Below are 55,804 nucleotides of genomic sequence, written 5' to 3' on the forward strand. Positions count from 1 at the left end.
ATCAGTTCGGGCAAGCTGGTGCCGACTGCGACCACGGTGAGGCCGATGACGCTCTCCGAAACGCCGGCAGCGCTCGCCAGCACAGTTGCGCCGTCGACCAGCAGGCCTGCGCCAATGATCGCGGCGGCAAGCCCCGCCACGATCATGCCGCCAAGGATCACCGGGCCGGTGTCGGGCGGTACGGGGCGATCTTCGGCCTCGGCCTCGTGGCGCGCGCCCTCGGGGCAGGGCGCCGCGCTTTCGGACTTGTAGGCCCACCAGACATAGCCGACGAGGCAGGCGATCAATCCAAGGCCGACCAAAGGCCCGATGACGCCAAGCATCACCGCGCCGGTGCACAGCAGCGCCGATCCGCCCAGCGCAATCGCATCGCGCTGAAATGCCGCCGGATTGACATTCAGCGGCAGAATTACCGCCGAAAGGCCGAGGATGAACAGGATGTTCGCGATGTTCGATCCCACGACATTGCCGATCGCGATGCCCGGTGATCCGGCCAGCGCTGCCTGCACGCTCGTCGCCAGTTCCGGGGTCGAGGTGCCGAAGCCGACGATCGTCAGCCCCGCCAGCAACGGCGAAATGCCGAGCCGCGCCGCCATGCCGACTGCGCCGCGCACCAGCAATTCGCCGCCCAGCGCGAGCAGGACAAGGCCACCAGCCACCAGCAGGATCGAGTTGGTCATAAAGGCCTCGGATGGTTGAAATCGCCCCAATCCTAGCCGTTTAGGGCGGGCAGGTGAAGCAGGACAGGCCCGGTTCTGCACGGACGTCTGGCAGCCCCGGCACGGGCGCAGCATGGCCTCTTCGCAGACAATTGTCAGACTGATGGCGTGATGCTAAATCTGCAACCTGGGTCGTTTGGCACGTCGGGGGGGCGTGATGGACGGATATGACCTTGACCGGCGCACGGTGCTGCAAGGCAGCCTTGGCGCTTTGGGAGTGATGGCAGGGGGCGGTCTGGCCGCCCCGGCGCGGGCAGCGGACACGATGGTGCCGCTGGGTGCCATGAGCCTCAAGAATTATCATCAGGTGATGGCCAAGGTGCTGGCCCGGACCGACCGGATCGCGGTACCATCTTTTCGCTTTGGCCTCGTCATGCGCAACGGCATGGGCGCGAGCGGCGGTTCTGGCGCGAGCTCGGTGGATCTGAAAGCGGATCTGGTCGGGGTCGATGTGGAGATGATGCGCCAGTTGGCCCATCTGGCCTTCAGCGACTTCATCGAACGGCTGCGTGCCACAGGCCGCACTGTGCTCGGCTGGAACGAGATTTCGGGCACCGAGGGCTATCAGAAACTCGAACCGACGACCGATCCCTTCGTCAAGAAGCCCTTTGCGGATTCGCGGACAGTAGCGGTGGTCAGCCCGGAATATCTGCCGCTGCTCACAATCGGGCCGGAAGCACCGCTGTCTGATCGTTCGCCGTTCAATCTCAAGAATGCGCGTGCATTGAACGCCATGTCCGCCGCACTCAAATGCCTGGTGATGATCCCCAGCCTGGTGATGGACTTTGCCGCGCTCACCGGCAGCGGGCACCGGGTCTATGGCGCGGGCGCGATTGTCGGGATCCAGCCGGGGCTGTTTCTGGTGCCGGGGTTCACCCATTGCAATTTCTACCACGCCAAGATCGCTCTGGCGGGCGAGGGCGGCCGGTTGATCCTCGAAGACCGTGTCGCGGTGGGGCAGGCGGGTGAGCTGGTGCAGACCGGCAGCTACAACAACCGCGACGAGATCGAGCAATGGAACACCTATGTCCGCAGCAACGCGTGGTGGACCGAGCCGAACATGGCTGCGCCTGACCGCCCGACCTCGGCTTACGATTTTTCAAGCTACCAGTACCGGATCGATCCCGGATTGCTGCAAACAGCCGTGATGGACGCTGCGCGCGCGACGCACGGGCTTTACATGGGGGTGATCAATGCCAATCGTCCGGCCTAGCCTCGTTGCAGCAATGCTGGCGCTGACCGCGCCGGCGGCCGCGCAAACCAATCCGCTGGCTGGCGATACGCAGGCCCCGCAAACAGCCGCGGCGACCGATGCTTTGGGCGGCGTGATTGTCCCGTCCAAAGAGCGTGGCCAGTTGCACCCCGATCCCGCATTGGCCGACACTGGCGGCGTCGTGTTTGCCGATGACCTGGGGTGGTATCGCTTCACCATGGCCGATGGCGGCACGACCAGCCTTGATGGCACCATGCGCAAGTTCGAATTTCCGGCCGGGACAATCCCCACCACCTGCTTTGCAGTGCGGGTGCCTGACACGTCCTTCGGCGAGTTTTCCTTCGGCCAGATCCAGGCAGAGCTGGAGACCCTCTACACGCCGTTCGATCCCCTGATTGTCGAGGCGGGTTTCACGATCGATGATCGCAAGACGCTGGTGCTGGATGCCGCCGGACAGCGCACGGCATCGCCGTTCAAGCTGCTCGGCTGGGATTCCCGCAACGCCGATGGCTTGAGGGTCACATGGAGCATGATGCCTTCGCCCGTGGGGCAATTGCTGTTTGCCTGTTCCGGCGCCGATCCGGGCCACCATCGCGAAGTGATCCAGCGCTACCTGCGGATCGGATCGGGCATGACTTCACCGCCCTGATCCCGAAACGACCCTGACCCCGAAACAACAAGGCCCGGGACATTGCCCGGGCCTTGTGCTTTGCGATGAAGGGCAGGCCCGGTGCTGACGCATCCGGGCCTGCGTGCTTCTTACATCGAGTAATACATATCGTATTCGACCGGGCACGGGGTGGTTTCGGTGCGGATCACCTCTTCCCATTTCAGCTCGGCATAGGCGTCGATCTGGTCTTTGGTGAACACGTCACCCTTGATCAGGAATTCATAATCCGCCGCGAGGCTGTCCAGCGCTTCACGGAGCGAACCGCACACGGTCGGCACTTCGGCGAGTTCGGCCGGCGGCAGATCGTAGAGGTTCTTGTCCATTGCCTCGCCCGGGTGGATCTTGTTCTCGATCCCGTCGAGCCCAGCCATCAGCAGCGCCGAATAGCACAGGTAGGGGTTGGCCATCGCGTCGGGGAAGCGGAATTCCACGCGCTTGGCCTTGTCGCCCGTTCCGTAAGGAATGCGGCACGACGCCGAGCGGTTACGCGCCGAATAGGCCAGCAGCACCGGCGCTTCGAAGCCCGGCACCAGACGCTTGTAGCTGTTGGTGGTCGGGTTGGTGAAGGCGTTCAGCGCCTTGGCATGCTTGATCACGCCGCCGATGAAGTAGAGGCACATTTCCGACAGACCGGCATACTCATTGCCGGCAAACATCGGCTTGCCATCTTTCCAGATCGAGATGTGGGTGTGCATCCCCGAGCCGTTATCGGCCTTGATCGGCTTGGGCATGAAGGTCGCGGTCTTGCCGTAAGCATGGGCGACCTGATGCACGACATACTTGTAGATCTGCATGCGGTCAGCGGTCTGCACCAGCTTGCCGAAGGTCAGGCCCAGCTCGTGCTGAGCGGCGGCGACTTCGTGGTGGTGCTTGTCGCAGGGCAGGCCCATTTCGAGCATGGTCGAGACCATCTCGGCGCGGATGTCGACAGCGGAATCGACCGGCGCAACCGGGAAGTAACCGCCCTTGGCACGCGGGCGGTGGCCCATGTTGCCGTTCTCGTATTCCTTGCTGGTGTTACCCGGCAGTTCGATATCGTCGATCGCGAAGCCCGATCCGGCGTAGCCGTCTTCGAAGCGCACATCGTCGAACATGAAGAATTCGGCTTCGGGGCCGACATAGACGGTGTCACCGATGCCGGTCGACTGGAGGTAGGCTTCGGCGCGCTTGGCCGTGGTGCGCGGATCGCGGCTGTACCATTCGCCCGTCGAAGGCTCGACGATGTCGCAGTTGATGATCAGCATCGGCGTGGCGCTGAAGGGATCGATCCACGTTTCGCTGAGATCGGGCTTCAGAATCATGTCAGATTCGTTGATGACCTTCCAGCCGGCGATCGACGAACCGTCGAACATCAAGCCGTCCTCAAGCTCGTCTTCGCCCAGGATGCCGGCGACCATGGTGAGGTGCTGCCACTTGCCCTTGGGGTCAGTGAAGCGCAGATCGACCCACTCGATTTCCTCGTCCTTGATCAGCTTCAGGACGTCTTTTGCTTTCGACATTTGTGTAGTGCCTCCGATATAAATTCAGGCCGGCCCGCCGGTGTGGCTGGGCAGGAGAGGGTGGAAAATCAGATCGCGTCGTCGTTGGTTTCGCCGGTGCGGATGCGCAGCGCGCTTTCGATCGGGGTGACGAAAATCTTGCCGTCACCGATCCGCCCGGTCTGCGCGGCGGCGGCAATCGCCTCAACCACACGCTCGGCCTGATCGTCGGCGACGACCACTTCGAGCTTCACCTTGGGCAGGAAGTCGACGACATATTCGGCGCCGCGATAGAGTTCGGTATGGCCCTTCTGGCGCCCGAAACCCTTGGCTTCGGTGACGGTGATACCGGACACGCCAATTTCATGCAGCGCCTCCTTCACTTCGTCGAGTTTGAAGGGTTTGATGATCGCTTCGATCTTTTTCACGTCGTCCCCATCCGCGCTTGGCTGATTTGCTGACAGATTCTTAACAAGAACCGTGCCAAGCTCTAAGGTGGTGGCTGCGAACGATCCTTGCCGCTTGAAGACTCAAGGGTAGGGATGTCTTTCGCCGATGACCTGCGGTTAGCAAGATTATGGTGCACTGCGCAATGGTGCACAGCATCTGACCGGGGGTTGCCTAAATTTTAAGCAAGAGTGCGCGTCGTCAGAGGCGCAAGCCGGTGGTCTCGGGCAGGCCGCACATAATGTTGAGGTTCTGGATCGCGGCCCCCGATGCGCCTTTGCCAAGGTTGTCGAGCCGGGCGATCAAGCGGGCCTGCGCGCCGTCGGCCGAACCGCAGACGTGAAGCGTCAGGCCGTCCCACGGCGCGGCGGATTTCAGCAGCAGCAACTCACCGGGAACCGGATCGAGCGGCGCGACCGCGACAAACGGGCTGTCCGAATAATACGCCGCCAGCGCCGCGTGAAGTGCAGCAGGCGAGGGGCGGCCGGGAAGCGCGGCGAGCGGCAGCGGGACATCGACCACCATGCCCCGGTGCGCCGGGATCACGCTCGGTGAGAATACCGGCGCGTGGGTAAGGCCCGCATAGGCCTGCATCTCGGCCAGGTGCTTGTGGCCCATCTGAAGGCCATAGGCGCGAAACGCGATGTCGGTGTCCTCTTCGAACCGAGCAATCAGCGCGTTGCCGCCGCCCGAGTAGCCGCTGACCGCGTTGACGGTGTAGGGCCAGTCGGCAGGGAGCAGCCCTACGCGCACCAGCGGGACGACCAGCGCGAGGAAGCCGGTGGGGTAGCACCCCGGGTTGCTCACGAATTGGGCATTGGCGATTTTGGCGTGCCCGATCAGCTCGGGAAAGCCATAGGTCCAGCCGTCCGCCACGCGGTGCGCGCTGGAAGCGTCGATGATGCGCGTGTTCGCCCCCTCGGCAAGCGTCACCGCGTCCTTTGCTGCATCGTCGGGCAGGCAGAGGATCGCGATATCGGCGGCATGGAGCGCGTCGCGGCGGGCGCTCTCGTCCTTGCGCTGGGCGTCGTCCAGCGCCAGCAGCTCGAATTCGCCGCGACCCTGCAACCGCTCACGGATTTCCAACCCGGTGGTGCCTGCCGCACCGTCGATGAACAGGCGGATCGCCACCGCCTCAGGCTTCTTCGGGAGCGAGTTCGCTCGCCCGGCACCAGCCGCTTGGCCCTTGCGGACCCGGGCAGCCCCACACCCATTCGCCCGCTAGGTCGAGCAGTTCGAACCGGGTGCCGGGGGCGAGTTGCGCGAACACCTCGGCGTCACCGCGCGGGTTCAGCCTGAGACCGGCCCCGGCTGCGCCCACAGTATGGACATGCGGGATCACGTAGTGCGCAGCGAGGTGGGTGCCCGCCAGCGCCATATGCGCCAGATCGCCGCGCAGCGGCAGCGTGCCGGGCGCAGGCTTTTCAACCGGGCCCTTCAGACCCAGCACGCCGGCCGGCACTGCGTATTCCGAATTGTCGCGAGCCGCGCCGTTCATCTGCGTTCCGTTGGCCTTTGCCGGTAGAGCCGTGCGTTGCCCCGCTTCGGCGTGGCAGGGCCGTTAGCGGCAAGTCGCCTCTGGAGCAAGCTCAGGTGCCGTACCGGGCGCGGAGCGCGTGCCACGATGCGCGCAGCCCCAACCCGCGCCCACCGCGTGCGCGTCCGGGCTTGGGTGCGGGGGTCCAGGCAAAGGTGTCGAAATGCACCCAGTCCAGCCCCTCTCCCACGAAGCGGTCGAGGAACAGTCCGGCGACGCTGGCGCCCGCAAAGGGGTTGCTCGCCGAGTTCGCCATGTCGGCAACATCGGAGGCAAGATATTCGCGGTAAGCTTCGTGCAGCGGCAGGCGCCAACCGGCGTCGTCATTGGCCTTGCCGGCCGCAAGGAAGGCCTCCGCCGTCTCGTCACGCCGCGCCATCAGCGCGGGCAGATCAGGGCCGAGCGCCACCCGCGCCGCGCCCGTCAGGGTGGCGAAATCGACGATCAGATCAGGGTTCTCCTCGGACGCGCGGGTCAGCGCATCGCCGAGGATCAAGCGGCCCTCGGCATCGGTGTTGTCGATCTCGACCGTCAGCCCCTTGCGGCTGGCGAGCACATCGCCCGGGCGGAAGGCGCCGCCGGAGATGGCGTTTTCGACAGCGGGGATCAGCAGATGCAGCCGCACCTTCAGCCGCGTGCCCATGATCAACCCGGCCAGCGCCAGCGCGTGGGCTGCGCCGCCCATGTCCTTCTTCATCAGGCGCATCCCGGCGCCCGGCTTGATGTTGAGGCCGCCGCTATCAAAGCACACGCCCTTGCCGACCACCGCCAGCACCGGGTGCTTGGGATCGCCCCAGACGAGGTGCATCAGCCGCGGCGCATGGTGACGCGATGCCGCCCGGCCGACCGCGTGCACCATCGGATAGCCCCGTTCCAGCGCATCACCGCGCACCACGGTCAGCTCCGCCTTGTGCCCCTTGGCGAGCTTCTCGCATTCGGCCTCCAGCGCGGCTGGGCCCATGTCCTCAGGCGGCGCATTGACCAGATCGCGCACCATGCATTCGGCCTGTGCTTCAGCGAGATAACCGTCGATCTGCCCCACCTGCCCGGTCAGGAGCACGCGCGGGCCCGGTCCCTTGTCCTCGCTCTTGTAGCGGGAGAAACGGTATTGCCCCGTAACCCACCCGAACATTGCCGGGCCGGGGTCTCCGGTGGCCACCCGGTACACACCCTCGGGCAGTTCCTCGGCGAGCTTGGCGAGGCACCAGCTCGACAGGCTTTCAGGGTTCGCCACCCCGCTGACCACGAACCACGAATCCCCCTCAGGAATGATCGCATATTGATACCCGCCGCCTTCGAATTTCTGCGCGGCGAGGCTCGCGCGCTGGCCTGCGGTGAGGGCTTTGGCAAAGGCTTCGAAGCCGTCCTTGTTCACCAGATGAATGGCAATCGCATCCTCGCCGCGGTCGGGCCGGATCAGTGCTTTGGGTTCGCTCATTCCCGTTCCATAATCGTGAGCACGCCGATGTCACCAGCAGATTCGGCGCGGGGGAGGGAATGCACCGATGAGTGTTCGTCAAATGTTCCAGCTGAAATATCAGCCACTCGCCAATAACCGTGCAACGACTGGGCAACGGATGGGTACTGGCGCGCGGCTGGCGCGGCTGTTGCTGGCGACTACGGTGCTGGCTGTGCCCGCCGCCGCGCAGGAGGCCGAGCCCGAGCCGCTGCCGCCGGGCACGGTGTCGTTCAAGGATGAAGAAGTGCGGGATGAGGCCGAGCGTGACTTCTCCTACACCTGGCCCGCCGAAGTCGCCGCAGTTCCCGCGCTCGTCCGCCGCTTCACCGCTGACCGGACCGAAATGCTCGCCGACCAGAAGGCCGATTTCGCCGAAGGCCTGAGCTATGCCAATGCCGAGGGCTGCTTCGGCTGCAACCGCTCGATCGACAAGAGCTGGTCGGTGGTCACCGATGTCCCGCGCTATCTGGTGCTATCCGGGGCCTTCTACGTCTATTCGGGCGGCGCGCATGGCAACACGGGCTACGAAACGCTGGTGTGGGACCGGCAGGCGAGGAAAGCCTTTGATTCCAAGACAATGTTCCGGTCATCTAAGGCTTTGCAGGAGGCGCTCGGCGATCCGTGGTGCAAGGCGCTGAAGGCGGAGCGGAATCAGCGGCTGGGTGAGGAATACGGCGACGATTCCGTCTTTCCCTGCCCGCCGATTTCCGATCTGGAGGTGCAGCCCACCTCGTCCGACGGCAAGAGCTTCGACGGACTCGAACTGCTGGCCGAACCCTATGTCGCAGGCTCCTATGCCGAGGGTATTTACCAGGTGACGCTGCCGGTCACGCCCGCGGTAATCGCGGTGGTCAAGCCACGTTACAGGGCGGCTTTTGCGCCGGGAAAGTAGCTTTTTGGCGCGGCCCTCGCTATGTAGGCCCCATGCACGAATATCAACTTGTCGACGGCGACCAGACCGTCCTTCGCGATGGCACCATCAAACTGCATGGGCCGGATGGCTTTGACGCGATGCGCAAGGCCGGGCGGCTCGCCGCCGAAATCCTCGACGCCTGCGCCGATCTGGTGCGCCCCGGCGTCACCACCGGAAGCATCGATGATGCCGTTCGCGGCATGATGCTGGATGCGGGCGCGGTGCCAGCTACGCTGGGCTATCGCGGCTATGCGCACTCGTCCTGCATCTCGATCAACCATGTGATCTGCCACGGTATTCCGGGCGACAAGATGCTGAAGGATGGCGACATCCTCAACATCGACGTCACCCCGCTTGTGGATGGCTGGCATGGCGATACGTCGCGGATGTTCTACGCGGGCGAGCCTTCGCTGAAGGCGAAAAAGTTGGTCGAAGTGACCTATGAATGCCTGATGCTCGGCATCGCGGCGGCCCAGCCCGGCGCGCGGCTGGGCGATATCGGCGCGGCAATTGAAGCGCACGCGAACCAGTTCCGCTACGGCGTGGTACGCGAATTCTGCGGGCATGGCCTCGGCCGCCTGTTCCACGACGCGCCCGAGGTGGTCCATGCGGCCAAGGCTGGGACGGGGCCGGAGCTGAAGCCGGGGATGTTCTTCACCATCGAACCGATGATCAACCTCGGCAAGCCCTGGGCCAAGGTGCTGGGCGATGGGTGGACGGCGGTGACGCGGGACAAGAGCCTGTCGGCGCAGTTTGAACACTCGATCGCGATCACCGAAACGGGCAACGAGATTTTTACGAAGAGCCCGACCGGGCGGGATTGCCCGCCTTACGCGTAGTTCCCCGTCCCGGGCTTGACCCGGAACCCCGCTTTTTTCGCGGAGAATAGCGGGGCCCCGGATCAAGTCCGGGGTGGGGTATTGATCATCAGTTTAATTGACCGAACAGATCGTCCCAATCCGGGTTTTCCTTCTCGATCAGCGCGAATTTCCACTCGCGATGCCAGCGTTTCAAACGTCGTTCGTGATGCTTGGCATCGACGATGCTCTCTGCTCGCTCAGCCCACACCAGCCGCGTCAGTCCATGCTCGTCGCAGAACTCTGATCCGCGTCCTTCACGGTGTTCGTACATGCGTTGTGCGAGATCGGTGGTTGATCCGACATACAAGGTTCCGCGATAGCGATTGGTCATAATGTAGACCCAGCCGCCTCGTGTTTCTCTTTGCATTGAGGCGGTTATGAAGAAGCGGGGTCCCGGGTCAAGCCCGGGATGGGGTGCTTGATGTTATTCCCCGTCCCGGACCTGAGCCGGGACCCAGCTTGCTTTGAACTACAAAAACAACACCGCCAACACCCCGACCATCACCACCACCAGCCCAACCGAGAACCCCAGCATCGCCAACACCGGCTTGGTCACACGCCCGTGCAGCACCCAATCATACGCGCAAGCAATCGCAATCGTGATCGGCGGCTGCACTGCAATCGCGACCGGATCGGGCAGGCCGAGGACCTGCACCACGCGGGCATAGGCAGGGGTCATCAGCGCTAGCGTTGCGATCAGCATCGCTTGGCGGTGCGCGGCAATGTCGCGGCGGCGGGCGAAATGCAGGGCGGCGAAATAGAGCGGCAGGAAGGTCGCGAAGGCGGCGAGGTTCACCACTGTCACCTCGGGGCGGCCAAGCTCCAGCCCGATGCGCCACGAAATCACCGACCCGCTCACCAGCATCGCGCCCACCAGTGCAATCGAGGCGCGGCCCGTGGCGCGGTGGGAGGCCAGCTTAAACCGCGCGGCGGCGAAGGCTTGGGTGGCGAGCAGGCCGAGCCAAGCGACCATGCTCACCGCGTGGAACACCACAATCGGCGTGTAGCGCGCCTGCACCTCAGGGTGCGCCGCCGCCTTGAGCGCGAAGGCGAACAGCGTGAAGCCCAGCAGCCCCATCGCTATATTGCCCATCAACTCATTCGCGCGAACGTGGCTTTCTGGCGCTCTCACTAATTCTCCCTTGCCGCCCGGATCGCGGCTCCGGCGGCAAACGGAGCGAGTGCCACCAGCGCGAGGCTTATGGCTCCAACGAAGCCGAGGCTCACTTGATCCTGACGGGCGAGTGCACCGGCACCGAAAATCAGGATGGGGAGGGCGAGGGGGATCAAGAGCAGGCCGGACAGCGCCGCGCCTGCGCGTAGGGAAGCGGTGAGGGCGGCGATCATCAGCCCGATAGCGGCCAGCCCCGGCGTGCCAGCGATAAGCCCCAGCAGCAGGATCTCGAACGTCTCGCCCTCGATCTTCAGCAGCGCGGCCGCCGGAAAGGTCGCCAGCACCAGCGGTGGGCCGAAGCTCAGCCAATGGGCGATCAGGCGCACCGCCATCATCGCCTCGTCCGCCATGCCGCGAAGGCGCAATTGGTCGAAGAAGCCTAGCTCGATATCCCGCGCCACCAGCTTCTCCAGCGGCAGGATCGCGGCCAACAGCGCCGCAATCCACACCACCCCGCCGCCAGTCTTGGCGAGGATGTTGGCATCCGGCCCGACCGCGAAGGGAAATAGCATGGCGACGGCGACGAAGAACACCACCGGCAGCGCGGCGCCGCTTCCGGTGAAGGGGAAGAACTGCGCGAGATCACGCCGCAGGAGCTGCATCAGCATCAAGCGTCCGCCTCGGCTGGCGTGGGCGCAAAGTCCTCGATTGCGAAGGCGGTCATCCCCGGCACATCGAGCGGCTGGTGCGAGGCGATCAGCGCGATGCCTCCCCCGTCACAATGCTCGCGCACCAGCCTGCTGACCAGCGCCTGCGAAGCGGTGTCGAGGCCCGAGAGCGGCTCGTCCAGCAGCCACACCGGCGCGGCCTGCCCCAGCACCCGCGCCAGCGCTGCGCGCTTTTTCTGGCCGGTGGAGAGATACCGCACCGGCACTTCCAGCAGGTTGCCGAGGCCAAGTCGGTCACAGCAGCTTTCCAGCGCGAGGTGCTCCACTGCGTCAATCTTCGCCCAGAACGCCAGCGCCAGGCCCAGCGGCATGTCAGGATCAAGCCCGGTGCGTTCATCCAGCAGCGCCAGCGCGCCCGTCCGTCGCACTTCGCCCGCATAGGGCGTCGTCAGCCCCGCCACCGCGCGGATCAGCGTCGTCTTGCCAGCACCGTTCGCCCCCGTGACATGGCACGCCGCCCCGGTGTCCAGCGCGAACGACAGCCGCCGGAACAGCAGCCGGTCTCCCCGGCGGCAGGCGAGATCATGCGCGGACAGGGCGGGTGAGGGCGCTTGCATTGGCGCGCAGCGTTAGGGAAAAGGGGCGGCGCAAACAAGCGACGCCTTTTTAAGGAACCTGTCCCATGTCCGTCCCCGAGCTTACGAGCGAAGAAATCACCCTGCTGCTCGCCGATCACCCCGCATGGGCGCTGGCGCGCGAGGGCAAGGCAATCACGCGGACGTTCCAGTTCAAGGATTTCTCGCAGGCCTGGGGCTTTATGAGCCGGGTCGCCCTGCTGGCCGAGGCGCAGGATCACCACCCGGAATGGTTCAATGTCTATGCTAAGGTCGAAGTGACGCTGACCACCCACGACGCTGGCCAGACCGGCGGCCTGTCCCAGCGCGATGTGACGCTGGCTCAAGCGATCGACGCGCTGGCGTGATGCGGGGCGCTGGGTTCCTTGTCGCGCTCGCGCTGACAGCTGGGCCGGTCGTAGCGCAGGAGCCTCAGAAGGAGGGGCGCGTCTGGCGCGGCACGCTTGGCGAGACGGCGATCACAGCCTGCTTCTTCGAGCATGATGCCCGCGCCGGGCTCTATTACGCCGATGCCGTGCTGGAACCGGTCCGGCTGGAGCCGACCGATGAAAGCGCGCCGCAGGTCGCCCGCGAAATGCGCGGTTTCGATGAGGCGACAGGGGCAATCTGGACCTTCGCGCCGGAAGCCGGTGATCGCCTTGCGGGTGACTGGCACGACGCTGGCCAGACCCGGCCAATCCGCCTGAACGCTATGCCCGCCGCTTTCTCCGAATACGGCACGCCCTGCGAAAGCGAAGCGTTCCTTGCGCCGCTGCTGGCGGGGGGAGAGACCACGGCCAAGCGGACGATTTTCGAAGGTACCGACTACACCGAACTAACCTATGCCGGGCCCAAGCGTTCTGGGCTTGATGATTACCTCGTCACCAGCTTCGCGCTTGATCGGGTGCGGCCCGGCGACGCGGCGATCAACCGCGCGCTGGGGGCGGCCCTGCCCGATGGCACCGCGGCGCATGTCGCGGGGCAATGCGTCGGATGGAGCATTGCCAATGCCAGCGGCGCGGCGGGCTATTGGGAACAGACCGTAGTTCCGATCCTGATGACGGCCCGCTGGCTGGGCGTGCGCGATAGCGGCAGCAGCTATTGCGGGAGTGCGCATCCCAATAATTACAGCGGCCTCGCCGTCTATGACCGCGATAGCGGGGCCGAGGTCGATCCGGCGGCTTGGTTCAAACCCGGCGCGCTGGCGTTCTATAACTGGGAAGGTGAGACCGAACCGAAGGCCGCCAAGCGTCCGATTGCGGGCCTGTCCGAAGCGCTCGGCAAGGCGGTGATGGCGCATTGGCCGGCGCGGGAGGACGGTGATGATTGCGGGATTGCCGATGGGTTTGGCGGCTCCAGCTGGCAGATTGGCCTCACCCGCGAAGGCCCGGTGTTCGTTCCGCAGCTCCCGCACGTGATCTTCGCCTGCACCGAGGAGGTTGTCCTGCCGTGGGCCGAGGCCCGCCCGTTCCTCTCGGCGGAGGGCAGGGCGGTGATGGACAGCTTGCGCTGATTACCTTCCGAGCGGCCCCGAACTCGCGCGCAGGTCCTTGCGGACACGGCCCGGCATCCAGCGCTTGGCGAAGGCCATCCGCTTCGCCGTTGCGCCGACAAAATAGTCGAGCTTGTCGCCGTGGACCGCGTCCCAGATTGCCTGCGCCACGTCCGCCACGGGGCTGATCTCCAACCCGGCCGCCGTCACCCGGTCGCGAATCTGTTCGTTCGATTTGCGGTTGCCGGTGCCGTTCAGCAGCGGGGTGTCGATGAATGCCGGGCAGACCGAGGCGACGGTGATCCCGTCCGGCGACCATTCGGCATCAAGGCTTTCGCTGACCGCGCGCACGCCGAACTTGGTGGCGCAATAGACGCTCATCCCCGGCGAGCCCGCGATTCCCGCAGCGCTGGCGATGTTGATCAGCGCCGATCGCGGCGCGCTCGCCTTGAGGTAGGGATAGACCGCCTGCGCGCCGTAGAGCACGCCCTTCAAGTTGATATCGAGGCAGCGGTCGATTTCCTCGGGGTCGAGTTCGGACAGCGATCCGCCAGTGCCGATCCCGGCATTGTTAACCAGCACATCGATCCGCCCGCCGGAAGCCGCGGCGAAGGACGATAGCGCCTCGTCCCAGCCCTTGCGGTCGCGGACATCGAGCTTGCCCGACCACTTGGCCTCGCCCGCGATGCCGGCCAGCGTTTCGGCCATCCCGGCCTCGTTGATGTCGGCCACGCCCACATACCAGCCGCGCGCGGCAAAATGCTGCGCGGTCGCACGGCCAATGCCCGATCCGCCGCCGGTTATGAAGATGCTGCGCTGGACGGTCATGGGGATCCTCTCTCGATTGCGTTTTGCGGGCCGTCTAGAGCGAACTGACACGCTTGTCAGCAGGCAGATTGGCGCTTGCCGCCCCTATTCCCCGAGCGCGGCCTCCAGCCCCTTCACGTGCTCCGCCCCATCGACGATCTGCGCGCTCGCCGGGGCCAGCGCATCGCCCAGCGGCTCGGCCCGCCCGCCCATGCATTCGGCGAGGAAATTCTCGGCAATGGCATAGAAGGCGATGTTGTTTTCAGGCCGGGCAAAGCCGTGGCCTTCGTCGGGGTAGAGGACATAGGTGACCGGGATGCCAGCCGCCTTCATCGCGCCCACAATCTGGTCGCTTTCGGACTGCTTGACGCGGGGATCATTCGCCCCTTGCGCGATCAGCAGCGGCTTGATGATCTTGTCCGCCTTGTAGAGCGGGCTTGCTGCCCTCAGCAGCGCGCGGCCCTCTTCGGTGCGGGGATCGCCCATGCGTTCGTGGAAGGTCTTCACCAGCGGCGCCCAATAGGGCGGGATGGTTTCGAGCAGGGTTTCCAAGTTCGAAGGGCCGACGATATCGACCCCGCAAGTGAAGACATCCGGCGTGAAGGTGAGGCCCGCCAGCGTGGCATACCCGCCGTAGGAACCGCCCATGATCGCGACCTTCTCACGCGCGGCAATGCCGTTCGCGACAGCCCAATCGACCGCGTCGATCAGGTCGTCATGCATGGTCAGGCCCCACTGCTTGTTGGCCGCGTTGAGGAACGCCTTGCCGAATCCGGTCGAGCCGCGGAAGTTGACGCTCAGCACGCCGTAACCGCGATTGGCGAGCAGCTGGTGCACGCCGTTGAAGCCATAGGCATCGCGCGCCCACGGCCCGCCATGCACCAGCAGCACCATCGGCACCGGCGCGGCGGGCTTGCCGTCACCGTTCGGATCGCTCGCCGGCGGCAGGGTGAGGTAGCACGGCAGCGTCAGCCCATCGCGGCTGGCGATCTCGACCGGGTGCATCGGCTGGAGCGGCGCTCCCTCCAACTCGGGGCGTGAGACGTAGAACGGGATCAGCGTCTGGGTTACGCGGTCGAAGATGAAGGTGCGCACCGGCTTGGTCAGCGGGTCATTGGCGATGATCCAGACGCTGTCATCATCGGTGCGGCTCTGCACGCTGAATTCGCCTTCCATCCGCTCGCTCAGCCACGCCAGCGCAGCGGCGATGGCAGGATCAATCGCGATCCAGCTGCGGGTCAGGTAATTGACGGCATAGGCCTCCACCACGCCGGTGATCGGATGGCGCAGTGTGCTGACGATATCGGCGCGGTCGTCCTCGGCGATCAGGCGGCGCTCGCCCGTCGCGGTGTCCTGCGCAAACAGCGCCGCAGTGTTCCGCCCGCGGCTGTCGATCCAGTAGAGCGTCGCCCCGTCGCTGGTATAGCCCGCAGGCGACGTGGTGAGCGCATCCTCCATCGCCGAGGTTTCGAACGGTTCGGGCTCGACCACGTTGTCCACCACGCGGAAGTAATCCGTCCCGCCTGCCTCGTTCTGCTGCATCGCCATGCGCAGGGTCAGCGTGTCATCCGCTTCGAACCCGGCATAGGCGTTGTTTTCCAGCACCAACGTCAATTCGCCGGTCGTGAGGTCGAGCAGGTGAATATCGTGCCACTGCGGATCGCGGTTGTTGAGGCCGAGCAGCAGCTTGTCCGTCCGCGTGGTCGACGCGCCGACCAGTTGGACGCGGGTGTTTTCGAACGGGGTGAGCGTGGTCTCGGCGCCGGTGGTCACATCGACGCGGTAAAGCAGGTAATTCTCGTCCCCGCCCTTGTCCTGAATATACATCACGGCGCTGGCGTCGGGCGACCAGAAATACTGGCGGATCGGGCGTTCGACGGCCTGAGTGACGGCGCGCGCGGCCTGCGGGTCGCTCGCCGGGGCGAGCCAGATGTTGAGCACGCCGTCCTTGGGCGCGAGCCAGCTCAGCCATTGGCCATCGGGGCTGATCTGTCCGGCGGCGCGGGTCGGATTGCCGAACAGGGCGTTGCGCGGGATGAGGGTGGCAGTGTCGGTCATGGTCTCTCCTGTATTGCGCAGTTAAGACACCATGCGGGCAGCTTCAAGCGGCCTTGCCGCGTTACAGCGCCGGGTTGGCGTAGAAATGCCAGGTGAAGATCGCCATGCTGCCGCGCTGGGGCGACCACCGCTCGGCCAGCTTGCGGGTGACGTTTTCGCCGGGGCGCTCTTCCAGATCGAGCAGGCGCTTCACGCCCTCCTGCACCGCCAGATCGCCTGCGGGCCAGATATCGGGGCGGCCCTCGGCGAACAGCAGGTAGATTTCCGCCGACCAGCGCCCGATCCCCTTGATCCGGGTCAGCAGCGCAATCGCCTCCTCGTCATCGACGGGCAGGTTGTGCAGATCGAGCTCGCCCGATTGCGCCAATTCGCACAGGCTCCGGGCATAGCCCTGTTTCTGGCGCGACAGCCCGCAGGCGCGCAACGCGTCGAAATCGCGCGACAGCAGGCAGGCCGGGGTGAAGTCCGCGCCCAGTTCCGCCTCCAGCTTGTTCCAGACCGATGCAGCCGACGCGACCGAGACCTGCTGGCCGATGATCGTGCGCAGCATTGTCGCAAATCCAGGCTCGCGGACACGCGCTTCGGGATAGCCGACCCGCGCCAGCGCCGAAGCCAGTTGCGGCTCTCGCAAAGCCAGCGCGTCCAGATCATCGCGCAATTTTTTCGCCGTTAGCCCCACTGCCACTTTCCTTAACTTGCCTTGCGCGCCAGACTATCATAGCAGCCCGCGAGCACCCTCACAGCGCACATCCTTGCGCCCAATAGCCGAAAAGGAACTTCGATCCATGCCCAGACTGGTCGTCACCAACCGCGAAGGCGCCACCAGCGAGATTTCCGTCGATGACGGGCTGACCGTGATGGAAGCGATCCGCGACAATGGCTTTGACGAACTGCTGGCACTTTGCGGCGGGTGCTGTTCCTGCGCGACCTGCCACATTCATGTCGATCCGGCCTTCGCCGACAAGCTGCCGAAGATGAGCGAAGACGAGGACGACCTGCTCGAATCCTCCGATCACCGCGCCCCGACCTCGCGCCTGTCGTGCCAGATCCCGCTGACCGCCGATCTTGATGGTCTGCACGTCACGATCGCTCCGGAAGACTGATAGCGTAGCGCACAGGGCCGGGCTGGTGGACGCTGACCTCGCCCGGTTCCTGCGCGACGAGTTGGGCCATGCTCCCACGGGCTCTGTGGGCCAGTGGGATGTGCGCGGTCCTGTGTGGCTTTGGCAGGGCAGCGACGGCGCGCCTGCCAAAGGTTCGTGGTATTTCCTGACCATCGATGGTGAGACTGCGCAGGCGATCCGCGCCGCTGCGACCAACGCCGCCGCCTGGGGCTCGGTCTATGTCGAGGCGACCATCGGCAACACCACGTGGCGCACGTCGCTGTTTCCCTCCAAACAGGCGGGTGGTTGGCTGCTCCCGCTGAAGGCTGCGGTGCGCAAGGCCGAGAAGATCGTCGAGGGCACAGAAGTCGAAGCGCGGCTGGCGCTCGCATCATAACGTCGCTCCCCATTCCGACGGAACGGGGAGGGACTTTGCCTCTTCGACATTGCCCCCAGCGCTCCGAGCGCCTAACTTGGTGCCATGAACATTACCCGCCCCTTCGGCGACACGCTCGCGCTTATCGGCAATACCCCCATCGTCCGCCTCGCCGGCCCCAGTGCGGCGGCTGGCTGCGACATCTACGGCAAGTGCGAATTCGCCAACCCCGGCTCCTCGGTGAAAGACCGCGCGGCGCTGTGGATCATCCGTGATGCCGAGGCGCGGGGCGAGCTGCTCCCCGGCGGCACGGTGGTCGAAGGCACGGCGGGCAATACCGGCATCGGTGTGGCGCTGGTCGCCAATGCCAAGGGTTACAAGACGATCATCGTCATGCCTGACAACCAGTCTAAGGAGAAGATGGACACGTTGCGGGCCTTGGGTGCGGAGCTAGTCCTGGTGCCGCCCACCAAGTTCGCGGACGCAGGCCACTTCGTCCACACCTCGCGCCGCTTGGCCGAGGAAACGCCGGGCGCGGTGTGGGCCAACCAGTTCGACAACATCGCCAACCGCCGCGCCCACATTGAAGGCACCGCGCCTGAAATCTGGGAGCAACTGGGCGGCCGCGTCGATGGTTTCACCTGCGCAGCGGGCACCGGCGGGACGATTGCGGGCGTGGGCCTCGGCCTCAAGGCGTTTGACGAGAACATCCGCATCGCGCTCACCGATCCGCACGGCGCGGCGCTCTACAACTACTACGCCCACGGCGAATTGCGTGCCGAAGGCAGCTCGGTCGCCGAAGGGATCGGGCAGGGGCGCATCACCGCCAACCTCGAAGGCGCACCGATCGACACGCAATACCGCATCAGCGACGAAGAAGGTCTCGTCTGGGTCGAACGCTTGCTGAAGGAAGAAGGCCTGTGCCTTGGCCTGTCGTCCGGCATCAATGTCGCAGGTGCGGTTGCGCTGGGCCGCGAGTTGGTCGCCGAAGGTCGCCCCAACCCGCAGGTCGCCACGATCCTGTGCGACACGGGCTTCCGCTACCTCTCGACGCTCTACAATGCCGAATGGCTGGCCGCGAAGGGCCTGCCGGTGTTCGACTGGCTCGCCCGCAATAGTGCGTCGGCCGAGGCGGTGAGCGCATGAGCCGCCCCTCGCTGATCGAGCGGTTGCGGCGGATGAACCAGCGCAGCCTGTTCGGCCCGGGCGTCCGGCGCATGGTCACCTCGTCGCGGACCGTAGGCGAGCCCGAGCCGGAGGATATCTCCACCGCAGGCCAGGCCCGCGCCGAGGCGGTGCAGCGCTTGCAGGTCGGCATGTTCGGGATCGGCGCGATGGTGCTGCTGGTTGGGCTGGCGAGCATCATCGGCGGGCAGGCGGAGCTAAACGAGGACCTCGCCGTGCCGGAAGCGGCTCCCACCACCGAGCCCAACCCGGTGCCTGCGCAGGCCAATCCGCTCGCCGATGCGGGCGTGGTGCCCGATATTGCCGCCGAGCCCAGCGCTTCGCCCATGCCCGCGCTGCCGCCTGCCGCTTCGGGCAATGTCGCCCCTGAGCAATAGCATCCGCGCCGCTTTGAGCGCGGTGTTGCTGGGGTTGAGCGCGTGCAGCGCCTCTCCGGCTGCGACGGATACCGAGACCGGAACCAGCACCAGCGCTGAGGTGGTCGATCCTCCCGCCATACGCATGGGGCTGATGAGCAGCCTGCCGCTTTATTGGCCGCTTGGCGCCGATCTGGCCGCCATCGCGCAAGGGCAGGGGCAGGTGCCATGGCAGCGTACCGCTTTGGCGCGCAGTTATGCCTTGGAGCCGCTCGACACGCTGTCCCCCATTCCCGCGCTCGCCGCGGATCAGCCTGACCTTGACCCCCTTTCCGGATTGCGCCGGATTGCGATCATCCAGCCGCGCGGTCTTTCGGCGTCGGATAATGTGGCGCTGGATCGCTGGGTGCGCGCTGGTGGCCGCTTGCTGCTGGTGCTCGATCCGGCGCTGACGGGCGAATACGATCTGCCACTGGGCGACCCGCGACGTCCGGTCGATACTGCGCTGATCCCGCCCGTGGTCGCGCGTTGGGGGCTGGCGGTCAGCTTTGACGAAGATCAGGCCGGGTCCGTCACGACCGCTCGCCTTGGCGAAACCGCGCTGCCGCTGGCGCTGTCCGGCGCGGTCGCCATCACTGATCCCAAGGCGGCGGACTGCACCCTTCTCGCCAACGGCGCGGCGGCGCGTTGCCGGGTGGGCAAGGGTGAGGTCACGCTGATCGCCGATGCCGCGCTGTTCGAGCATCAGGAGCTCGCTGGCGAGGGCGGAGCGACCATGCGCGCAGTGATCGCGGGGGCCCTGCAATGATCAGGGCGCGGGAAAATGCGGGAATAGCGGGACTCGGAGTCGGGCCGGGCGGGGGATTCTGCGGGAAACTGTGTGATTTCGGCGCGTTCGGCGGGGTTTTTGGGGTGAATCAGGCCCCGGAAACGGCCCCAAGGAAAACCAAAAATATCAATATAATCATGTAGATATCAACTTTTCCCGCTCTTTCCCGGAAATTACCCTTCCAAACCCACATCTTCCCCGATATTACCGGGGTCCATCAGATATGCCTGTTTGCATCGCGTCCGACTGGTGGGGTCGGCGCACCGGCTGCGCATGCGCGCGGCCGGGATGGGGAGGGCATATCTCGTCATGACGCGGAGCGCCCTTCGGGGGTGGGCCGCAACGGGTAAGAGGGGGCGGCAGGCACGTGTCTGCATTTGGAGGATATAATGGCCAAGCTTACTCGCCTTCGGGCGAGAAGGGCCGTTTTGTCCTTCCGCCAGCCTTCCGCAAAGCGGTCAAGGAAAGCTCCGGCGGCAGCCGCACCCTGTGCCTGACCGTCCATGACAAGTTCGATTGCCTGATCGGCTTCGGCCTTTCCCGGATCGACCAGCTCCACGCCAAGCTCGACCGCGAGGAAGACGCTGCCATCCGCCGCAACGACGACAGCTTTGACCGCGATGTCCGCGCCGCCCAGCTGTTCGGGTTCGAGCAGCTGTCCTTCGACGATTCCGGCCGCTTCATCATGCCGGAACACCTGCGCGATCTCGGCAAGATCGTCGATGGGGCCTATTTCCACGCGGCGGGCGATTTCTTCTTCGTCTGGGCGCCGGATCAGTTGATGGGCATGGGCCCCGAATGGAAGGGTGCGCAGGCCGCCTGTGCCAAGCTGATGGTCGCCGCCAAGAAGGGGGCTGCGGAATGACCCAGCCCGCTCCGCACATCCCCGTTCTGCTCGACGAAGTGGTCGCCGCGCTGGCCCCGCGTCCCGGCATGACCATTGTCGATGCGACCTTCGGCGCGGGCGGGTACACCACCGCGCTGCTGGAAGCTGGCGCCAGCGTCCACGCCTTCGACCGCGATCCCGACGCGATTGACGCGGGCCAAGCGCTCGTCGCCCGTTTCGACGGCCGCTTGGCGCTCCACCCCGCGCGCTTTTCCGCGATGCGCGCCGAACTCGCCGCGATTGGCGTGACGCAGGTTGACGCGGTGGTGATGGATATCGGCGTATCCTCGATGCAGCTCGACCAGGGCGATCGCGGCTTTGCCTTCATGCATGACGGCCCGCTCGACATGCGCATGAGCCAGGACGGGGAAAGCGCTGCCGATTTCCTCAACAACGCCGACGAGGAAGCTATCGCCAACGTCCTCTACCACTACGGCGAGGAACGTCAGTCGCGCCGGGTGGCCCGCGCCATCGTCGCCGCGCGTCCGCTGGCGAACACGGGCGAGCTGGCGCGCGTTGTGCGCCGCGCGCTGGGCTACAAGCCCCACGACAAGAAAGACCCGGCGACCCGCACATTCCAAGCCGTGCGCATCCATGTGAACGACGAACTGGGCGAACTCGAAGCCGGGCTCGCTGCGGCCGAGGCCCTGCTGGCCGAAGGCGGTGTGCTCGCGGTGGTGAGCTTCCACAGCCTCGAAGACCGGATTACCAAGCAGTTCCTGCGCACCGCCAGTGGCGCGGGCCGCTCGGTTTCGCGCCATCTGCCTGGGGAAATCCCCGGTCCCCCGCCTACCTTTGTGGCGGTGTCCAAAGCTATTCGTCCGTCCGAGGCCGAAATTGCCCGCAACCCGCGCGCCCGTTCATCCACCTTGCGCCATGCCACCCGCACCGGCGCACCGCCCAGGAGCCAAGCCGCATGATGAACCGCTCTCAGGCCCGTTCGCTTGGTTGGGTCGCCGTGCTGGCGGTCTGCTTTGCGTTGGTGGTGGTGCTCAGTTTCAAGGTTCACGCGGTGAAAAGCGAAGTGCTGCTCGCCGAACGCCAGCTGATCGCGCTCGAACGCGAGACGCTGCTTCTGGAAACCGAGTTCGAGACCCGCGCCAGCCAGCGCCAGCTTGCTGAATGGAACACGGTCGAATTCGGCTATTCTGCACCGCGCGCCGGGCAGTTCCTTGAGGCCGAGCGCCAGCTCGCAAGCCTTGGCGAGACGCTCGGCCCGGATCAACCGGCACAGATCCGGCTAGCCCGCGCGGACAGCGCCGATGTGGCCGAGGCCGCCAGCGACGCGCCGATGCGCTCGCCGGTTTCGGGTGCGAAGGTGACGCTGGCGTCGGCATCGAGCGAGAAGGACGCGGGCGCAGTGTTTGCCGAGGCGTTTGGTGACTTCCTGATCGAAGCCTCGCCGATCCGCCCCGCGCGTGCTGAAACGCCGAAGTCCTCCACGAAGGTCGCTGTTGCAGGTGCAGGCGAATGAACACGCTGGCGGCTCCGCTGGCCGCACGCGTCGCCACCCCTGTCATTCCCGCCGGCCGCTTGCCCAGCATGGGCCTGCGCGCGCAATTGCTGTGGACCGCGCGGGTGCGGGTGCTGTGGCTGCTAGGCGGCTTTGCCCTGATTGCCCTGATCGCGCTGCTGCGGATCGCCTCACTCGGGCTGGCTGGTCAGGCGCCGCAGCGCACTAGCCTAGAAGATGCGCTGCTGCCGTCGCGCGGTGAGATCACCGACCGCAACGGTGCCCCGTTGGCGCGTGCCTTCCCGGCCTATGCGCTGCGGCTCAATCCCGAGGCGATGAAGGATAGCGGAAGCCCCCTGGTGCGCTCCCCTGCCGAGATCGCGCGTGAACTGAAGGCGATCTTCCCGGATATCGACGAAGCTCGCATGGCCCGCCGCCTCGCTTCTGGCAGGGCGGGCTACCTGCGCCGCCGCATCCTCCCCGAAGAAGCCAACCGCGTCTTCGGCCTCGGCGAAACCGCGCTGGAAATCCCGCGCGAGACCGATCGCTACTATCCGCAAGGCACGCTGGCAGCGCACGTCCTGGGCTATGTGGTCGAGGACGAAGGCGGCAAGATCGGCATGGAAGAGGTGCTGCAGAAGCATCTCAGCCACCCCGACAGCCGCATGGAACCCGTCGCGCTGTCCATCGATGTCCGGGCGCAGGGCGCGCTGGAGGACGAACTGCGCCGCGGGATGCTGGCGACCAACGCGCTTGGCGCGGCGGGCATCGTGCTGGATGTCGATACGGGCGAAGTGATGGCGATGGCCTCGCTCCCGGAATTCGATCCCAACACTGCGGGCGCTGCCGGGGCGACCAATGTCTTCAACCGCGCCACCAATGGCGTTTACGAACTCGGTTCGACTTTCAAACCGCTGACCGTAGCTGCCGCAATTGATGCGGGCGTGGTGCGCGATCTCGGCCGCCAGTGGAACGCTGCGCCGGTGCCGGTGGGCAGCCGCACGATCAAAGATTCGCACGCCATGGGGGCGAGCATGAACGTGCCGCAGGCGCTGGTGCATTCCTCCAATACCGTCACCGCGCGCGTGGCCGACGAACTCGGCCCGGAACGTCTGCGCCGCGCGATGATGGATCTGGGCATGGACCGCCGCCCTTTCATCGAACTTCCCGGCAAGGGCAGGCCGCTGTGGCCGAAGGGCAACTGGAGCCGCGTCACCAACATGACCGTGGGCTTTGGGCATGGGTTGTCGGTCACGCCGCTGCACCTCGCCACCGCCTATGCTGCCATGGTCAATGGTGGGATCTGGCGTCCGTCGACGCTGATGAAGCTCGATCCCACGAAGGTTCCGCGCGGGCGCCGGGTGTTCAAGGAATCGACCTCTTCGCGGATGCGCCAGCTGCTGCGTATGATCTCGCTCTATGGCACCGGCCGGAACGCCGATGCGCCCGGATATCGGGTGGGCGGCAAAACGGGTTCGGCTGAAAAGGCCGGGGTCGGGGGGTACAACAAGACCAAGCTCGTCTCGTCCTTCGCTGCCGCCTTCCCGATGGACGCGCCGCGTTACGTGGTGGTGGTGGTGGTCGACGAGCCAAAGGGCACCATCGCCAGCAGCTTCCAGCGCACCGCCGCCTTCACCTCGGCGCCGATTGTCGGGCGGCTGGTGCCGCGTATCGGCCCGATGCTGGGCGTGCAACCGGATGAGAATCGCGACGTCGATATCTCAGATCTGCGCTATCTGGTGGATAAGGGCGAATGAAGCTGGGTGAGCTTCTGGCAAAGGCGGGTCTGGCAGGCGGCGGCGACCAGAGTGTCACCGGCTTTGCCATCGATCACCGTAAGGTTGCCCCCGGAACCGTGTTTGGCGCTTTCGAAGGCGCAAGTGTCAATGGCGAGGACTTCATCCGCCCTGCCATCGCTGCGGGCGCGATTGCTGTCGTCGCCCGCCCGGAAGCTCGCGTCGAAGGTGCGTTGCACCTTGCCGACGTCAACCCACGACGCGCCTTTGCGCGCCTTGCTGCGGGCTTTTTCTCTCCGGTGCCTGCCACGCTTGTCGCTGTGACCGGCACCAACGGCAAGACCTCCTGCGTCGAGATGACCCGCCAGATCTGGCGCATGGCGGGCGAGCGTGCGGCGAGCATTGGCACGCTGGGCGTGACCACGCCTGACGGTTCTGTTTCGACCGGGCTGACCACCCCTGACATCGTCACCTTTCTCTCCAATATGAGCGGTTTGGCGCGTGAAGGCGTGACCCATGTTGCGTACGAGGCGTCGAGCCACGGCCTGTCGCAATATCGCAACGAGGGGCTGATGGTCTCCGCGAGCGCCTTCACCAATTTCAGCCGCGATCACCTCGACTACCATGGCACGATGGATGCCTATTTCGCGGCCAAGATGCGGCTGTTCACCGAAGTTGTCGCACCCGGCAGCCCGGCGGTGATCCATGACGCAGGCGACGGGTCGGAATGGACCGCCAAGGCGATTGCCGAGGCCGAGGCGCGCGGGCTCAAGGTCTTGAGCGTGGGCGAGGGCGGCACCTTCCTGCGGCTTGTTTCGCGTGAACCCGGACAGTTGGGGCAGGTTCTTCACATCGAATATGAAGGCGATACGCGGAAGGTCAACCTACCGCTGATCGGCGCCTATCAGGCGGCCAATGCACTGGTTTCAGCCGGCCTTGCCATGGCGACCGGGGTTGCGCCTTCGACCGTGTTCGAAGCGCTGACCCGGCTCCAGCCGGTGCGCGGGCGGTTGGAGCGGGCGGCGCTCAATCAGGCGGGTGCTCCTGTCTATGTCGACTATGCCCACACGCCCGATGCCCTCGAAGCGGCCATCGCGGCGCTGCGCCCGCATGTGGCGGAGGGCGGCAAGCTGATCGTGGTTTACGGCGCGGGCGGAGACCGCGATGCGGGCAAGCGTCCCCAGATGGGCGAAGTCGCCGCGCGCGCCGCTGACATTGCCATTGTCACTGACGACAACCCCCGCAGCGAAGACCCGGCCGCCATCCGTGCCGCGATCATGGCCGGGGCCGGGCCCAACACCCGCGAAGTGGGTGACCGCCGCGCCGCCATCGCAGTCGCAGTTGGGGAAGCCGGGGCAAACGACATTGTGCTCATCGCCGGCAAAGGCCACGAGCAGGGTCAAATATTCGGGTCTGGAGAAACAATGCGGATCGAAGCTTTCGACGATGTCGAGGTTGCGCGTGAATGTGCTGGAGGGCAGTGCTGATGAACATGCCCATCGCTCACCCGATGCTGCATCAATGGCCGGTTACGGCCCGCGACACGCTGCCGCTTGCCCTGTGGAGCGCGGCCGAAATCGAAGCGGCCACCGGCGGCATTGCCAGCCATGACTTTCAGGCCGCAGGCGTCGAGATGGACTCCCGCGATGTGAAGCCGGGCGATCTGTTCGTGGCCTTGAAAGGCGATGCCATGGACGGCCACCGCTTTATCGAGGCGGCCTTCGCCAAGGGCGCGGTTGCTGCGATTGTCGACCGTCCGGTCGATGTTCCTCACGTAATCGTCAAGGATACCACCGCCGCGCTTCACGCGCTCGCCCACGCTGCGCGCGACCGCGCGATTGAGGCGGTGCGGATCGGGATCACCGGATCGGTCGGCAAGACCGGCGTGAAGGAAGCGATCTTCGCATGCCTCGACCGCGCCAGCCGCGGCGCGGCGCATCGGTCGGTGCGCTCATACAACAACCATGTTGGCGTTCCGCTCAGCCTTGCGCGAATGCCCGCGCGGGCCAAGTTCGGCGTGTTTGAGATGGGCATGAACCACCAGGGCGAAATCGCCCCGCTCTCCGCCCATGCCCGCCCCCACGTCGCGCTGATCACCACCATCGCGCCCGCGCATATCGAAAACCTCGGTAGCCTTGAGGCTATCGCGGACGAGAAAGCGCAGATCTTCACGGGCCTCGTCCCCGGCGGTGTGGCGATCATTCCGGCGGATAGCGAATTTGCTGATCGCATGATCGGCCATGCCAAGGCTTGCGGTGCCCTTGTCGTCACCTTCGGGCGCGCCAAGACTGCCGATGTCCGCCTGCTCGACGCGATCCCGGCGGCGGGTGGCGGCTCGCTCGTCACCGCTGATCTGGGCGACCGGCGCATTTGCTACACAATCGCCGAACCGGGCGAGCATTGGATCGTCAATTCGCTGGGCGTCATGGCCGCCGTGCGCGCCGCTGGCGGCGATCTCGCGAGCGCGGGTCTGGCGCTGGCCGAGATGGGCGGTCTGAAGGGTCGGGGCGCACGCCACACCATCGCGGCGCGCGGCGGCACGGCGCTGCTGATCGACGAAAGCTACAACGCCAACCCCGCTTCCATGCGCGCGACCCTCAAGGCGCTCAGCCAAACGCCTGCCACCCGCCGGATCGCGGTGCTCGGCAGCATGAAGGAGCTCGGCGACTTTGCCGACCGCTTCCACCGCCAGCTGGCCGAGCCGATTGTCGAGGCTGGCGTCTCCCACGTGATCCTGGTTGGCGACGAGATGCGCGCCCTTGCAGACGAGTTGGGGAAAGCCACCGCCGCAATGCTTGGCAACAGCGTCACCTTCGCCCATTGCGAAGGGCCTGCCGAGGCTATCGCTGCGCTCGGGCAATTCGGTCTTGCGCAAGGCGATGCGGTGCTGGTCAAGGGGTCCAATTCGGTTGGTCTTGGAAGACTGGTGTCGCATCTTACCGAGACTGCCCGTGCACCAGGCGCAACCGGAGGCTGAGGCCGAGCCAAGGGACGACTGAATGCTATATCTGCTTGCCGAGTGGCTTGGCTTCGAGGGCATCCTCAATCTGGTTCGTTACCAGAGCTTTCGTGCGGGCGCGACGCTGATGACAGCGCTGGTGATCGGCCTGATCATCGGGCCGCGTTTCATCAACCTGCTGCGCGTGCGGCAGGGCAAAGGCCAACCGATCCGCGAAGACGGCCCACAATCGCACCTCGCCAAGCGCGGGACGCCGACAATGGGGGGCTTGATGATCCTCACCTCGCTGACAGCGGCGCTGTTGCTGTGGATGGACCTGTCGAGCCCGTTCGTGTGGGCCTGCTTGGCGGTCACCATCGGCTTCGGGATCATCGGCTTCCTTGATGATTACGACAAGGTATCCAAGAACAGCCACGCAGGCGTTCCGGCGCGGGTGCGCCTGCTGGGTGAGTTTGTGGTAGCAGGGTTGGCGAGTTGGCTGATCGTCAGCCAGATCAACACCAACCTCTACCTGCCGTTCCTGACCGGGGTGAGCATTCCGCTGGGGCCGGCCTATTACGTGTTCGCGGCCTTTGTCATCGTGGGCGCGGGCAATGCGGTGAACCTGACTGATGGGCTGGATGGCCTCGCGATCATGCCGGTGATCATTGCCAGCGGCACCTTTGCGATCATCGCCTATCTGGTGGGGCGCGCGGATTTCTCCACCTATCTCGGCATCCCGCACGTGCCGGGTGCGGGCGAGCTGGCGATCTTCTGCGCGGCGATCATGGGGGCGGGGCTCGCCTTCCTGTGGTTCAATGCGCCCCCTGCAGCGGTGTTCATGGGCGATACCGGTTCACTGGCACTGGGCGGTGCGCTGGGCGCGATTGCGGTCGCTTCGCACCATGAGGTCGTGCTGGCGATTGTCGGCGGGCTGTTCGTGCTCGAAGCCGTCAGCGTGATTGTGCAGGTGTTCTGGTTCAAGCGCACCGGACGGCGGGTGTTCAAGATGGCCCCGATCCACCACCATTTCGAGCAATTGGGCTGGAGCGAGAGCAAGGTCGTGATCCGGTTCTGGATCATCGCCATCGTGTTGGCGCTGATCGGCCTTTCGACGCTGAAGCTGCGGTAGGGCGCCGCGCGGATGATCACCTCCCCCGCCTTTGCCGGTAAGCGTTACGCGGTGCTCGGCCTCGCGCGCTCGGGCGCCGCGGCGGCTGAGGCTTTGATCGCGAGCGGGGCGGAAGTGATCGGTTGGGACCGACAGGACGTTGCACGTGAACCCTTCGTGGGCCGTTGCCGCCTGATCGACCCGCTGGAGCTGGACCTCACCGGCTTTGCGGGCGTGGTCGTCTCGCCCGGTGTGCCGCTGAACTCACACCCCATCGCTCCGCATGTGTGGCAATATGGCTTGCCGGTTATCGGTGATATCGAGCTGTTTGCCGCCGCGCGGCCGCACCTGCCCCCGCACCGCGTGGTCGGCATCACTGGCACCAACGGCAAGTCGACCACCACCGCGCTGACCCACCACATCCTCGAAAGCGCTGGTGTGCCAGCTGTGATGGGCGGCAATATCGGCGACCCGATCTTAGGACAGGACCCGCTGCCCGAAGGCGGGGTCTATGTGCTCGAACTGTCGAGCTTCCAGATTGACCTCACTTTCACGCTCGATTGCGACATTGCCGCGCTGACGAACATCACGCCCGATCACCTCGACCGCTACGCCAGCTTTGAAGCCTACGCCGCATCCAAGGAACGCCTGTTCGAGATGCAGCAGACCGGCACGGCGCTGATCTGCGACGAGGATGAACCTACCCGTGCCATCGCTGACCGGCTGGCCGCTGGGGGCAAGCCGCTGGTGCGGATCAAGACGGCCGATCTGGAGGCAGCGGGACTGGCAGAGGGCCGCTCGCCCTCGCTGGCCGGGCCGCATAATGCCCAGAACGCCGCCGTTGCGGTTGCGATCTGCCGCCAGCTGGGGCTGACCGATACGCAGATCGCCCACGGTCTTGCGACCTATCGCGGCCTTCCGCACCGGATGGAGCGCGTGTGCGAGGTGGACGGCGTTATCTATATCAACGACAGCAAGGCGACCAACGCCGCTTCGGCTGCCCCGGCGCTTGCCGCGTTCCCGCCTGACCCGGCCATCAATGACGGCGCGCCGCGCATCCACTGGATCGTCGGCGGATTGCCCAAGGAAGATGGGCTGGGCGCCTGCGCCGACCATCTTGGCAATGTCGCGGCTGCCTATACCGTGGGTGAGGCCGGGCCGATGTTTGCCGATCTGCTCGAAGGGCAGGTGTTGACCCACCGCTGTGAGCTGATCAGCGAAGCCGTGCGCCGCGCGGCCGAAGCAGCGCGTCCGGGCGAGGTGGTGCTGCTCTCACCCGCTTGCGCCAGTTACGATCAGTTCCGCGATTACGAGAAGCGCGGCACCCACTTCCGCCAGATGGTCGGGGTCATCACCGGTTGTGACGCCGGGGACGACGCCGCAAGCCGGAGCATTCTGCCATGACGGCACCGGCCTATACCTCTGCCCCACGCGGCGCCGGCAATTTTCTCCCCCCCGTCCCTGTGCAGCGCCGCTGGCGTGATGCCCTGCGCATCTGGTGGCGCGAAGTCGACAAAGTGCTGCTGCTGCTGATCGGCCTGTTGATGGCGATCGGCATCGTCGCGGTCGCTGCGGCCTCGCCTGCCAGCGCCGACCAGCTCTCCACCGCGAAAGAGCGCGTGGCCGATTTCATGTTCTTCAAGCGGCACATCGTGTTTCAACTGATGGGGCTGACGCTGATGATCGGCCTGTCGTTCCTCAACCGCGATCAGGCCCGGCGGCTCGGTATTCTGGTGGGTGCGGTCATGCTGGCGCTGTTGTTCGTGGTTCCGATCATCGGCGAGGAAAAGAACGGTGCCAAGCGCTGGATCAATGTCGGCATGAGCCTTCAGCCGTCCGAGTTCCTCAAGCCCGGCTTTGCGATCATCTGCGCCTGGATCCTCAGCTGGCGCCTGCGCGATCCGGGCCTCCCGGTGGTGTGGTATGTCACCGGGCTGATGGGGTTGATTGCGGGCCTCTTGATGCTGCAACCCAACCTTGGCGATGCGATCCTGTTCGGCGGGATCTGGCTGGTGATGGTGCTGCTGGCGGGTGTCGCATGGCAGCGCATTGCCGGGCTGATCGGCGCAGGCGTGGGCGCGCTCGGGCTGGCCTATGTGTTCTATGACAATGCCCGCCATCGCATTGACGGGTTTCTGGGCGGCGGCACGGCCTTCGATCAGGTCGACCTCGCCCAACGCACCATCACGGCGGGCGGCTGGACCGGCACCGGCCTGTGGCTTGGCGTAAGGAAGATGAACCTGCCCGAGGCGCATACCGATTACATTTTCTCGGTCATTGGCGAGGAGTTCGGGCTGATCACCTGCGGGCTGATCGTGCTGCTCTATTGCGCGCTGGTGCTGCGAGTGTTGGTGCGGCTGGTGGGCGAGGACAATCTGTTTGCGCTGCTGGCCGCCACCGGCCTCATCACGCAATTCGGCGGGCAAGCCTTCATCAACATGCTGGTGAACCTCAAACTGTTTCCCTCGAAGGGCATGACTTTGCCGCTGATCTCCTATGGCGGTTCATCGACACTGGCGGTGTGCTTCACGCTTGGGCTATTGCTGGCGATCACCCGGCGCAATCCGTTCCTCGCTCGTGAGGGCGGCAGTTTGCGCGATCTGATCGAACGCAAGGATCCCAGCTCATGACCAGCCATACCCCAACCGGCGCTTCTCGCCATTATGTGCTGGCCGCAGGCGGCACCGGCGGGCACCTGATCCCGGCCTTTGCGCTGGCGGCAGAACTGCACGCGCGGGGTCATCACGTTGCGCTGATCACCGATGAACGCGGCGCGGCGATCCCCGGCAAGCCGGATTTCCTCACCGCCCATGTCCTGCCCGCCGGGCGCTTCGGCAAGAACCCGCTGGGCTGGCCCGCCGGGATCAGCGCGGTGCTGGAAGGCCGCGCGATGGCGCTGCGGTTGTTTGAGGCCTTTGCACCGTCTGCCATCGTCGGCTTCGGCGGCTACCCCGCGCTCCCTGCGCTGCTGGCGGCGACTGCGGCCAAGCTGCCGAGCATCGTCCATGAACAGAACGCGGTGCTGGGGCGGGTGAACCGCCTGCTGGCAGGCCGGGTGGACGCGATTGCGACCTCCTACGACAAGGTCGACCGCCTGAAGCCCAAGCACGCCCACAAGGTGCGCCTGACCGGCAATCCGGTACGCGCCGAGGTTCTGGCCCTGCGCGACAAGGACTTCCCGGCCTTTACCGACGAAAGCCTGCTGCGCATTCTAGTGACCGGCGGATCCCAGGGCGCACGGGTGCTTTCGGAGGTGGTGCCTGATGGCCTCGCCATGCTGCCGCCTGCACTGCGCCAGCGCTTGCAGGTGACTCAGCAATGCCGTGCCGAGGATCTGGAGACGGTGCGGGCGCGCTATGCCAATCATGATATTCCGGCCGAACTTGGGACCTATTTTGAAGATATGCATGAACGGCTGGCCGACGCGCACCTGTTCATCGGCCGCGCGGGCGCTTCGACCATTGCCGAGCTGACCGCAGTGGGCCGTCCGGCGATCCTCGTCCCGCTGCCGATAGCGACGGATGATCACCAGGCGGTCAATACTCGCGAGATGGTGAAGGCCGGCGGCGCCCGGATGATCCGGCAGGATGCGTTCCAGCCCAAGGAGCTGGCAAAGCAGATTCAGGCGATGGCGATGAACCCCGCCAGCCTCGCCAACGCCGCGCATTGCGCCTTCAATTGCGGGCGGCCCGATGCGGCGAATGACCTCGCTGACCTTGTCGAGAGCATGAGCGGGATCGATCTGATGGACGTGATCCGCATCGGCGAAGGTGCGCACCGCGCAGCGCAAGCCACTACCCGCCCGCATGCCGCGACCCGCAAGGCGGCCAAGGACGCCGTCAATCATGGGTCAGACGCATGAAGGGCGTCGGCACTGATATTGGCACGATCCACTTTGTCGGCATCGGCGGGATCGGCATGTCCGGCATTGCCGAGGTGATGCGCAACCTAGGCTACACTGTCCAAGGTTCCGACATTTCCGAAGGCCCCAGCGTTGAGCGCCTGCGCGCGCGCGGGATCACGGTGCATATCGGCCACGCCAAGGAGAATGTGGAGGGCGTGGCGGTCGTCGTCACCTCCACCGCCGTGCGTCGTACCAACCCCGAAGTCGCCGCCGCCTTGGAAGCCCGCATACCTGTGGTGCGCCGCGCCGAGATGTTAGCCGAGCTGATGCGGCTCAAATCCACCGTCGCGGTGGCAGGCACGCACGGCAAGACCACGACAACCAGCATGATCGCCACGCTGCTCGATGCAGGCGGGGTTGATCCGACCGTCATTAACGGCGGCATCATCGAACAATATGGCTCGAACGCCCGGCTCGGCGATTCCGACTGGATGGTGGTTGAAGCGGACGAGAGCGATGGCAGCTTCCTGCGCCTCGACGGGACGATCGCAGTTGTTACGAACATCGACCCCGAACACCTTGATCACTACGGCGATTTCGACGGAGTGAAGCGGGCGTTCGTGGAGTTCATCCACAACGTCCCCTTCTACGGCGCGGCGGTGCTGTGCGTGGATCACCCCGAAGTGCAGGCGGTGATCGGCCAGGTGCGCGATCGCAAGGTCGTGACTTATGGCTTCTCGCTGCAAGCCGACATCTGCGGCGTGAATATCCGCAGCCTCGACGGCGGCAACAGCTTCGATGTGATCGTGCGCCAGCGTGGGCCCAAGGAGAGCCGCGAGGATCGCCGGATCGAAGGCGTGCACCTGCCAATGCCGGGCCGCCACAATGTCCAGAACGCGCTCGCCGCGATTGCCGTGGCGATTGAGATGGGCTGTTCGGACGAGGTGATCCGCACCGGCTTTGCGCGCTTCGGGGGCGTGCGGCGGCGGTTCACCAAGGTCGGCTCCGTCGCGGTGGACGGCGGCGCGGTGACGGTGATTGACGATTACGCCCACCACCCGGTCGAAATCCGCGCCGTACTCAGCGCCGCGCGCGAGGCTGTGGCGGGGACCAGTGGCCGCGTCATCGCGGTTGCCCAGCCGCATCGCTATTCGCGCCTCAATGATCTGATGGACGCCTTCCAGTCCTGCTTTGACGATGCCGATATCGCCTATGTCGCCCCAGTCTATCCGGCGGGCGAGGAGCCGCTGCCGGGGGTCGATCACACCGCGTTGGTCGCCGGCATGAAGGCGCGCGGGCATCGTGCGGCACGCGAAATCGCCGGGGCGGACGCCTTGGCCGAGACACTGGCAGGTGAAATCCAACCGGGCGACATGGTCGTGTGCCTTGGCGCGGGCGACATCACGCGCTGGGCGGCGGGCCTCGCGCCTGCCATCACCGCCAAGCGGGATGCGGCATGAACCAGCCGGGCGACAGCTACGAATATGATAACGGCGCTGCCCCTACCTGCGCAGTCGAAGGCGGCGTGTCGGCGCCCGTGCCGCTCGAAGGCATTCGCGGTAAGCTGACCTGCAAGGCCCCGCTTGCACCCTATACGTGGTTCAAGACTGGCGGGCCGGCTGACTGGCTGTTCGAACCTGCTGATCTGGACGACCTCAAGACCTTCCTTGAACGGCTCGGCGGGGAAATCCCGGTCATGGCGCTGGGCCTCGGCTCGAACATGATCGTGCGCGATGGCGGGGTTCCCGGCGTGGTGGTGCGGCTGGGCAAGGCCTTCGCGGGCGTTGCCATCACCGGCGAGAATGAAATCACCTGCGGCGGCGGGGCGAGCGGGATTCTGGTCGCCTCGACGGCGCGGGACAATGGCATTGCGGGCGTGGAATTCCTGCGCGGCATCCCCGGTACCGTCGGCGGTTTCGTGCGGATGAACGGCGGGGCCTACGGGCGCGAGGTGGCCGATGTGCTGCTCGATTGCGCGGTGATCCTGCCCGAAGGATCCTTCGTGACGCTGACTGCCGCCGAACTCGATTACGGCTACCGCCATTCGGCGCTGCCCGATGGGGCGATTGTCGTTTCAGCGCGGTTCCGCGGTCACCCCGGCGATCCTGCCGAAATCGGCGCAGAGATGGACCGCATCGCCGCCGCCCGCGAAGCCTCACAACCGCTGCGCACCAAGACCGGCGGATCGACCTTCAAGAACCCCGAAGGCCACAAGGCCTGGGAGTTGGTCGACCGCGCGGGCTGCCGTGGTCTGACGCTGGGCGGCGCGCAGGTCAGCGAAAAGCACACCAATTTCCTCATCAACACCGGCACCGCCACCAGCGCCGACATCGAAGGGCTGGGCGAGATGGTGCGCGATAAGGTTTACGCTGCAACCGGCGTAAGCCTTGAATGGGAAATCCAGCGAGTAGGACGTCCGTGAGCCTTCCCAAACCCCTCCACGTTGCAGTCCTGATGGGCGGCTGGGCCAACGAACGCCCCGTCTCGCTGACGAGCGGCGCGGGCGTGGCCGATGCGCTGGAAAGCAAGGGCCACCGCGTCACCCGGATCGATATGGGCCGCGACGTTGCGCTGCGGCTCCACGAAGCGAAGCCCGATGTCGTCTTCAACGCGCTCCACGGCGTTCCGGGCGAGGACGGGACGGTGCAGGGGATGCTCGACCTGATGGGTCTGGCCTACACCCATTCGGGCCTCGCCACCTCGGTGATCGCGATTGACAAGCAGCTGACCAAGCAGGCGCTGGTGCCCCACGGAATCCCCATGCCCGGCGGGCGAATCGTGACGCGCGAGGAACTCTACGAGCGCGACCCGTTGCCGCGCCCCTATGTGCTGAAGCCGGTCAATGAAGGGTCCTCCGTCGGCGTCGCGATTGTCACCACCGAGAGCAATGTCGGCAACCCGATCAGCCCGGATGCGCGCGGCCCGTGGCAGGAATTCGCCGAACTACTCGCCGAGCCCTTCATCAAGGGCCGTGAACTCACCGCCGCTGTGCTGGACGGCCCCAATGGCCCACGCGCACTGGGCGTCACCGAACTGGTCGTGGCGAACGGCTTCTACGATTACGAGAACAAGTACACCGCTGGGCGTACCGAGCACATCTTCCCGGCCAAGCTCCCACCCGAAATCACCGCGCTGTGCGAAGCCTATGCGGTTAGGGCGCATCAGGTGCTCGGTTGCCACGGCACCAGCCGCACCGATTTCCGCTGGGATGACGAAGCGGGGGAGGACGGCTTGTTCGTGCTCGAAACCAACACCCAGCCGGGCATGACGCCGCTCAGCCTCGTGCCCGAACAAGCGGCCCGTAGCGGCATCCCTTATGCCGATCTGGTCGAGATGCTGGTAGCGGAAGCCCTGCGGGTGCACGCGGCGAAACAGGCAAAGGGGGGCGGCAATGGCACAGCAGATCAGGCGTAACGGCACCACCGGGGTCCGCCGTGCAGCCAAGTCGCAGAGCCGCAGCCAGACCGCCCGCCGCGCGCGGGGGCAGGCGAGCGGTATTCTCGACAAGGCGATGGGCGTGCTGCCTTTCACCGAGGAACAGTGGAGCCGCATCTGGCTCTCCATGATTATCGGCACGGGCGTCGGGATCGCTTTCGTGATCGCCAGTCTGGCTGGTGTGCCCGCGTTGGCGCAGGCACAGGTGGCGCGGATTGCCGCCGATGCCGGGTTCGAAGTGCGCCATGTGCGTGTCACCGGCACCTCGCGGATGGACGAACAGCAGGTCTATGCCCGCGCGCTCGCCACCCGCAATCAGGCGATGCCGGACGTCGACGTGGCCAAGCTGCGCGCGGAATTGCGGGCGCTGCCGTGGGTCAAGGACGCGCGCGTCTCGATCCAGCTGCCGCATACGCTGGTGGTCGATATCGTCGAGCGTGAGCCGCACGCGGTGCTCGAACGGCCGGACCGGCTGATGCTGATTGACGCCACCGGGGTCGAGCTTGAGCCGGTCGCGCCGGAGAAAGCCAAGGGGATGCTGCGGCTCGCCGGGCCGGGCGCGGGCAAACAGGCGCGCAGCCTCGAAACCCTGCTGGCCGCTGCGCCTGCCTTGGCGCCCAAGGTCGAAGCTGCGGAATGGGTCGGCAACCGCCGCTGGAACCTCACCTTCCGCACGGGACAATTGCTCGCGCTGCCCGAAGGCGAAGTCGAATCCGCGACCGCGCTGGTCAAGTTTGCGAAGCTCGATGGCCAGAACCGGCTGCTCGGCGGCAAGGTGCTGGCCTTCGACATGCGTACGCCGCCGCGCTTGTATCTGCGCCTGCCCGAAGGTGTCGCCGAGCCCAAGGTCGTGGGCGCGACGGACGAAAGGGAGACCACCTGATGGCTTCACGCCCCGCCACTCCGCGCCGCCTCGCGCGCACCTACGCCGCCGTGAATGTTGGGAGCTTCCGCATCTCGGCGATGATCATGGGCGAGACCGAGAACGGCGAATTGCAGGTGCTCGGCTCCGGCCACCGCGCCAGCGCCGGGATCAAGCGCGGCTATGTCACCGACATGACCGCCGCCGCCCACGCGATCCGCGATGCGGTGGAACGCGCGGAGAAGAGCGCCAATACCCCGGTCAGAAGCGTCTGGATCGCTTGCGCCGGAGCTGGCCTCGCCAGCCACGTGGTCGCAGTCGATATCGAGATCGGCGGACGGCGGATCGAAGACGAGGATGTCGAGCAGCTGCTGATCCAGGCGCAGGACATGATCCAGCCCGACGGCCGCAAGGTACTTCATGCGCAGCCAGCGCATTACACGTTGGACGGGGCGCATGGCGTGGCGAACCCGCGCGGGCTTCATGCCGAGCGGCTGGGTGTCGATATTCATGTGATGCTGGCGGACGGCGCGCCGGTCCGGAACCTGACCGAAGCGGTGCAGAGCGCGCATCTCGAAGTCGAAGGCGTCGTGGCCGCGCCGCTGGCAGCGGGTCATGCCTGCCTCACGCCGGAAGAACGCGAACTCGGCGTGGCGCTGGTCGAAATCGGCGCGGACATCACCAATGTCGCGGTGTTTGCGGGCGGGATGCTGCTGGGCTTGCGCGCGGTGCCGATGGGGTCGGCGGACATCACCGATGCCATCGCCAGCAGCTTCGGCATCCGCCGTTCGCAAGCCGAGCGCCTCAAGTGCGTCGCTGGCTCGGCTATCGCCAGCCCGGCCGATCACCGCGAACTGATCCCGGTCAATGGCCCCGGAGAGGTTGGCGGCGAAGGTGGGGAGGGCGCGCCGGTCGGCCCACTGGCGCGCGGCGCGGACGACAAGAACCGCATTCTGCGCGCCGAACTGGTCGCGGTGGTGACGCAGCAGCTTTCCGTCCTGACCGGTGAGATCGGCAAAGCGCTCAAAAGCATGGGCTTTGCCGGATCCCGCGCGGGTCAGGTGGTGCTGACCGGCGGCGGGGCAGAGCTCGCCGGAATGGCCGATTTCATGCAGGGCGCGCTGGGGCAACCCGTGCGGCTTGGCCGTCCGCCGCAGCTGTCCGGGATGCCCGAAGCACACCACGCACCCGGCTTTGCAACGCTGGCGGGCCTGTGCCTCTATGCCGCCGAAGACCCGGTCGATATCCGCGCGGTGGGCGCTGGACGAGGCGGGGTGTACCGAGCGTTCGCACGCGAAACCGGGATCATGGCTCTGCTGGCGCGGCTGGTGCGGGCCGTGAAGGAGTATTTCTAGCCGCGCCGCACAAGCTTCTGCCGATTGATGATCAGACCTTGCACTGTGGATAAGGACATCGTCGGTATAAAATATACATCGTGATTATGTCACAGACACTAACCGCGGGCCGTAGTATGAGAAATTCCTGCACCTGCGCCTGGAGGACAAGCTGATGAGCATCAATATCGGACCCGCGGTGACTGACGATCTGCGTCCCCGCATCACCGTGATCGGGATCGGCGGGGCCGGCGGCAACGCGATTGCGAACATGATCGCTGCCGAAATTGAGGGCGTCGAATTCATTGTCGCCAACACCGATGCGCAGGCGCTCGCCACTTCACCGGCTGAGCGGCGCATCCAGCTCGGTCCGGACATCACTGGCGGCCTTGGCGCGGGCGCGCGTCCCGAGGTGGGCAAGGCTGCGGCGGAAGAAACCGTCGCCGAAATCGAAAGGGCGCTTGAAGGCGTCAATATGTGCTTCATCGCTGCTGGCATGGGCGGCGGCACTGGCACCGGCGCTGCGCCGGTGATCGCGGAAGCTGCGCGCCGCATGGGCGTGCTGACCGTCGGCGTTGTGACCAAGCCGTTTCTGTTCGAAGGCACCCGCCGGATGCGCGCGGCCGAAGCCGGGATCGAGGAGCTCCAGAGCCAGGTCGACACGCTGATTGTCATCCCCAACCAGAACCTGTTTCTGGTCGCCAAGGCGGAAACCACCTTCAAGGAAGCCTTCCAGCTGGCTGACGAAGTGCTCCAGCAGGGCGTGCGTTCGATCACCGATCTGATGGTGATGCCGGGCCTGATCAACCTCGACTTTGCCGACGTCCGCTCCGTCATGAGCGAGATGGGCAAGGCGATGATGGGCACCGGTGAGGGCGAAGGTGAGAACCGCGCGCTCGACGCGGCCGAACAGGCGATTGCCAATCCGCTGCTCGACGGCGTCAGCATGGCCGGCGCGCGCGGGGTGATCATCTCGATCATTGGCGGCGAAGACATGCGCCTGCTCGAAGTCGATGAAGCCGCCAATCACATCCGCGAGCTGGTGGACGAAGACGCCAACATCATCTGGGGCTCGGCATTCAACCCCGACCTCAAGGGCAAGATCCGCGTCTCGGTGGTTGCCACCGGGATCGAGCAGAGCGCGATCGGCCATGTCGAGCGTTCGCATTCGGTCTCGCTCGGCGCGTCGCGTGCACCCAAGCGTCCGGTGCTGGAGCTTTCGGAAGACGAAGGCCTCACCGAACTGCCGCCAGTGGACGAAGCGCCCGAGCCTGAAGCTCCGGCGGCCTATGAACCGCCTGCGGCTCCCGCACCCGCGCCCGCGCCCGTCAGCTATGACGAAGAAACGCTCGATCTGTCGGACGAAGCGGAAGACGCCGATTACCCGCCCGCCGCGCCGTTCGAATTGAGCGGGATGCAGGCCGGTGACGACTACAGCAACGAATATGACGACGACGTCGATGACATCGTCGATCCGCTCGCTGGGTTGCGCGGCGCGGACGAGGCCGGCCCTTATGGTGAGCCGGTGGCTACGGCCCCCGCGCCTGCCGCGGACAATGAAGGCACACTCGATCTCGGCGAAAGCTATTCCGCTTACGAGGACGAGCCCGTGCAAGACGATCTGCTCGCCAATGCTGACCGTCTGGCGGCGCAGGACCGTCCGGTCGAAGCCAAGCTTGGCGGCGGACGTCGCCGGTCGCTGCTGGGTGGCGGGAGCGAAGACGGTGGCAGCGGCGGCGGTTCGGGCGCCGGCAGCACGCTGTTCGAACGCATGGCCAACCTGTCGCGCAGCAACGCGCGCGATGACGAGGAAGATGATGACGGGGATGATGGCCCGGCGCTCAGCATTCCGCGCTTCCTTGGACGGCAGAACAACCAGTAACCCACGGCCGTAACGCCGTCCGGCGCGCGTGCGGCGCTGTTGGTCGCGCGCCGCCGCCGGGCCACTGGCGGGCGGCGACAGGCACGCTAGAGCATGACCATGGTGTCGCGCCTTTCCATACTGGCTTTAAGTGCTGCCCTGTTTGGCGGCCTGCCTGCTAGCGTGGCGGCGCAGGAGACGATTTCCCGACCCGTCGTGCAGGCGCTCCCCGCGCCCGAAGTCCAGCGTCTCAACCGCGCGCTGGTGGCGCTGGCCAAGACGCCGCGTGACCGCGATGCCTTGATCGAGGCAGGGCAGGCATCCCTCGGCGTCGACGATCTGGAAGCGGCGATCGGGTTCTTTGGCCGCGCGGCGGACGTCGATCCAGGGCATCCCGGTGCTGCGTTGGGGCTGGGCTCGGTCTATCTGCGCGCAGGCCGTGCGGGCGAGGCGTTGCAGCAATTCGAACGTGCATTGGCGGGCGGGGCGGATGAGCGTGCCGTGCTGACCGATCAGGCGCTCAGTTTCGATCTCATCGGCGAACAGGCTACGGCGCAGACCACATATGCCCGTGCGCTCGCGCTTGATGCCGGCAATGACGAGGCGCGCCGCAGACTCGCAGTCAGTTTCGCGATTTCCGGCAATCGCGCGCGGTTTGAAGAGACACTGCGGCCCTTGCTCGACAAGCGCGATATGGCTGCACAGCGCGCGCGCGCCTTCGGCCTTGCGATCATGGGCGAAAGCGACCGCGCAACCCTGATTGTCGAGCAGGTGATGCCGCGCGATCTGGCGACCCGGCTGGTGCCCTACCTCGGTTACATGCCGCGCCTGACCAAGCCGCAGCAAGCCGCCGCCGCCAATCTCGGAATCTTCCCGCGCGCCGCCGATATCGGGCGCGACGATCCGCGCCTTGCGCGCTTTGCCGCTGAGGAACGGGCAGGGAGTCGGCTGGCCCCGTCCGGCCCGTTGCTTGACTCGCGGACCGTTCCCCCAGTTGCCCAGACGCCCGCACCTGTGCCTTTGCCTGCGCCTGAGCCGACACGGGTCGCGACCGTCGCTCCGGTCACTGTCACAACGGTCGCGGCAGTCCTGCCCGCGCCGCCCCCGGTTGCTGCGCCGCTTCCGCCGCCCCCTTCGCCGCCCGCCGCCCCTGTGCGCGTGGCCGATGCCTTTGCCGACCTCGTCAACGCCCCGCTCCCCGATGCGCGGGTCAGCGGTGATGCGGTCGATATTTCGCGAATCACGGTGAAGCGCGAACTGCCGCCGCCGCCGCCTGAAAAAGCCAAACCGAAGGAACCGCCCAAGCCGGTCCACCCCAGCCGCGTCTGGGTGCAGGTGGCGACCGGCAAGAACGTCAAGGCGCTCGGGTTCGATTGGCGGCGCATCGCGAAGGAGGGCGGCGCGCCGCTCGCCAAGCTCAAGCCGTACACCACCCGCTGGGGCGAGGCGAACCGCTTGCTGGCCGGGCCGATCGACAATCGTGACAAGGCCCAGGCCCTGCTGCGCGAGCTCAAGGCCAAGGGGATCGACAGCTTCCTCTATGTGAGCCCAGAAGGCGAAGAAATTCAGCCAGTTAAATAGAGTTTTCCGCCATCTGTGCACGATCTTTGCACAGGCTTTGCACAGCTCTATCCGGTTCTCCCCAGCCGCCCTGACGTGGGCGATTGCCAACCACACCCCAACCCGTTCATGCGTTGCCCCAATGGTGCAAACGACCCTCCCTCCCGCGTTCCCCCGGCCATGAGAGTGCAAGACATGGACTATTCCGCCGAGGACGATGCCGCCCCCGTCGAAATGCTCGCCAGCCTGTTTGCCGCGCGCGGATGGCCGTGTGAACTGGTCTCGGATGACGAGATGACCGGCGAAGTGCAGGGCAGCTGGGCCAATTACCAGCTGCGCGCGATCTGGCGGGCCGAAGACGGTGTGCTTCAGTTCCTGTGCCTCCCCGATATTCGCGTGACGGAGGACAAGCGCGGGGCGGCCTATGAACTGCTGTGCCTCGTCAACGAACAGGTGTGGCTCGGCCATTTCGATATCTGGTCGAACGGCGACGTGCTGCTCTACCGCCACGGCGCGCTGCTGGGTGATCACGGGCGGTTGAGCATCGACATGGCGCAGGCGCTGGTCGAATGCGCGATCGACGAATGTGACCGGTTCTACCCGGCGTTCCAGTTTGTGCTGTGGGGCGGCAAGACACCGCGCGAGGCACTTGATGCGGCGATGGTTGACGCTGCGGGCGAGGCCTGAGAGCCTGCCTCGCATGACACAGAAGCTTCTCATCATCGGCTGCGGCAATATGGGCGGAGCGATGCTGGCCGGGTGGCTGGCCGCGGGCGAAAACCCAGCGCGGTTTGCGGTGCTCGATCCCGCTTTGCCCGAGGCGCCGGACGGCGTGGCGCTCTATCGCAGCGCGGAAGAGGCCGCAGGCGCGGGGCATGACGCTGTTCTGCTCGGGTTCAAGCCGCAGCAATTGGGGGCGCTCGGGCCGGGGCTTCAGGCGCTGACGGGCGAGGGTGTTTCGGTATATTCGTTGCTCGCCGGGATCATGCTCGGCCAGCTCGGACACGCCTTCCCGCACGCCGCCGCCCATGTCCGGGTGATGCCGAACCTTGCTGCGCGCATCAACAAGTCACCGGTGATCCTGTGCGAGGCCGGACTTGACGAGGCGGCACGCACCGCCGCCTTCGCTCTGTTTGACACGCTCGGCAGCGCAGTGTGGCTGGGGGACGAGGCGCAATTCGATCTCGTCACAGCGCTCGCCGGATCGGGGCCGGGTTTTGTCTATCGCTTTATCGACGCGCTGGCGGGTGCGGCCATCGACCTCGGGCTGGACGAGAGCACCGCCGCCAGCCTCGCGCTCGCCACGGTCGAAGGCGCGGCAGCCTTGGCTGCGGCATCGGATGTCGGGCCGGCCACGCTCGCCGACCGGGTCGCCAGCCCCGGCGGGATGACCCGCGAAGGCCTCAACGTGCTCGACGAAAACGCGGCCCTGCGCCGCTTGCTGGCCGACACTTTGCGGGCCACCCGCGACAAGGGTGCGGCGCTGTCGAAAGGCAGTTAAGATTAACATCGGTTAAGCTGAACCAATTGCGCGCTTTGCAATCCGGTTTCGCTTGAAATGCGCCGAGGAAACTCCGATATTCCCTCCATTGGAGAGCGCGGGCGTTTCCGCGCTCCGATAGGAAAGGCTAAGGGTTTCGCAATGGCTGACTGGAATGACACCTCGCGCAATGCGCAGCGTATGGGCTCCGTGCCCCGCGCCGGAGGCGACGTCGCCGGCCGCGCAAGCTATGACGAGGGCCTGCGCAAGCACATGCTCTCGATCTACAATTACATGACGTCGGGCATCCTGCTGACCGGGATTGTCGCGCTGCTGGCCTTCACCAGTGGTGTGGCGGAGACCATCTTCACCGGCGGTATCCTGCGCTGGATCGTCGCGCTGTCGCCGATGGCCGTCGTCTTTGCGATGAGCTTTGGCGCCAACCGCTTCAGCACCGCTACGCTCCAGCTGATGTTCTGGGGCTTCGCCACGCTGATGGGCCTGTCGCTCTCGTCGATCTTCCTAGTTTACACCGGCGGCTCGATCGCCACGACCTTCTTCGCCACGTCGGCGGCCTTTGCCGGCCTGTCGCTCTATGGCTACACGACCAAGCGGAGCCTGTCCGGCATGGGCAGCTTCCTGATCATGGGCGTGATCGGCCTGATTGTGGCGATGGTCATCAACCTGTTCCTGCAGAGCCCTGCGTTCCATTACGCCATCAGCTTCATCGGCGTGCTGATCTTCGCAGGTCTTACCGCCTATGACACGCAGCGACTGAAGACCGAGTATGAGTATCTGCGCGGCACCGAGTTTGCCGGCAAGGCCGTCGTGCTCGGCGCGCTGAGCCTCTATCTGGACTTCATCAACATGTTCCAGTTCCTGCTGAGCTTCCTCGGCAACCGGGAATAACTAATCTGGATCAGGCAGAAGCCTGACACAGGTGTTGAAATGTCGGATGCCCGGGGCCTTCCATAGGCTCCGGGCATTTGCTTTGTCCGCCGGGGCGGCTATCTCGGACGCTTAAGGTTGGAGCAAGCCGGGGACGCACATGCTTATCCCGCCAGTGGCAGCACAGCCCGCAGCAGGAGAGGTTATTTCAATGAGCGCGGCCCCGCACACGTCCCCGTCCCCGTCATTGGCGCAGGAACGCACCAGCGCGCGCACGCCGTTCGGCTTGGCGATCACCACTCTGGCCATGGGCGGCGCGTTGCTCGCAGCCTGTGCTACCCCGGCACCGCCGCCGCCTCCGCCGCCCCCGCCGCCGCCCGCCCCGGTGGTGGTCGAGGCCGTGCCTTACCGCCCGCTTCCGCCCGGCGGCGCGCATTATGTGATGGATATTCCTCCGCGCGGGCCTGATGGGCGGCGCGTCACCGTCAACAGCAACCTGTCGGATGACCAGCTGATCTGGAACCTGCGCTCGGCTTGGAATGTCGCGGCGCTCAATTGCCTCACGGCCGAATATGAGCCGATCCTCGAAGGTTATCGCGCCTTCCTGACCAAGAACGTCAAATCGCTGAAGGCCGTGAATGACCGGCTCGAGAAGAGCTACACCAGCCGCTTCCGGGTCCGCCGCGATGCGATGGTGGCGCGCGATGGCTACACCACGCAGGTCTACAACTTCTTCGCCGAACCCGCTGCCCGCGCTGGCTTCTGCCGCGCCACGCTCGACGTGGCGAACCGCGCTCTGGCCGCACCGCCGACAGATGTGCTCGCCTTTGCCCGTGCCAATTTTGATGGGCTGCTGATGCCGTTCGATCAGTTCTTCACTGATTACGAGGCCTATCAGCAAGCCTCAGCGACATGGGACGACAAGTGGGGCACGCTTTATGGCGCCTCGCAGCCCGGCTGGGTTGCCGTGCAGCAGGCCCGCGCCAGCGGCTTCGTCGTGCCGAGCGTCGCGGTGCAGACCGTGATCGACCCTGTGACCGGGCTTCCGGTCCCGGTGATCCCGGTCAATGAGGGTGTGGTATCGCAGCCGATCATTGAACCGATGGCCACTCCGCCGAAGGGCAAATCCGGCCAATAAGTGCGCGGCGGGAGGGTTGCAGGCAGCAAATCTTGCGTTGCAAGGGCCTGCGCTTCTCGCTAATGCGCGCGCTCGCCCGCTCCCCGGCACCGCCGGTGGCGGGCGCGAAAACCTGGAACGGGGCCGTAGCTCAGATGGGAGAGCGCGTCGTTCGCAATGACGAGGTCAGGGGTTCGATCCCCCTCGGCTCCACCAGTTTTCAGGCTTCGCATGAAAACTGGATTCCTTGTTTTCGCCCTCAGACGCCGGGCGCGGGTGTTTTTTGTTTTCCCTCAAACGCCGGGCGGCGGACGTCCGTCCGCCTTGGCTCCGCCGCATAAGCGGCGACGCGCGGTCGCGCTTGCGGCGCTGCACGCCGGAGGTACACCCATCCACTGTTGAGATTTGGCGCTGTAACGGCGCATAGCGCCGCAAGGCCGACCGGCCGCCCGCAGCGATGCTGGCGCAGCCAGCGTGAGCGAGGATTGCGCTCGCGGAGACGAGCGCCTAAACAAACAACGCGCCAAGGTAACGGGAATGCGGTTTGATTCCGCAGCTGTCCCTGCAACTGTAAGCGGTGAGTATCAGGTAGCGCGCCCCGAAAGGGGCAGCCACTGGAGCAGCAATGCTCTGGGAAGGTGAGTACCGGATGCGCTGATCCGTGAGCCAGGAGACCGACCGGGGCGTGTCGCTCTTTGCTTGGCTCAGGGATTGGTCAGGCGCGGAAAAACACTTCTGTTGTGAGCGACATCACCGGGCTGTGAGGGATGGGATCCCCTCGCGGCCTTCATGTTGCTGATGACGGGAGGAATCCGTGAGAAATTTGAAATTGTTGTGCAGCGTCGCTGGGGCGGCGCTGATGGTGCATGGCGTGGGCCACGCGCAGGATGTGCGAGCGCAGGACGAAGAACAGATCGTCTTTGCCGATCTGCGGGTGCCCGCCGAAATTCTCGTCTCCGCAAGCCGCGCTGATGATCTGCTGCTGAAGCAATACACTGGCTCTGCGCTGGTCATCACCGCCGAACAAATTGAACAGCGCCAGACCCGCGACATTGCCGACGTCCTGCGCGATGTTCCCGGCGTGGCGGTCGCAGGCATAGCAGGCCAGACCCAGATCCGCCTGCGCGGCTCGGAAGCCAATCATGTGCTGGTGCTGGTCGACGGGATCGAAGTCTCGGATCCCTACGCGGGCGAGTTCGACATTGGCACCTTGCAGGCTGAGCCCGGCGCGCGGGTTGAAGTGCTGCGTGGGGCGCAATCGGCGCTGTATGGCCCGGATGCGATCGGCGGCGTGGTTGCCTATGAAAGCGCCAGCGGGCGGAGCCAACCCGGCTTTGCAGCACGGATCGAGGGCGGCACCCAAGGCACCATCAACGGTGCGCTGCGTTATGGCGCGGCGGGCGACAGCTGGGACGCGGCGCTTTCTGCCGTGGTCGTGAGCACCGACGGTCAGCCCAATGCGCGGGGCGGCACCCGTGATATCGGGCGCGACAGCTACACTGTCTCGGGCAAGGGCAGCGTTGAGGTCGCCGAAGGCATCGCCCTGCGCGCCGCAGCCCGCTTCATCCGCACCGAAGGACAGACCAACGATAGCGACTTCGACAGCGCCAGCCCGACCTTCGGCTTCACCATCGACAGTCCCGGGGTGACCTTCACCAACGAGGCCGTCTATGCCCTCGTTGGTGCGCGGGCCGAGATGTTGGACGGGCGCTGGACGCATGATCTGTCCGCGCAGATCGCCGAAGTCGACCGCGAAACGGACAGCCCCTTCGGTCTCACCTCGGCCAGCGAAGGCGACCGGGTCAAGGCGTCCTATGTCACGGCGTTCAAGCTGGCGGACGCACACAACCTCACCTTCGCGGCGGACTTCGAGCGTGAAAGCTTCCGCAATGCCCTGGCGGCAAGTGGCGGTTTCACCGGGCGGCGGGCCGTCGAGCAGGTCGGCTTCGTGGGCGAATACCGCTATGCGGGTGAGGCGTTCGACCTTTCGGCCGCGCTGCGCCATGACATCAACGACCGCTTTGCCGATGCGACCACCTTCCGCGTCGGTGCGGGCTACCGCGTCACCGACACCACCCGATTGCGCGCGGCGGGGGGCAGCGGGGTCAAGAACCCCGGCTTCTTCGAACTGTTCGGCTTCGTCGATGGCCGTTTCATCGGAAATGAAAACCTGCGCCCAGAAAAGTCGACCGGGTGGGAAGTGGGCCTCGATCAAGACCTCGGCGATTCCGCGAGGGTCTCGGTGGCCTACTTTGACAGCGAGTTGGAGGGTGAGATCTTCACCACCTTCCCGCCGCCGAACTTCATCGCCACTCCCGCCAACCGCACCACCGTGAGCGAGCAACGCGGGGTCGAAGTGTCGCTCAATGCCCGACTGGCCGCGCAATGGAGCCTCGACGCGGCCTATTCCTATCTCGATGCCGAGGAGAACGGTATCGAGGAGGTGCGCCGCCCGCAGCACATCGCCAGCGCGGCGCTGACATGGAGAGCGCCAGGTGATGCTGCTTCGGCGACGCTGGTCGTGCGCCACAATGGCGAGACACCCGATGTCGCCTTCACCGATCCGAGCTTCGTGCCGGTGCGGGTGATATTGGACGATTATACGCTAGTGAACCTCAATGCCCGTGTGAAACTGGCAGACGGCATCAGCGCCTTCGCCCGCGTCGATAACCTGCTGGACGAACGCTACGAGCAGGTGTTCAGCTTCGTCTCTCCGGGGCGCTCGGCAGTCGTGGGTGTGGAGGCGCGGTTCTGACTTTTGTCCCCCTCCCTCATCGGGGGAGGGGGACGTTGTGCCATTCCCCTCGCAATCGCAGCAAAAATTGCCTATGCGCCCGCGATGCATTTTCTCGACCAAGCTAAAATCTATGTGAAGTCCGGCGGAGGTGGCCCCGGGGCCGTCTCGTTCCGGCGTGAGATGTACGTCGAATACGGCGGCCCTGACGGCGGAAATGGCGGGAAGGGTGGCGATATCGTGTTCGAAGCCGTCGCCGGCCTCAACACGCTGATCGACTTCCGCTATTCCCAGCACTTCAAAGCGCCGCGCGGCGGGCACGGTATGGGCAAGGACCGGACGGGTGCCAGCGCTAAGCCGCTCGTCATCAAGGTGCCGGTCGGCACGCAGATTCTCTCCGAAGACAAGGACGAAGTGCTCGCCGACTTCACGCAGGTCGGCCAGCGTGTCGTCTTCCTCGAAGGGGGGATCGGCGGCCGCGGGAACGCCAGCTACAAAACCTCCACCAACCGCGCGCCGCGTCAGCACCAGGACGGGATTCCGGGTCAGGAAGCCTGGGTGTGGCTGCGGCTGAAGCTGCTGGCGGACGTGGGCCTCGTCGGCCTGCCCAATGCGGGCAAGTCGACCTTCATCAATGCTGTGTCGAATGCGGGCGCTAAGGTGGGCGACTATGCCTTCACCACGCTCGTTCCCAAGCTGGGCGTGGTGCGGCACAAGGGCCGCGAATTCGTGCTCGCCGACATCCCCGGCCTGATCGAAGGCGCAGCGGAAGGCGTCGGGATCGGTGACCGGTTCCTCGGCCATATCGAGCGTTGCCGCGTGCTGATCCACCTGATCGACATCACCGGCACCGAAGATGCAGACCCCGCCGAAGCCATGCGCATCGTCGAGGATGAACTGGCAGCCTATGGCGCGGGCCTGGAAGACAAGGCGCGGCTGGTGGTGCTGAACAAGCTCGATCTGGCCGATGCCGAACTGGTCGAGGCCTATCGCGAAGAACTGCTGGCCGCAGGCGCGGACAAGGTGTTCGCGGTGTCCGGCGCGACCGGCGCGGGTATCCCCGAATTGCTCGACGCGGTGCTGGGCTATCTGCCGGACCGCACCTCGACAGAAACCAAGGCGGTCGAGGTGGAGCACGAAGAAGACGCCAGCGACTGGTCGCCGCTCTGATCGGCTCATGCTGACCCGCCTGCAAGACATCACCACCGCGCGGCGGATCGTGGTCAAGATCGGCAGCGCGCTGCTGGTCGGCGGCGGGCAGGCGCGTGAGGGGTGGCTGACGCGGATGGCGGGCGATCTGGCGGCGCTGCGACAGGTAGGCGCGCAGGTGATCGTGGTGAGCTCAGGGGCGATTGCGCTGGGCGCGGCGCGGCTGGGGCTGGCGAAAGGCGGGCGCGGGAGCCTTGCCGATGCACAGGCGGCGGCGGCTGTGGGCCAGATTGCGCTGGCGGATTTATGGTCACGCGCCTTGGGCAGCGAGAGCATTACCGCTGCACAAATGCTGCTGACGCTGGGCGATCTGGAAGACCGGCGGCGGTACCTGAACGCCTCGGCCACGCTCGACCGGCTGCTGGAAGCGGGCGTGATCCCCGTCATCAATGAAAACGATTCGGTTGCGACTGAGGAGATCCGTTTCGGCGACAATGACCGGCTCGCCGCGCGGGTTGCGCAGGCGGCCAATGCCGATCTGGTGCTGCTGCTCTCGGACGTGGACGGGCTGTATGACCGCGACCCGCGCGCAGAAGGCGCGACTTTGATTCCCACCGTGGACGCCGTGACGCCTGAGGTGATGGCGATGGCGAGCGGGGCTTCGTCCTCGGGTTTGGGGTCAGGCGGGATGGTGTCGAAGCTGCAAGCCGCGCAGATTGCCACGCGCGCGGGCATCGCGCTGGCGATCCTCAACGGCACGCATGATGCGCCGATTGCCCATGCGCTGGGCGCTGGCACGGGGACGCTGTTCCTCCCGGTGCGCGCCGATTCTGCCCGCAAGGCATGGCTCGGCGGGCGGCTCGCGCCTGCGGGCGAATTGCGCGTCGACAAGGGCTGTGCCGAGGCGCTGAGGGGCGGCGCGAGCCTGCTGGCGGCGGGCGTCGTCGGCATTTCTGGGCAGTTCCGGCGCGGCGATCTTGTCAGCGTGCTCAGCATGAAGGGCGAGCGGCTGGCGCAGGGCCTCGCTGAATATGACGCCGCCGAAATGCAGCTGATCGCCGGCAAGCGCGCCGAGGATCAGGCCGAGCGATTGGGCTATGCGCCGCGCTCCTGCGTGATCCATCGCGATCACATGGTCCTGCTGTGAGCCTCATCGCCATCACCGGCGCGACCGGCTTTGTTGGCAGCGCGGTGCTGGATGCGGCGCTAGCCGAGGGGCATCAGGTGCGCGCACTTGCCCGCCGCGATCAGACAGCGCGCGAAGGCGTTGAATGGGTGCGCGGAGATCTGGGCGATGCGGCGGCGCTTGCTGCGCTGGTCGAAGGCGCGGACGCAGTGATCCATGTCGCGGGGCTCACCAACACGCCCGACCCCACCGCGTTCGAGGCGGCCAATGTCACCGGCACCGTGAATGTCATCGCTGCAATGAAGCAGGCAGGGGCGCGACGGCTGGTGTTCGTCTCCTCGCTCTCGGCGCGGATGCCGGGCCTGTCGGCCTATGGCGCGTCCAAGGCGAAGGCCGAGGCACTGGTCGAAGCCTCCGGTCTCGACTGGACCACGGTGCGTCCGCCCGGCGTCTACGGCCCGCGCGATGTCGACTATCTAGAGATGTTTCGCACCGCCAAGTGGGGCTTCGTGCCGCTGCCGCCCGGCGGGGCGAGTTCGATCATTCACGCCGACGATCTCGCGCGGCTGCTGGTGGCGCTGGCGGCAGGCAACGCCGCTGCGACGAAAAAGCAGACCTACGAACCCGACGACGGGCGCGAGGGCGGGTGGAGTCACAAAGAGCTTGCCGCCGCGATCGGCCGCGCGGTGGGCAAGCGTTCTGTCTTCGCCCCGCATCTGCCGCGCGCTGTGCTTGAGGCCGCCGCCACCGCCGACCGCCTGCTGCGCTTCGACCGGGCGAAACTCACCGCCGACCGGGTGGGCTACATGGCGCATCCCAACTGGGTGTCACGCTTCGACCGCAAGCCGCCGCCGGGGCTGTGGCAGCCGAGGATTGGGGGCGAGGAAGGGCTGAAGGCGACGGCGGAATGGTACCGGCGCGAGGGGTGGCTTTAAAGCCAACCGTCACCCCGGACTTGATCCGGGGCCGCTTTCGCCAAGGCGCCAAGATTTGAGCGATCCCGGGACAAGCCCGGGATGACGTCTGGCTTACAAAAACGGCTCCTCGCCCGGCTTGTGGATGCCGCATTCGGTCTTGTCCCAGCCCTTCCACCGGCCCGAACGCGGGTCTTCGCCCGGAGCGACCTGCGAGGTGCAGGGCGAGCAGCCGATCGAAGGATAGCCCTGCGCGATCAGCGGGTGGCGGGGGAGATCGTGCTGTATGAAGTAACCTTCGATCTGGCCCGCGTCCCAATCGATCAGCGGGTTGATCTTGAGCCGCCCCTGCGCGTCCGAGGTGTCCACCTCAAAGCGCGGCAGGTTGGCGCGGGTCGAGGACTGGAACGATTTGCGCCCGGTGAAGCTGGCATCATACTGCGCCATCGCCTTTTCGAGCGGACGCACCTTGCGGATCTCGCAGCAGCCATCGGGGTCGTAGGACCACCTGAGGCCGGTCTCGTCCTTCTTGGCCAGTTCCTCCGCATCCGGCGTCAGCACCACCAGATTGAGGCCGAGCCGCTCCACCAGAAGATCGCGGTACGCGAGCGTCTCGGGGAAGTGCTTGCCCGTGTCGAGGAACAGCACCGGCACCGATGGATCGACGCTGGCGATCAGGTGCAGCAACACCGCGCTCTCTGCGCCGAAGCTGGAGACCACCGCAAGGTCGCCCGCGAGCCCGTCACGGATCACCGCTTCGAGCATTTCTAGCGTCGAGGCGCCGCGGAACATGCGGTTGAGGCGCACGGCGTCATGCTCGCTAAAGCGCGGAGCGAGGTCGAGCTGGTCTCGGGTCCGCGGCGGCTGGCTGGAGAGTCCGAGTTCAGGCTTCATGGCGCTTGTCCGCAATGGTGGCCCGGCGATCGGCCGCGCGCTGGTACACATTGACCCACGTTGCAAAGGCGCGCGCGGCGTCGTCTTCATCGAGGCGCTTGTCGGGAGCGAAACTGTCGAACCCGCAGCGGCGCATGTGGCTGAGCTGGTCGATCAGCACCTGACCCACGGCGCGCAATTCGCCGGTGTAGCCGGCCTCGCGCAGGATGCGCGCCGCCGAATAGCCACGCCCGTCACCAAAGCTGGGGAAGTTGACCTCGACCAGCGCCAGCCGGTCAAGGAAGGGCAGCAGCAGTCGCGCATCATCGCCCGGCTCGATCCGCACGGCGGTGGCGTTGGTCTGGTCGCAGCAGGCATCAACCGTCACCGTGCCGTGATCGACGGGTTCATCGTCGCGGAAGCGGAATTGCACTTCGTCGGGCGAAGTGCCGATGTCTTTAGCCATAAAGCGCCTCCTTGAACGGCTCCATGCCGATGCGGCGGTAGGTATCGAGGAAGCGCTCGCCATCCGCGCGGGTGGCGAGGTAGACGTCGGTGACCTTTTCGACTGCGGCGATCACGCCGTCCTCGTCAAAGCCGGGGCCGGTGATTTTGGCGAGGCTGACGTCCTCGGCCTCCGACCCGCCGAGCGAGAGCTGGAAGTTCTCCTTACCCTTCTTGTCGACGCCGAGGATGCCGATGTGGCCCGCATGGTGGTGCCCGCAGGCGTTGATGCAGCCAGAGATTTTCAGCTTCAATTCGCCGACGACTTCAGTGCGGCCCGAAGCGGCGAAGCGCTCCGAAATGCGCTGGGCGAGCGGGATCGATCGGGCGTTCGCGAGCGAGCAGTAGTCGAGGCCGGGACAGGCGATGATGTCCTCGATCGTGTCCATGTTGGGGCTGCCGAGGCCTGCGGCGTCAAGCGCTTGCCAGAGAGCCGGAAGATCGGCGATGGCCACGTGGGGGAGCAGCAGGTTCTGCGTGTGCATCACGCGCAGCTCGTCAAAGCTGTAATGGCGCGCCAGCTTGGCGACGACGCGCATCTGTTCCGAGGTGGCATCGCCGGGGATGCCGCCTGCGGGCTTGAGGCTGATGACGGCAGAGACGTAGTCGGGGTGACGGTGCGGATGGGTGTTATTAAGTGCCCAAGCCTCGAAACCCCCATCCCGGGCTTGACCCGGGACCCCGATGTTCTTGATCCGCTCTGGAGTAAGCGGGGTCCCGGCTCGGGGGCCGGGACGGCGGAGGGGTTCGGGAAGTTCAAAATGCGCCGCAATGCGCGCCAATTCCTCCAGCGGCGGCTCCACCCCCACGCTCAGCATATGGGCGAATTCTTCCTCGACCTGCCGGGTGTATTCCGCCGCGCCGAGTTCATGGACGAGGATCTTGATCCGCGCCTTGTACTTGTTGTCGCGCCGCCCGTAGCGGTTGTAGACCCGCAGGCACGCCTCGGCATAGGTGATCAGCTGATCGAGCGGCACGAAGTCGCGGATCAGCGGGGCGATCATCGGGGTGCGGCCCATGCCGCCGCCCGCATAGAACTGCGCGCCCACTTCGCCGTCACGCTTCACAATGCGGATGCCGATATCGTGCAAGCGCATCGCCGCCCGGTCAGTCTCGGACCCGATCACCGCAATCTTGAACTTGCGCGGCAGGTAGGTGAACTCCGGGTGGAAGCTCGACCACTGGCGCATCAGCTCGGCATAGGGGCGGGGGTCCACCACCTCGTCGGCGGCAGCTCCCGCGAAGTGATCGGCGCTGATGTTGCGGATGCAATTGCCGCTGGTCTGGATCGCGTGCATCTCGACCTTCGACAGGTCGGCGAGGATATCGGCGGCGTCCTCCAGCTTGATCCAGTTGTACTGGATGTTCTGGCGGGTGGTGAAATGGCCATAGCCGCGGTCATACTTCTCCGCGATGTCAGCCAGAGCCTCCATCTGCCGCGCATTGAGCGTCCCATAGGGGATCGCGACGCGCAGCATATAGGCGTGCAGCTGGAGATAGAGCCCGTTCATCAGCCGCAGCGGCTTGAACTGATCCTCGGTCAGCTTGCCTTCGAGACGGCGGCGGGCCTGATCGCGGAATTCCTCAACGCGGGCATCGACCATCGCCTGGTCGTATTGGTCATACTTATACATCAGATCACCCAGTCCCAGCCGGTCTTGTTGGCAGTTGGCACGGCAAGGTCGCGCCGCACCGTCGGGCCGAGCGCGCGCACGCGGTCCTTGATATGGGCCGGGCGGACATTGCCTGCGGCGTCGATCCTTGCCTCGATGGCGTAAGGCACGTTGACCCGGCGCGCGGCTTCCTCGCGGGCGAGGATTTCCTCCGCGTCATCGCCGACATCGACGGCATCGTCGACGAACAGCGACCAGCCGTTGCCGTTCCACCAGGTCACCGCGCCCGAGCGCAGGTCATTGCCGGTGAGGATTTTCATGGCGCAATCTCTCCAATAAGGCGCCCGTCATCCCGGGCTTGACCCGGGACCGCTGCCAGCAAAGCGCTTACCTCCGAGCGATCCTGACTTGCGTCAGGATGACGGTGGAGGCGCGCCGTAACCTCGCCGATCACGATCAGCGCCGGGCTCTGCACCGCTTCCCGCTCCACCAAGTCCGGCAGGCCCGCCAGCAACCCGCGCAGCACCCGCATCTCCGGGCGCGCGGCGTTCTCGATCACGGCGACGGGCATCGAAGGTGCCAGACCATCAGCCATCAGTTTCTCGGCAATCTGCGGCGCGGTGGAGACGCCCATGTAGATCACCAGCGTGCGGCCTTTGCCGGCGAGGCCTGACCAGTCTTGTTCGGAGAGGCCCTTGCACTGGCCCGCGACGAAGCTGACGATGCTGGAGGCGTCACGGTGGGTGAGCGCAATCCCGCTCGCCGCCGCCGCGCCGTTGGCCGCCGAAATGCCGGGGACGACTTCGACCGGGACGCCCGCTGCACGCGCGGTTTCTGCTTCCTCGCCGCCGCGCCCGAAGATGAAGGGATCGCCGCCTTTCAGCCGCACCACATCGCGCCCGCCCTGCGCCTCTCGCACCAGCAGGGCGTTGATGTCGTCCTGCGGCAAGGTATGGCGCGCGCGCTGCTTGGCGACCGAGATCAGCCGCGCATCGGGCCGCGCCAGCCCGAGGATGTCGGGGCCGATCAACCCGTCATGGACGATCACTTCCGCCCGCTCGATCAAGCGGACCGCGCGCAGGGTCAAAAGGTCCACCGGACCCGGCCCCGCGCCGACGAGATAGATGGTGCCAGTCTGCTGCATGACACGGCAAATGGGCCAGCGCGCCGATCCGTTCCAGCGAGAATGGTTTGGCCGCGGCGAAGCGGAACTATTGCGCTTCGGGCTTGGGCGGTTCGCCGCGCTGTTCCAGCACTGCAATCAGCCGCTCCAGCTCGCCGCTTTGCCGCAGGCGCAGATCGCGCTGGGGATAGGGGAGCTCGACCTTATGCTCCTTGAACAGTGCCCACAGATGCTTGAGCACCTCGCTGCGGACATTGCCCACGCCTTCCTCGGGATCGTTGATCCAGCAGTGGATGGTGAAATCGACCGAATTGTCGCCGAACCCGCTCCACCACACCGTCGGCGGCGGCGTGTCGAGCACGCGCTGCGCGTTCTTGGCGGCCTTCAGCATCAGCTCTTCGGCCAGCGCCATGTCGGTATCGTAGCTGACCCCGACCTGCACCTGGATGCGCACGTTCTTCGAGGAATAGGACCAGTTCTCGACCTGATTGATCATCAGGTTTTCGTTCGGAATCAGATATTCGCGCTCATCCCGGGTAACGACCGAGATCGCGCGGATGCCGATCTTGCGGATCTGACCGAAGGTCTGCACCCCGGCCTGATCGGTCACGGCGATCACGTCCCCCGGCTTGATCGACTTGTCCATCAGCAGGATGATGCCGGAGATGAGGTTCCCGAAGGTCTTTTGGAGACCGAACCCGATGGCGAGACCAAAGGCCCCCGAAAAGACGGTGAGCGCGGTCAGATCGATCCCGAGCAGATCGACCCCGATCAGGAAGGTCGTGATCCAGATTACGATGGTGGCGACCTTTTCGGCCAGCACGCGCTGGGTGCCATCGAGCGCGGTCAACCGGCGCAGCGCGCTCCGGGTGAGCCGGGTTGCGCCCCACGCAAAGGCGAGCACCAGCAGGATCGCGGCGACCGTGAACAGCACGTCGAACGACGAGATACGCCAATCGCCGACCTCGACCGCGAAGGTATCGAGCCGGTTGAGAATTCCGCCAATGGTCTCGCTGCGCTCGCCAATATCCTCGCGCAGATTATCCGCGCCGCTGACGTTTTCGGACGGGACCGGGGAGGGGGTAGGGGCGGGCGCGGTCATCCGGCTTGCGTCAGTGCCTGCGCCAGATCGGCGATCAGATCGTCAGTATCCTCCAGCCCGATAGAAAGCCGGAGCGCGGGCCTGCCTCCGGTCGGGCAGGGCATCAGGCTGCGATAGGTCTTGGGCGTGATCGGCAGGACCAAGCTTTCAAACCCGCCCCAACTATAGCCGATCCCGAACAGATCGAGCGCATCGGCCACGCGGGCCGAGGCTTGCGGATCATCGCTCGCCAGCACGAAGGCGAATAGCCCGCAGCCGCCGGT

56 protein-coding genes, 1 tRNA gene and 1 riboswitch (2 of these 58 only partly in view) are annotated in these 55,804 nt (G+C 65.7%); of the genes, 37 read left to right on the forward strand and 20 right to left on the reverse strand.

What is annotated here, in order from left to right; translation table 11 throughout:
• Positions 1–680 carry the 5' portion of a calcium/sodium antiporter gene (locus GRI59_RS13660; protein WP_160761799.1) on the reverse strand. It extends 280 nt beyond the left edge of the window, so 680 of the gene's 960 nt are visible here — the first part of the coding sequence; its start codon is at positions 678–680; its stop codon lies off the left edge, out of view.
• A gap of 196 nt (positions 681–876) precedes the next feature.
• On the opposite strand from GRI59_RS13660, the gene GRI59_RS13665 reads away from it, so the two are divergent.
• Positions 877–1,932, forward strand: coding sequence for a hypothetical protein (locus tag GRI59_RS13665; RefSeq protein ID WP_160761800.1), 1,056 nt, complete (start codon positions 877–879; stop codon positions 1,930–1,932).
• Positions 1,913–2,581: a hypothetical protein gene (locus GRI59_RS13670; protein WP_160761801.1), complete on the forward strand. Its 669-nt coding sequence runs from the start codon at positions 1,913–1,915 to the stop codon at positions 2,579–2,581. The genes GRI59_RS13665 and GRI59_RS13670 overlap by 20 nt, the downstream gene beginning before the upstream one ends.
• Before the next feature lie 110 nt (positions 2,582–2,691).
• Here GRI59_RS13670 and glnA read toward each other — a convergent pair whose 3' ends face one another.
• The 5 genes from glnA to GRI59_RS13695 form a co-directional block, all read right to left on the reverse strand.
• On the reverse strand, positions 2,692–4,101 hold the full coding sequence (glnA, locus tag GRI59_RS13675; protein WP_160761802.1) for a type I glutamate--ammonia ligase: 1,410 nt from the start codon (positions 4,099–4,101) through the stop codon (positions 2,692–2,694).
• Positions 4,102–4,169: 68 nt separating this feature from the next.
• Positions 4,170–4,508: a P-II family nitrogen regulator gene (locus GRI59_RS13680; protein ID WP_086608397.1), complete on the reverse strand. Its 339-nt coding sequence runs from the start codon at positions 4,506–4,508 to the stop codon at positions 4,170–4,172.
• 220 nt (positions 4,509–4,728) lie between these two features.
• Complete coding sequence (gene argC, locus GRI59_RS13685; RefSeq protein ID WP_160761803.1) at positions 4,729–5,658, reverse strand: N-acetyl-gamma-glutamyl-phosphate reductase; 930 nt, start codon at positions 5,656–5,658, stop codon at positions 4,729–4,731.
• Between the two features lie 4 nt (positions 5,659–5,662).
• Positions 5,663–6,025, reverse strand: a complete 363-nt coding sequence (locus tag GRI59_RS13690; RefSeq protein ID WP_160761804.1) for a hypothetical protein — start codon at positions 6,023–6,025, stop codon at positions 5,663–5,665.
• 91 nt (positions 6,026–6,116) lie between these two features.
• Positions 6,117–7,502: a leucyl aminopeptidase family protein gene (locus tag GRI59_RS13695; RefSeq protein ID WP_160761805.1), complete on the reverse strand. Its 1,386-nt coding sequence runs from the start codon at positions 7,500–7,502 to the stop codon at positions 6,117–6,119.
• A gap of 67 nt (positions 7,503–7,569) precedes the next feature.
• Between GRI59_RS13695 and GRI59_RS13700 the strand changes: the two genes are divergently transcribed.
• Together GRI59_RS13700 and map are read left to right on the forward strand one after the other, a co-directional pair.
• Positions 7,570–8,415, forward strand: coding sequence for a polysaccharide deacetylase family protein (locus GRI59_RS13700; RefSeq protein WP_160761806.1), 846 nt, complete (start codon positions 7,570–7,572; stop codon positions 8,413–8,415).
• Between the two features lie 32 nt (positions 8,416–8,447).
• Positions 8,448–9,275, forward strand: a complete 828-nt coding sequence (map, locus tag GRI59_RS13705) for a type I methionyl aminopeptidase (RefSeq protein ID WP_160761807.1) — start codon at positions 8,448–8,450, stop codon at positions 9,273–9,275.
• 88 nt (positions 9,276–9,363) lie between these two features.
• Here map and GRI59_RS13710 read toward each other — a convergent pair whose 3' ends face one another.
• From GRI59_RS13710 to ccmA, 4 genes are all read right to left on the reverse strand, one after another.
• Positions 9,364–9,663 (reverse strand): GIY-YIG nuclease family protein, encoded by a 300-nt coding sequence (locus tag GRI59_RS13710; protein WP_160761808.1) that lies wholly within the window; start codon positions 9,661–9,663, stop codon positions 9,364–9,366.
• Positions 9,664–9,765: 102 nt separating this feature from the next.
• A complete protein-coding gene (locus GRI59_RS13715; RefSeq protein ID WP_337190280.1) occupies positions 9,766–10,428 on the reverse strand; it encodes a hypothetical protein in 663 nt (220 codons plus the stop codon).
• Positions 10,428–11,078, reverse strand: coding sequence for a heme exporter protein CcmB (locus GRI59_RS13720; protein WP_160761809.1), 651 nt, complete (start codon positions 11,076–11,078; stop codon positions 10,428–10,430). The genes GRI59_RS13715 and GRI59_RS13720 overlap by 1 nt, the downstream gene beginning before the upstream one ends.
• On the reverse strand, positions 11,078–11,695 hold the full coding sequence (ccmA, locus tag GRI59_RS13725) for a heme ABC exporter ATP-binding protein CcmA (protein WP_160761810.1): 618 nt from the start codon (positions 11,693–11,695) through the stop codon (positions 11,078–11,080). The genes GRI59_RS13720 and ccmA overlap by 1 nt, the downstream gene beginning before the upstream one ends.
• Before the next feature lie 65 nt (positions 11,696–11,760).
• On the opposite strand from ccmA, the gene GRI59_RS13730 reads away from it, so the two are divergent.
• Positions 11,761–12,060 carry a 4a-hydroxytetrahydrobiopterin dehydratase gene (locus GRI59_RS13730; RefSeq protein WP_160761811.1) on the forward strand — a complete coding sequence of 100 codons (300 nt, stop codon included), beginning with the start codon at positions 11,761–11,763 and terminating at the stop codon, positions 12,058–12,060.
• Complete coding sequence (locus GRI59_RS13735; RefSeq protein WP_160761812.1) at positions 12,060–13,205, forward strand: hypothetical protein; 1,146 nt, start codon at positions 12,060–12,062, stop codon at positions 13,203–13,205. The genes GRI59_RS13730 and GRI59_RS13735 overlap by 1 nt, the downstream gene beginning before the upstream one ends.
• Here the strand turns inward: GRI59_RS13735 and GRI59_RS13740 are convergent, their stop codons facing one another.
• The 3 genes from GRI59_RS13740 to GRI59_RS13750 all read right to left on the reverse strand — a co-directional run bounded on the left by GRI59_RS13740 (position 13,206) and on the right by GRI59_RS13750 (position 16,728).
• On the reverse strand, positions 13,206–14,012 hold the full coding sequence (locus GRI59_RS13740) for an SDR family oxidoreductase (protein WP_160761813.1): 807 nt from the start codon (positions 14,010–14,012) through the stop codon (positions 13,206–13,208). It lies immediately after the preceding gene.
• An 84-nt stretch (positions 14,013–14,096) separates the two neighbouring features.
• Positions 14,097–16,049, reverse strand: coding sequence for a S9 family peptidase (locus tag GRI59_RS13745; RefSeq protein WP_160761814.1), 1,953 nt, complete (start codon positions 16,047–16,049; stop codon positions 14,097–14,099).
• Between the two features lie 61 nt (positions 16,050–16,110).
• Positions 16,111–16,728 (reverse strand): DNA glycosylase family protein, encoded by a 618-nt coding sequence (locus tag GRI59_RS13750; RefSeq protein WP_160761815.1) that lies wholly within the window; start codon positions 16,726–16,728, stop codon positions 16,111–16,113.
• A 106-nt stretch (positions 16,729–16,834) separates the two neighbouring features.
• On the opposite strand from GRI59_RS13750, the gene GRI59_RS13755 reads away from it, so the two are divergent.
• The 31 genes from GRI59_RS13755 (at position 16,835) to GRI59_RS13905 (ending at position 50,347) form a co-directional block, all read left to right on the forward strand.
• The gene (locus GRI59_RS13755; RefSeq protein WP_160761816.1) at positions 16,835–17,152 is read left to right on the forward strand and encodes a 2Fe-2S iron-sulfur cluster-binding protein; all 318 of its coding nucleotides are present in this window, start codon (positions 16,835–16,837) and stop codon (positions 17,150–17,152) included.
• Between the two features lie 25 nt (positions 17,153–17,177).
• The gene (locus tag GRI59_RS13760) at positions 17,178–17,549 is read left to right on the forward strand and encodes a DUF1905 domain-containing protein (RefSeq protein ID WP_337190281.1); all 372 of its coding nucleotides are present in this window, start codon (positions 17,178–17,180) and stop codon (positions 17,547–17,549) included.
• Positions 17,550–17,633: 84 nt separating this feature from the next.
• A complete protein-coding gene (locus tag GRI59_RS13765; protein WP_160761818.1) occupies positions 17,634–18,674 on the forward strand; it encodes a cysteine synthase A in 1,041 nt (346 codons plus the stop codon).
• On the forward strand, positions 18,671–19,090 hold the full coding sequence (locus GRI59_RS13770; protein WP_160761819.1) for a hypothetical protein: 420 nt from the start codon (positions 18,671–18,673) through the stop codon (positions 19,088–19,090). Before GRI59_RS13765 ends, GRI59_RS13770 begins: the two co-directional genes overlap by 4 nt.
• Positions 19,071–19,877 carry a motility-associated ABC transporter substrate-binding family protein gene (locus tag GRI59_RS13775; RefSeq protein ID WP_160761820.1) on the forward strand — a complete coding sequence of 269 codons (807 nt, stop codon included), beginning with the start codon at positions 19,071–19,073 and terminating at the stop codon, positions 19,875–19,877. Before GRI59_RS13770 ends, GRI59_RS13775 begins: the two co-directional genes overlap by 20 nt.
• A gap of 388 nt (positions 19,878–20,265) precedes the next feature.
• Positions 20,266–20,763, forward strand: coding sequence for a division/cell wall cluster transcriptional repressor MraZ (locus GRI59_RS13780; protein ID WP_160761821.1), 498 nt, complete (start codon positions 20,266–20,268; stop codon positions 20,761–20,763).
• On the forward strand, positions 20,760–21,704 hold the full coding sequence (gene rsmH, locus GRI59_RS13785) for a 16S rRNA (cytosine(1402)-N(4))-methyltransferase RsmH (protein WP_160761822.1): 945 nt from the start codon (positions 20,760–20,762) through the stop codon (positions 21,702–21,704). The genes GRI59_RS13780 and rsmH overlap by 4 nt, the downstream gene beginning before the upstream one ends.
• Positions 21,701–22,258: a hypothetical protein gene (locus GRI59_RS13790; protein WP_160761823.1), complete on the forward strand. Its 558-nt coding sequence runs from the start codon at positions 21,701–21,703 to the stop codon at positions 22,256–22,258. Before rsmH ends, GRI59_RS13790 begins: the two co-directional genes overlap by 4 nt.
• Positions 22,255–23,994 (forward strand): peptidoglycan D,D-transpeptidase FtsI family protein, encoded by a 1,740-nt coding sequence (locus GRI59_RS13795; protein ID WP_160761824.1) that lies wholly within the window; start codon positions 22,255–22,257, stop codon positions 23,992–23,994. Before GRI59_RS13790 ends, GRI59_RS13795 begins: the two co-directional genes overlap by 4 nt.
• On the forward strand, positions 23,991–25,460 hold the full coding sequence (locus GRI59_RS13800) for a UDP-N-acetylmuramoyl-L-alanyl-D-glutamate--2,6-diaminopimelate ligase (RefSeq protein WP_160761825.1): 1,470 nt from the start codon (positions 23,991–23,993) through the stop codon (positions 25,458–25,460). The genes GRI59_RS13795 and GRI59_RS13800 overlap by 4 nt, the downstream gene beginning before the upstream one ends.
• Positions 25,460–26,950 carry a UDP-N-acetylmuramoyl-tripeptide--D-alanyl-D-alanine ligase gene (locus GRI59_RS13805; RefSeq protein ID WP_160761826.1) on the forward strand — a complete coding sequence of 497 codons (1,491 nt, stop codon included), beginning with the start codon at positions 25,460–25,462 and terminating at the stop codon, positions 26,948–26,950. The genes GRI59_RS13800 and GRI59_RS13805 overlap by 1 nt, the downstream gene beginning before the upstream one ends.
• 22 nt (positions 26,951–26,972) lie before the next feature.
• Entirely contained in the window at positions 26,973–28,043 is a 1,071-nt protein-coding gene (mraY, locus tag GRI59_RS13810; protein ID WP_160761827.1) for a phospho-N-acetylmuramoyl-pentapeptide-transferase, read from the forward strand.
• A gap of 12 nt (positions 28,044–28,055) precedes the next feature.
• On the forward strand, positions 28,056–29,426 hold the full coding sequence (murD, locus tag GRI59_RS13815) for a UDP-N-acetylmuramoyl-L-alanine--D-glutamate ligase (RefSeq protein ID WP_160761828.1): 1,371 nt from the start codon (positions 28,056–28,058) through the stop codon (positions 29,424–29,426).
• A complete protein-coding gene (locus GRI59_RS13820) occupies positions 29,423–30,652 on the forward strand; it encodes an FtsW/RodA/SpoVE family cell cycle protein (RefSeq protein ID WP_160761829.1) in 1,230 nt (409 codons plus the stop codon). The genes murD and GRI59_RS13820 overlap by 4 nt, the downstream gene beginning before the upstream one ends.
• Positions 30,649–31,884: an undecaprenyldiphospho-muramoylpentapeptide beta-N-acetylglucosaminyltransferase gene (gene murG / locus GRI59_RS13825; protein WP_160761830.1), complete on the forward strand. Its 1,236-nt coding sequence runs from the start codon at positions 30,649–30,651 to the stop codon at positions 31,882–31,884. The genes GRI59_RS13820 and murG overlap by 4 nt, the downstream gene beginning before the upstream one ends.
• A complete protein-coding gene (gene murC, locus GRI59_RS13830) occupies positions 31,881–33,326 on the forward strand; it encodes a UDP-N-acetylmuramate--L-alanine ligase (RefSeq protein ID WP_160761831.1) in 1,446 nt (481 codons plus the stop codon). The genes murG and murC overlap by 4 nt, the downstream gene beginning before the upstream one ends.
• Entirely contained in the window at positions 33,323–34,288 is a 966-nt protein-coding gene (murB, locus tag GRI59_RS13835) for a UDP-N-acetylmuramate dehydrogenase (protein WP_202391022.1), read from the forward strand. Before murC ends, murB begins: the two co-directional genes overlap by 4 nt.
• Positions 34,285–35,280, forward strand: a complete 996-nt coding sequence (locus GRI59_RS13840) for a D-alanine--D-alanine ligase (RefSeq protein ID WP_160761832.1) — start codon at positions 34,285–34,287, stop codon at positions 35,278–35,280. The genes murB and GRI59_RS13840 overlap by 4 nt, the downstream gene beginning before the upstream one ends.
• Complete coding sequence (locus GRI59_RS13845) at positions 35,258–36,184, forward strand: cell division protein FtsQ/DivIB (protein WP_160761833.1); 927 nt, start codon at positions 35,258–35,260, stop codon at positions 36,182–36,184. The genes GRI59_RS13840 and GRI59_RS13845 overlap by 23 nt, the downstream gene beginning before the upstream one ends.
• Positions 36,184–37,518, forward strand: a complete 1,335-nt coding sequence (gene ftsA, locus GRI59_RS13850) for a cell division protein FtsA (protein WP_160761834.1) — start codon at positions 36,184–36,186, stop codon at positions 37,516–37,518. Before GRI59_RS13845 ends, ftsA begins: the two co-directional genes overlap by 1 nt.
• A gap of 154 nt (positions 37,519–37,672) precedes the next feature.
• Positions 37,673–39,379 carry a cell division protein FtsZ gene (gene ftsZ / locus GRI59_RS13855; protein ID WP_160761835.1) on the forward strand — a complete coding sequence of 569 codons (1,707 nt, stop codon included), beginning with the start codon at positions 37,673–37,675 and terminating at the stop codon, positions 39,377–39,379.
• A gap of 93 nt (positions 39,380–39,472) precedes the next feature.
• A complete protein-coding gene (locus GRI59_RS13860) occupies positions 39,473–40,939 on the forward strand; it encodes an SPOR domain-containing protein (protein ID WP_237440850.1) in 1,467 nt (488 codons plus the stop codon).
• 159 nt (positions 40,940–41,098) lie between these two features.
• Positions 41,099–41,605, forward strand: coding sequence for a type III secretion system chaperone family protein (locus GRI59_RS13865; protein ID WP_237440851.1), 507 nt, complete (start codon positions 41,099–41,101; stop codon positions 41,603–41,605).
• Between the two features lie 13 nt (positions 41,606–41,618).
• A complete protein-coding gene (locus GRI59_RS13870) occupies positions 41,619–42,419 on the forward strand; it encodes a pyrroline-5-carboxylate reductase family protein (protein ID WP_160761836.1) in 801 nt (266 codons plus the stop codon).
• A gap of 141 nt (positions 42,420–42,560) precedes the next feature.
• Positions 42,561–43,307, forward strand: a complete 747-nt coding sequence (locus tag GRI59_RS13875; RefSeq protein WP_160761837.1) for a Bax inhibitor-1/YccA family protein — start codon at positions 42,561–42,563, stop codon at positions 43,305–43,307.
• Between the two features lie 190 nt (positions 43,308–43,497).
• A complete protein-coding gene (locus tag GRI59_RS13880; protein WP_160761838.1) occupies positions 43,498–44,424 on the forward strand; it encodes a hypothetical protein in 927 nt (308 codons plus the stop codon).
• A gap of 119 nt (positions 44,425–44,543) precedes the next feature.
• Positions 44,544–44,619: transfer RNA gene (locus GRI59_RS13885), tRNA-Ala, on the forward strand.
• Between the two features lie 293 nt (positions 44,620–44,912).
• Positions 44,913–45,100, forward strand: a riboswitch (cobalamin riboswitch).
• A gap of 117 nt (positions 45,101–45,217) precedes the next feature.
• Complete coding sequence (locus GRI59_RS13890) at positions 45,218–47,158, forward strand: TonB-dependent receptor domain-containing protein (protein ID WP_160761839.1); 1,941 nt, start codon at positions 45,218–45,220, stop codon at positions 47,156–47,158.
• 84 nt (positions 47,159–47,242) lie between these two features.
• Positions 47,243–48,307 (forward strand): GTPase ObgE, encoded by a 1,065-nt coding sequence (gene obgE / locus GRI59_RS13895; RefSeq protein ID WP_160761840.1) that lies wholly within the window; start codon positions 47,243–47,245, stop codon positions 48,305–48,307.
• Between the two features lie 7 nt (positions 48,308–48,314).
• The gene (proB, locus tag GRI59_RS13900) at positions 48,315–49,433 is read left to right on the forward strand and encodes a glutamate 5-kinase (protein WP_160761841.1); all 1,119 of its coding nucleotides are present in this window, start codon (positions 48,315–48,317) and stop codon (positions 49,431–49,433) included.
• Complete coding sequence (locus tag GRI59_RS13905; RefSeq protein WP_160761842.1) at positions 49,430–50,347, forward strand: SDR family NAD(P)-dependent oxidoreductase; 918 nt, start codon at positions 49,430–49,432, stop codon at positions 50,345–50,347. The genes proB and GRI59_RS13905 overlap by 4 nt, the downstream gene beginning before the upstream one ends.
• 93 nt (positions 50,348–50,440) lie before the next feature.
• On the opposite strand, the gene GRI59_RS13910 is transcribed toward GRI59_RS13905, so the two are convergent.
• From GRI59_RS13910 to metC, 7 genes are all read right to left on the reverse strand, one after another.
• Complete coding sequence (locus tag GRI59_RS13910) at positions 50,441–51,220, reverse strand: phosphoadenylyl-sulfate reductase (RefSeq protein WP_160761843.1); 780 nt, start codon at positions 51,218–51,220, stop codon at positions 50,441–50,443.
• Positions 51,210–51,665, reverse strand: a complete 456-nt coding sequence (locus GRI59_RS13915; RefSeq protein ID WP_160761844.1) for a DUF934 domain-containing protein — start codon at positions 51,663–51,665, stop codon at positions 51,210–51,212. Before GRI59_RS13915 ends, GRI59_RS13910 begins: the two co-directional genes overlap by 11 nt.
• Positions 51,658–53,337 (reverse strand): nitrite/sulfite reductase, encoded by a 1,680-nt coding sequence (locus GRI59_RS13920; RefSeq protein ID WP_160761845.1) that lies wholly within the window; start codon positions 53,335–53,337, stop codon positions 51,658–51,660. Before GRI59_RS13920 ends, GRI59_RS13915 begins: the two co-directional genes overlap by 8 nt.
• Entirely contained in the window at positions 53,337–53,636 is a 300-nt protein-coding gene (locus GRI59_RS13925; protein WP_160761846.1) for a DUF2849 domain-containing protein, read from the reverse strand. Before GRI59_RS13925 ends, GRI59_RS13920 begins: the two co-directional genes overlap by 1 nt.
• Positions 53,633–54,460 (reverse strand): uroporphyrinogen-III C-methyltransferase, encoded by an 828-nt coding sequence (cobA, locus tag GRI59_RS13930; protein ID WP_160761847.1) that lies wholly within the window; start codon positions 54,458–54,460, stop codon positions 53,633–53,635. Before cobA ends, GRI59_RS13925 begins: the two co-directional genes overlap by 4 nt.
• Positions 54,461–54,527: 67 nt before the next feature.
• Positions 54,528–55,541, reverse strand: a complete 1,014-nt coding sequence (locus tag GRI59_RS13935) for a mechanosensitive ion channel family protein (RefSeq protein ID WP_160761848.1) — start codon at positions 55,539–55,541, stop codon at positions 54,528–54,530.
• On the reverse strand, positions 55,538–55,804 hold the end of the coding sequence (metC, locus tag GRI59_RS13940) for a cystathionine beta-lyase (RefSeq protein ID WP_183363658.1). Its footprint extends 927 nt past the window's final position; 267 of the gene's 1,194 nt are visible here — the last part of the coding sequence; the start codon falls outside the window, past its right edge; it ends in the stop codon at positions 55,538–55,540. Before metC ends, GRI59_RS13935 begins: the two co-directional genes overlap by 4 nt.

The organism is Erythrobacter ramosus, from assembly GCF_009828055.1.
Classification (GTDB): domain Bacteria; phylum Pseudomonadota; class Alphaproteobacteria; order Sphingomonadales; family Sphingomonadaceae; genus Erythrobacter; species Erythrobacter ramosus.

Excerpts from the sequence above, each read along its gene's own strand:
- GRI59_RS13935 (WP_160761848.1), bottom strand. The coding sequence starts at position 55,541 with ATGACCGCGCCCGCCCCTACCCCCTCCCCGGTCCCGTCCGAAAACGTC.
- GRI59_RS13665 (WP_160761800.1), top strand. The coding sequence starts at position 877 with ATGGACGGATATGACCTTGACCGGCGCACGGTGCTGCAAGGCAGCCTT.
- GRI59_RS13865 (WP_237440851.1), top strand. The coding sequence starts at position 41,099 with ATGAGAGTGCAAGACATGGACTATTCCGCCGAGGACGATGCCGCCCCC.
- GRI59_RS13820 (WP_160761829.1), top strand. The coding sequence starts at position 29,423 with ATGACGGCACCGGCCTATACCTCTGCCCCACGCGGCGCCGGCAATTTT.
- murB (WP_202391022.1), top strand. The coding sequence starts at position 33,323 with ATGAACCAGCCGGGCGACAGCTACGAATATGATAACGGCGCTGCCCCT.
- GRI59_RS13690 (WP_160761804.1), bottom strand. The coding sequence starts at position 6,025 with ATGAACGGCGCGGCTCGCGACAATTCGGAATACGCAGTGCCGGCCGGC.
- GRI59_RS13925 (WP_160761846.1), bottom strand. The coding sequence starts at position 53,636 with ATGAAAATCCTCACCGGCAATGACCTGCGCTCGGGCGCGGTGACCTGG.
- cobA (WP_160761847.1), bottom strand. The coding sequence starts at position 54,460 with ATGCAGCAGACTGGCACCATCTATCTCGTCGGCGCGGGGCCGGGTCCG.
- GRI59_RS13800 (WP_160761825.1), top strand. The coding sequence starts at position 23,991 with ATGAAGCTGGGTGAGCTTCTGGCAAAGGCGGGTCTGGCAGGCGGCGGC.
- GRI59_RS13795 (WP_160761824.1), top strand. The coding sequence starts at position 22,255 with ATGAACACGCTGGCGGCTCCGCTGGCCGCACGCGTCGCCACCCCTGTC.
- GRI59_RS13775 (WP_160761820.1), top strand. The coding sequence starts at position 19,071 with ATGTCGCCCCTGAGCAATAGCATCCGCGCCGCTTTGAGCGCGGTGTTG.
- glnA (WP_160761802.1), bottom strand. The coding sequence starts at position 4,101 with ATGTCGAAAGCAAAAGACGTCCTGAAGCTGATCAAGGACGAGGAAATC.
- ftsA (WP_160761834.1), top strand. The coding sequence starts at position 36,184 with ATGGCTTCACGCCCCGCCACTCCGCGCCGCCTCGCGCGCACCTACGCC.
- murC (WP_160761831.1), top strand. The coding sequence starts at position 31,881 with ATGAAGGGCGTCGGCACTGATATTGGCACGATCCACTTTGTCGGCATC.
- GRI59_RS13910 (WP_160761843.1), bottom strand. The coding sequence starts at position 51,220 with ATGAAGCCTGAACTCGGACTCTCCAGCCAGCCGCCGCGGACCCGAGAC.
- GRI59_RS13720 (WP_160761809.1), bottom strand. The coding sequence starts at position 11,078 with ATGCTGATGCAGCTCCTGCGGCGTGATCTCGCGCAGTTCTTCCCCTTC.
- GRI59_RS13755 (WP_160761816.1), top strand. The coding sequence starts at position 16,835 with ATGCCCAGACTGGTCGTCACCAACCGCGAAGGCGCCACCAGCGAGATT.
- GRI59_RS13880 (WP_160761838.1), top strand. The coding sequence starts at position 43,498 with ATGAGCGCGGCCCCGCACACGTCCCCGTCCCCGTCATTGGCGCAGGAA.
- GRI59_RS13920 (WP_160761845.1), bottom strand. The coding sequence starts at position 53,337 with ATGTATAAGTATGACCAATACGACCAGGCGATGGTCGATGCCCGCGTT.
- GRI59_RS13845 (WP_160761833.1), top strand. The coding sequence starts at position 35,258 with ATGGCACAGCAGATCAGGCGTAACGGCACCACCGGGGTCCGCCGTGCA.
- proB (WP_160761841.1), top strand. The coding sequence starts at position 48,315 with ATGCTGACCCGCCTGCAAGACATCACCACCGCGCGGCGGATCGTGGTC.
- GRI59_RS13765 (WP_160761818.1), top strand. The coding sequence starts at position 17,634 with ATGAACATTACCCGCCCCTTCGGCGACACGCTCGCGCTTATCGGCAAT.
- GRI59_RS13915 (WP_160761844.1), bottom strand. The coding sequence starts at position 51,665 with ATGGCTAAAGACATCGGCACTTCGCCCGACGAAGTGCAATTCCGCTTC.
- GRI59_RS13805 (WP_160761826.1), top strand. The coding sequence starts at position 25,460 with ATGAACATGCCCATCGCTCACCCGATGCTGCATCAATGGCCGGTTACG.
- ftsZ (WP_160761835.1), top strand. The coding sequence starts at position 37,673 with ATGAGCATCAATATCGGACCCGCGGTGACTGACGATCTGCGTCCCCGC.
- GRI59_RS13740 (WP_160761813.1), bottom strand. The coding sequence starts at position 14,012 with ATGACCGTCCAGCGCAGCATCTTCATAACCGGCGGCGGATCGGGCATT.
- GRI59_RS13710 (WP_160761808.1), bottom strand. The coding sequence starts at position 9,663 with ATGCAAAGAGAAACACGAGGCGGCTGGGTCTACATTATGACCAATCGC.
- GRI59_RS13730 (WP_160761811.1), top strand. The coding sequence starts at position 11,761 with ATGTCCGTCCCCGAGCTTACGAGCGAAGAAATCACCCTGCTGCTCGCC.
- GRI59_RS13770 (WP_160761819.1), top strand. The coding sequence starts at position 18,671 with ATGAGCCGCCCCTCGCTGATCGAGCGGTTGCGGCGGATGAACCAGCGC.
- GRI59_RS13735 (WP_160761812.1), top strand. The coding sequence starts at position 12,060 with ATGCGGGGCGCTGGGTTCCTTGTCGCGCTCGCGCTGACAGCTGGGCCG.
- GRI59_RS13870 (WP_160761836.1), top strand. The coding sequence starts at position 41,619 with ATGACACAGAAGCTTCTCATCATCGGCTGCGGCAATATGGGCGGAGCG.
- murG (WP_160761830.1), top strand. The coding sequence starts at position 30,649 with ATGACCAGCCATACCCCAACCGGCGCTTCTCGCCATTATGTGCTGGCC.
- rsmH (WP_160761822.1), top strand. The coding sequence starts at position 20,760 with ATGACCCAGCCCGCTCCGCACATCCCCGTTCTGCTCGACGAAGTGGTC.
- GRI59_RS13790 (WP_160761823.1), top strand. The coding sequence starts at position 21,701 with ATGATGAACCGCTCTCAGGCCCGTTCGCTTGGTTGGGTCGCCGTGCTG.
- GRI59_RS13875 (WP_160761837.1), top strand. The coding sequence starts at position 42,561 with ATGGCTGACTGGAATGACACCTCGCGCAATGCGCAGCGTATGGGCTCC.
- murD (WP_160761828.1), top strand. The coding sequence starts at position 28,056 with ATGATCACCTCCCCCGCCTTTGCCGGTAAGCGTTACGCGGTGCTCGGC.
- obgE (WP_160761840.1), top strand. The coding sequence starts at position 47,243 with ATGCATTTTCTCGACCAAGCTAAAATCTATGTGAAGTCCGGCGGAGGT.
- GRI59_RS13695 (WP_160761805.1), bottom strand. The coding sequence starts at position 7,502 with ATGAGCGAACCCAAAGCACTGATCCGGCCCGACCGCGGCGAGGATGCG.
- GRI59_RS13745 (WP_160761814.1), bottom strand. The coding sequence starts at position 16,049 with ATGACCGACACTGCCACCCTCATCCCGCGCAACGCCCTGTTCGGCAAT.
- GRI59_RS13700 (WP_160761806.1), top strand. The coding sequence starts at position 7,570 with ATGAGTGTTCGTCAAATGTTCCAGCTGAAATATCAGCCACTCGCCAAT.
- ccmA (WP_160761810.1), bottom strand. The coding sequence starts at position 11,695 with ATGCAAGCGCCCTCACCCGCCCTGTCCGCGCATGATCTCGCCTGCCGC.
- GRI59_RS13670 (WP_160761801.1), top strand. The coding sequence starts at position 1,913 with ATGCCAATCGTCCGGCCTAGCCTCGTTGCAGCAATGCTGGCGCTGACC.
- mraY (WP_160761827.1), top strand. The coding sequence starts at position 26,973 with ATGCTATATCTGCTTGCCGAGTGGCTTGGCTTCGAGGGCATCCTCAAT.
- map (WP_160761807.1), top strand. The coding sequence starts at position 8,448 with ATGCACGAATATCAACTTGTCGACGGCGACCAGACCGTCCTTCGCGAT.
- GRI59_RS13860 (WP_237440850.1), top strand. The coding sequence starts at position 39,473 with ATGACCATGGTGTCGCGCCTTTCCATACTGGCTTTAAGTGCTGCCCTG.